The following is a 55861-nucleotide window of genomic DNA, read 5'->3' as shown; positions in this document are numbered from 1 at the left end:
CGCCCGGCTGGCGGTTGACTTCACGGTGCCCTTCGAAATGCCCGCGGCTTCCGAAATCTCCGCTTCGCTCAGCCCGCCGTAGTAGCGCAGCACGAGCACCTCGCGCTGGCGCGGCGGAAGCTTCGACAGGGCGTTGACCACGGCCTGGTGCTCGCTGGAGAGCATCGCGAGGCTTTCCGCGGACCGGGCGTTCACCGCGTGCGGGGGCACGTACTCGCGGGCGGTCTTGCGCCGGCGCAGCACACTGCGCGATCCGTTGACCACCGCGGTGCGCAGGTAGCCGACGGCCGCGGCGGCGTCGCGCAGCCTGCCCCAGTTGCGGTGCAGGCCGGTGAACGCCTCCTGCACGACGTCTTCGGCCGTGGCCGGCTCGTCGACCAGCAGGATGGCCAGCCGGACCAGCCGCATCCGGTGCTGCCGGTAGAGGTCTTCCAGGTTCAACGGGGCGGTCGGCGGCTGCGCCGGGACCGGCCCGTCCATGGTCCGCAGGTGGCCGAGGGTCGCCTCGACGCTGCGTTCCGCGTTCCCCTCCAGCATGTATCCCCGCCTGTCCTCGACGTGTCCGCTCCGCAGGCCCCAACGCGTGCGCGATAGGCACAGCGTGCACACAGGTTCCGCCCGCGCCTAGCCTATCGGGTTGGCCTCCCGCTGCCACCGCTCGCATGGTGCGTCCGCCCGGCTGTCACCGGTAGCGTCTGCGGCGTCACTGTCGTGCTCACCCCAGGAGTAAGCGCATGGCCTGGTACCTCGTCGAAATCCGCTATGTCCAGGAGAAGCTGGCCGACGTCCGGCCGCGGCACCGGGACTACCTGAAAGAGCACGTCGAGGCAGGCCGCGTCGCGGTGGCCGGTCCGCTCGCCGACAACTCCGGCGGGCTGGTGCTCTGGCAGGCCGAGGACGAGGCGGCGCTGGCAGAGCTGATCGACAACGACCCGTACGCGCTCGAAGGCGTCGTGGCCGAGCGCAGCGTCCGCGAGTTCAAGCCGCTGCTCGGCGACTGGGTTCCGCCGCAGAACTAAAGCTCCAGGACGGCGGGCCCGCGGTCGACGCAGATCCGCACGCGCCCGCCGTCTTCGGCCGCCACCTCGCAGGTGCCGCAGAAGCCCTGGCGACACGAGTACGGCACGTCTGGCAGCACCTCGCGCACCACGTCGAGCGTGGAGCGGTCGGCAGGCACGTCGAGGGTGCGGCCGCTGCGGCGCAGCACCACGCGGAACGGTTCGCCGTCCACGATCGGCGGCGGCGAGAACCGTTCGAAGTAGACCGCGGTCGCGCCCGTGCGGGCCAGGTCGACGCGGACGCCGGTGATCATCGGCACCGGGCCGCAGCAGTACACCGACGCGCCCTCGGGCATTTCCTCCAGCAGTTCCGCGCCGGACGCCGGGATGCCGAACTCCGTGTCCGGCCGGACCCGCACTCGCTCGGCGGGAAGCTCGTCGAGGAACGGCATCGATTCACGAGAACGGCCGGTGTAAACCAGCCGCCAATCCGCGCCGATCTCCTGCGCACGGCGCACCATCGGCAGGATCGGCGTGATCCCGATTCCGCCCGCCACGAAGTGATACGCGGGTGCGGCGACGAACGGAAAAGCATTGCGCGGCCCGCGCGCGGTGACGCGGGTTCCGGCGGTGAGCGCGTGCACCTCGGCGGACGCGGAACCGATGTGCCGCACGGCAATCCGGTAGTGCGACAGGTCCGAAGGCGAACCGCACAGGGAATACTGCCGCACTGTTCCGGAAGGCAGGATGAAATCGATATGCGCGCCGGGACGCCACGCGGGCAACGGTGTCGAGTCCGGTCGTACGAGCCGAAGACTCACCACGCCGTCGGCTTCGGCGCGCACGGCGTCGACGACCAACGGCAGCCGACGGTCGACCTCCCGCACCGGCGGGCGCCGTCGCCCGGAAACCTCGGCCAGCTTTCGATAAGCCGCGCCGACCGCGACCAAAGTGGACATCAGCCGGTCGCGCCTGCCGCTGCCGTCGAGTCGGGGCGGGAACTGCGGTGCGGTCATCGCGGAGCGTCGGCGGCCTTGGCCGCGGGCGAACTCGCCAGGTACGCCACCGCCTGGTCGGTGTTGCCGGTTTCGGTGGGGTGATAGGACTTCCGGAAGTACGGCCGGATCTCGTGCAGCAGTTCGCGCGGTCCGGGCAAGAAGCCTTGCCGGGCGGCGCGCCGGTAGGCCCGCCAGCTGGTGCGGCCGGGACGCGTCGGGTCGTTCTTCATCAGGAACCGGGTGCCGCGCAGGAAAATCCACGCCAGCACCGGCGTCACCACGAGCATCGAACGCACTCGGCGACCGTAGCGGCCGTCGAGGTGGCAGAACAGGTCGTAAGCCACCGACCGGTGCTCGACCTCCTCCGCGCCGTGCCAGCGAAGGAGATCCAGCATCGTCGCGTCCGCGCCTGCCGCGTCGAGTTCCTTCGCGTCGAGGATCCACTGGCCGAGAAACGCCGTGTAGTGCTCGATCGCCGCGACCAGCGCGAGCCGTTCGATCAGCCACTCCCGGCTCGACCCCGGCCGGTCGCCGAGCAGCCGCCGGAACATCCACTCCATCTGCGCGATGTAGGGCCGCACGGAAACCCCGGCGGACTCCAGGTGTTCGGCCGCGCCGTCGTGCGCGACGGCGTGCATCGCCTCCTGGCCGATGAACCCGAGCACGTCCTCCTTGAGCCGCTCGTCGCGGATCAGCGGGACGGCCTGCTTGAACACCTCGACGAACCAGCGTTCGCCCTCGGGCAGCGCCAGGTGCAGCACGTTGATGCTGTGCGTGGCCTGCGGCTGCCCGGGAATCCAGTGCATCGGCAGCTTCGACCAGTCGAACTCCACGTCGCGCGCGTGGAGCACGATCTGTTCGTGGTCGGCACTCATGACCGGCCGCTCAGCTCGTAATCGCTCGGCTCGACGCGCCGCGTCTCCAGCCAGTACCGCCAGGTGAAGCCGGGCCAGATGGTCCGGTTGACGCCCTTCGCGTCGAGGTACCAGCTCTTGCAGCCGCCCTGGGTCCACACGCCCTTGACGAGCTTGTCCTGGATCTGTTCCTGGAATTCGTCCTGCACCGACGGCCGCACGTCGAGCGCCGCCGCGCCGCGGGAATCGGCCAGCCGGATCGCGTCGACCACGTAGCGGGACTGCGATTCGATCATGAACACCACGGAGTTGTGGCCGAGCGCGGTGTTCGGGCCGAGCAGGAAGAACAGGTTGGGGAACCCGGACACGGTGATCCCCTTGTGCGTCTGGATCCCTTCGGTGGCCCAGGTTTTCGCCAGATCGCGGCCGCCGACGCCGGTGATGTCGAGGTACTCCAGCGCGTCGGTCACCTTGAAACCGGTGCCGTAGATGATCGCGTCGACCTCGTGCTCGACCCCGGCGGTGTCGACGATGCTGTGCGCACGGACCTCGGCGACACCGTCGGTGACGACATCGACATTCGGTCGGTCCAGCGCGGGGAAGTAGTCATTCGACAGCAGGACGCGTTTGCAGCCCATCGTGTAGTCGGGCGTGACTTTCCGGCGCAGCGCGGGGTTTTTGATGCCCTTCGCGATGTGCCTGCGCGCGAGGATTTCGGCGGCCTGCATGAGTTTCGGGTGCCCGTTGAACCCGATCGCGCGGGATTCGAGCATCCAGTACAACGCGTTGCGGTACAGCCGCTGCGTGCCCGGAACGCGCTTGAACAACTGCCGTGCCCAGCCCGGCATTGCGTGGTCCGGCTTCGGCATGATCCACGGCGGCGTGCGCTGGAACAGCGTCAATTCGCCGACCTCGGGCGCGATCTTCGGCACGAACTGCACCGCGCTCGCGCCGGTGCCGATCACCGCGACCCGCTTGCCCGCCAGGTCGAACTCGTGGTTCCACTGCGCCGAATGCCAGGTCTGGCCCTTGAACTTGGCGATGCCCGGCAGTTTCGGGATCTGCGGGATGTGCAGTCCGCCGACGCCGGCGACGAGGAACTGCGCGGAAAACTCGGCGCCGCCCTTGGTTTCCACTGTCCAGCGGCGTTCGCCCTCGTCCCAGTGCGCGCCGGTGATCTCGGTGCCGAACCGGATCTTGTCGCGCAACCGGTACTTGTCGGCGACGCCCTTGAGGTAGTCGAAGATCTCCGGCTGCGGCGAGAACGACCGGCTCCAGTCCGGGTTCTGCGCGTAGGAGAACGAGTACATGTGCGACTGCACGTCGCACGCGCAGCCCGGGTACGAGTTGTCCCGCCAGGTGCCGCCGACCTCGTCGGCTTTCTCCAGGATCACGTAGTCCCGGATGCCCGCTTTTTCGAGCTGGATCGCCTGGCCGAGCCCGGAAAACCCGGTGCCCACGATCACGACCTTGAACCGCTCGGTCATCTTGTCGGCCTCCGCTGCGCTGGGGGTCTGGCAGCGTTGATGTTACCTCAGGTAACAGTTACTTCAAAGTACTTCCTACTCGTCAGTACCACTCGGCAGCCGATAGACCACCAACGTCTGCTCCGGACGCTCGGCCACGTGGAACGCGGCGTGCGTCGCCGTCACCACGCCGAGCCTTGGATGCCGAAAGCGCTTCTGACCTGCGTGGCTGAACTGGATTTCGTAATGCGGCCACCACTCGCGCACCTCGGGGCTCGCCTCGGTCAACTCGGCCACCAGCCGGGTCACGCGCGGGTGGTCGGGATGCCGTCCGGCGATCGCGCGCAGCCGGGCCAGGATGTTGCGCGCCTCCTGCTCCCAGCCGACCAGGACCTCCCGCGCGGCGGGCTCGGTGAACATCCAGCGGACGACGTTCGCGCCCGGCTCGATGTTCCGGAACAGCTCCGCGGCGGCGTCGTTGTACGCGAGCAGGTCGTAGCAGATGCCGGTGACGTACGCGGGGTTGTCGCCCAGCATCGCCGGGACGCCCGCGACCTCGGGCGCGGCTTCCTCGGGCGCGTCCTCGGCAGTGGCTCCGCCATCGGCGAGCCGGCGAAGGTGTTCCTGCTCGGCGCTGGTCAGCCGCAGTGCCCGGGCTAGGGCGTCGAGCACCTGGTCGGAAGGACGGACGTCGCGGCCCTGTTCGAGATAGGTGAGCCAGGTGGCGCTGATTCCGGCCAGCAGAGCCAGTTCTTCGCGGCGCAATCCGGGCGTGCGGCGGCGGCCGGTGACCGGCAGGCCCGCGTCGGCCGGGGCGATCCGCTCGCGGCGGCTGCGCAGGAAGGTGCCCAGTTCGACGCTCACCCTAGAACCTCCAGTACCAGAATAACGCGATTCTGGATACCAGCTTAACGGCGCGCGAGGCTGGGTCCTATGCGAGCTTGGAATGTCGACGCACAAGGCCTGCGTCTCTCTGAACTGCCGGAACCCGCTCTCCAGGGCGGTGGCGTCGTCGTGGAGGTGCTCGCCGCGCACGTCCCGGCCTACACGAAGGCGGTGGTGACGGGCGGGCGCGGCGGCCTGCCGGTCCCGCTGGTCCTCGGCCCCTCGTGCATCGGACGCGTGACCGACGTCGCGCCGGACGTCTTCCACGTCGAGCCGGGCGACATCGTGCTGGACACAGCGCTGCTCAACGCGGGCGACGGCGACGAGATCCTGGTCGGCTGGGTCGGCCTCGGCGCTGCCGGCCGCAACGAGCGCGCGGACCGCATGCACGAGGTGTGGCATGACGGCACCTTCGCGGAGAAAGCTTTGTGCGCCAAGGAAACGATGATCAAGCTGCCCGGTGCCGAGAATTACCCGGACCCGGCGCGGCTGGCGTTTCTGCCGTGGCTTTGCGTTGCCGCCGCTGGCCTGCACACCGCGGGTCCGCTGGCCGGACGCGACGTCGCGGTGATCGGTGCGACCGGTCAGATGGGCGGCGCGGCAGTGCTGCTGGCGCTGGCGGAAGGCGCGGCGACGGTGACGGCGGTGGGGCGCAACAAAGTGGCGCTCGACCGCTTGGCTGAACTCGACCCGCGCGTGCGCACCCACCAGCTGACCGGCGATCGGGCGACGGACGCAGCGGCGATCGGCCCGGTGGACGTAGCCCTCGACGCTCTCGGTGCCACCCCGACGGCGGACGCGACGATGGCCGCCTACGACTGCCTTCGGGTACGCGGCACCCTGGTGCTCGTCGGCGGCGTACGCCAGGAGTTGACCATTCCGTACGGCGAATTCATGCACCGCAGGCTCACCCTGCGCGGCTCTTGGATGAGCGACGACGAGACGGTGCGGACGGTGTGGAGCCTCGTCCGCTCAGGCGCGCTGGACCTCTCCGCCGTGGAACTCCTGAAGGTGGGCCTCGACGATCCGGAATCCGCTCTCGATCTGGCGGAAGGCACTTCCGGGCTGAGCTTCGTCGCGCTCGTGCCCTAGTAGACGCCGCCGAGTTTCGAGTGGTCCCAGCTCGCGATCTTCGTCGGACGCAGGATCAGCCCGACCCGCTTGGGCGCCTGCCGTTCGATGAAGGTCCGCAGCTCGTCGGGCACCGGCGCGCCCGGTTCGGCCCCGGAGTAGCGCATCATCAGCGCGATCCCCATCGCCGTGACCTGCTCGGTGTCCTCGACGAACTCGACGTCCGCCTCGAACGAAAGCCCGCGCAGCTGGTCGTACGAATCGCCGCTTTCGATCAGCACGGTCGCCTCGGGCAGCCGGCGCAGGTTCTTCGCCTTCTGCGAGGTGCCGTAAGTCCACGTCGCGACCCCGCCCTCCTGCGGGTAGTACCAGAGGGCGGTGAGGTGCGGCCTGCCGTTCGGGCCGACCGAGGCCACGTTGATGACCTTCTGCTCGGCCAGGTAGGCCTGCACCTCGTCCGGCTTCATCCGGATCTGGTCGCGACGGGACATGACGCTCCTCAGCTGCGCTTGGTGGCCGCGCGTCCGCCGTGGCCGGTGACCGACGCTTCGAACGCGCCGCGCTCCTCGACGTCCTTCAGCGCGGCCCGGTCCGCCGCAGGCACCCGCGTCCGCGCGCCGAGTTCGACGATCGGCGGCAGGAACGAGCGCAGCAGCTTCAGGCCGCCGACCCAGCGTGGCACGTGGATCGTCCGCGCGCGGCGCAGAATCCCGGCCTCCAGGTCGTCGAGCGCGACGTCCAGCGGGTACGTCTTGCCGAGCAGGCCCGGCATCCCGGCGCGCAGCTTGCCGAACACCGGGTGCGCGTCGGCGCTTTCGACCAGGTTGGTGCGGATCCAGGTGGGGTGCGCGACGCCGACCTTCACGCCGAGGTGCGCGACCTCCGCGCGGAGGCTGTTGCAGAACGCCTCGACGCCCGCCTTCGCGGCGGCGTAGTTCGCCATGCCCGGCGCGTGCGTGATCGCGGCGAGCGAGGAGATACCGAGCAGGTAGCCGCGGCGTTCGATCACGTGCGGCATCGTGACGCGGAACGTGCGCCACACGCCGAGCAGGTCGACCTCGATCACCCGCTCGAACGCGGTGCGGTCCACCGAGCGCACGAATCCGGCGGTCGCGATGCCCGCGTTGGCGATGACGATGTCGATGCCGCCGAAGTGCTCGACCACGCCCTCGGTGACGCGCTCGAGGTCGTCCCAGCTGGTCACGTCGGCTTCCCAGGACTTCGCGTTCGGTCCGATCCGCTTGGCGACCGCTTCCTGTTCGTCGGCCTCGAGCCCGACGAGCGCGACCTTGGCTCCGCGCGCGGCGAGCCGCTCGGCCAGGCCGGCTCCGATCCCGCGAGCGGCTCCGGTGATGAGCACGACCTTGCCGTCGACCTGCTTCTGAGCCACGGTGCCCTCCTGAGCCGGTTTTGCCTGTCCGGAGGGCACCGTACAACAACCTACCCGCAGTAAGCTACTGTTCGGTAAGTATCAGTTCGACGCTTCGCCCAAAGCGGTGAGTTCGGCGTCGGTCAGGGTCAGCTCGACCGAAGCGAGCAGGTCAACGAGCTGCTCCGGGGTCCGCGCGCTGGCGATCGGCGCGGCGACGGTCGGCTGCTGGCGGAGCCACGCGAGCGAGACGCTGGCGACCGAGGTCTGGTGCGCGGCGGCCACCTCGTCCAGCGCGGCGAGCACCCGTTCGCCCCGGGCGTCGAGGTAGGCCAGCGCCCGCGGGGCACGCGGCGAGTCGCCCGGTTCGTCCTTCGAACGGTACTTTCCGGTGAGGAATCCCTTGGCTAGTCCGAAATACGGCAGCGTCGCCAGGTTCTCCTTGGCGACGAGCGGGGCCAGTTCTCGTTCGTAGTCGCGCTCGACCAGGTTGTAATGCGGTTGCAGGGCAACGTATCGGGCGAGCCCGTTCCGGTCCGAAATGGACAATGCGGAGGCGAGCCGGTCCGGCTCGTAGTTGGAGGCCGCGATGTAGCGGACCTTGCCGTCGCGGACGAGCTGGTCGAACGCGCCGAGGGTTTCTTCCTGCGGGGTGTCGAGGTCGTCGATGTGCGCGTAGTACAGGTCGATGTGGTCGGTTCGGAGGCGCTGCAACGATTCGTCGACCGCCGCGGCGATGTTCTTCGCGGAGAGGCCGGGCCGCTGGTCTCCCCCGCCGACCTTGGTGGCGATGACGATGTCGTCGCGGCGGCCGCGCTTGGCGAGCCAGTTGCCGATGATCGTTTCGGAACCGCCCCCGCCGCCGTAGATGTTGGCGGTGTCGAGGAAGTTGCCGCCGGCCGCGGTGTACGCGTCGAGAACAGCGAATGACGTGGGTTCGTCCGCGGTGTTGCCGAAGACGTTGCAGCCGAGGTTGAGGCCGTGGATGTCCAATTCCGTGGTGCCGAGCTTCGTCATGCTTTCGAACCTAATCCGGCCGGGACGGGAGGAAAACCGGGTTCTCGCGCGTTGGGCGGGACATGGCTATCGAACTGGGCAAGCTAGGTGTGTGGCGGATGTCGACCGCGGTGGACAGCGCGTTCGCCGCCGAGGTGGAGAAACTGGGCTACGGCACGATCTGGCTCGGCGGGTCTCCCGGCGGCGACCTGGCGATCGTCGACGAACTGCTGGCCGCGACCGAGGGGATCAAGATCGCCACCGGGATCGTCAACATCTGGGCCGACGCGCCCGAGGACATCGCGCGGGCGTTCCATCGCATCGAGGGCAAGCACCCGGGACGGTTCCTGCTCGGCGTCGGCGCGGGCCACCGCGAGCACACGCAGGAGTACAAGAAGCCGTACGCGGCGCTGGTCGACTACCTCGACGCGCTCGACGCGGCCGGGGTGCCCACGCAGTCGCGCGCGCTGGCCGCACTCGGCCCGAAGGTGCTCGAACTCGCCCGCGACCGCACCGCGGCCGCGCATCCGTACCTGACCACCCCGGAGCACACCCGGGCGGCGCGGGAGCTCCTCGGTGCTGGAGCCGTGCTCGCCCCCGAGCAGAAGGTCGTCTTCGACACCGATCCGGAGCGGGCGCGCGAGACCGGCCGCAAGACGGTGCAGTTCTATCTCGGCCTGTCCAACTACACCGCGAACCTGCTCAAGCACGGCTTCTCCGAGGAGGACATCGCGGGGAAGGGCAGCGACCGGCTGATCGACGCGCTGGCCGTCCACGGCGACGGAAAAGCGCTGGCCAAGGGCCTGCAGGCGCACCTCGACGCGGGGGCTGAGCACGTCAGCGTGCAGTCGCTGGACGACGATCCGTTCCCTGCCTACCGGGCAATCGCGGCGGAGCTGCTCTGAATCGCTCCAGTCGGTTTCGTCTCGTGTGAGGTAGGACCGGTCGCCCCGGCCGGTCCACCTCGTACGATGCCGCTGTAGAAGCCAGTCGTCTCGAGGAGGAACCGATGCCCATCGCCACCCCCGAGGTGTACGCGGAGATGCTCGACCGGGCGAAGAAGGACGAATTCGCCTTCCCGGCCATCAACGTGACCTCGTCGGAAACCGTGAACGCCGCGATCCGCGGGTTCGCCGAGGCGGAGAGCGACGGGATCATCCAGTTCTCCACCGGCGGCGCGGAGTTCGCGTCCGGGCAGAAGGTGAAGGACATGGTTGTCGGCGCGACCGCGCTGGCCGAGTTCGCTCAGGTGGTGGCGGCGAAGTACGACGTCAACGTCGCGCTGCACACCGACCACTGCCCCAAGGACAAGCTGGACGGCTTCGTCCGCCCGCTGATCGAGATCTCCGCCGAACGCGTCCGGGCGGGCGGCCTGCCGCTGTTCCAGTCCCACATGTGGGACGGTTCGGCCATCGACCTGGACGAGAACCTGCAGATCGCGCAGGAACTGCTTGCCAAGGCCGCGGCGGCGAACATCATCCTCGAGGTCGAGATCGGCGTCGTCGGCGGCGAGGAAGACGGCGTCGAGGCGGAGATCAACGAGAAGCTGTACACCGCCGAGGGCGACTTCCTGAAGACGATCGACGCGCTGGGCGCCGGCGAAAAGGGCCGCTACCTGCTGGCCGCGACGTTCGGCAACGTGCACGGCGTGTACAAGCCGGGCAACGTGAAGCTCCGCCCGGACGTCCTCAAGGGCGGCCAGGAAGCAGCGGCGAAGAAGCTCGGCCTCGACGCCGGCTCGAAGCCCTTCGAACTGGTCTTCCACGGCGGCTCGGGCTCGCTCCCGGAGGAAATCCGCGAGGCGGTGTCCTACGGCGTGGTGAAGATGAACGTGGACACCGACACGCAGTACGCGTTCACCCGCCCGATCGCGGACCACTTCTTCAAGAACTACGACGGCGTGCTGAAGATCGACGGCGAGGTCGGCAACAAGAAGGTGTACGACCCGCGCAGCTACCTGAAGGCCGCCGAAGCGGGCATGGCGACCCGGGTGGTCGAGGCTACGCAGGCGCTTGGTTCGGCTGGCAAGAAGCTGGGCTGACGTTGCTTGGGGAGGCCGTCTCGATCTTCTTGGTCGGGGCGGCCTCCCGGCTTTTTTGCCCGGTAGCGGGGGGCTGCCGGGTGCGAGCCGCGGCTCAACTCCCGCGCACGAGATCCAGCGCAGCCGCGTTCACCTCAACCGGATTCGAAGCGCTCAGGAAATGCTGCCCGCCTTCGACCACCTCTAGCCGCGCGTCCGGGGAAGCCGTGAACATCCGGATTTCTTCCTCGGCGTTCGCCACCGAATAGACCTGGTCCGCCGTGCCGTGCAGCCAGCGGACCGGGCAGCGGACCTCGTCGAGCCTGCCGTGCAGCCCGTCCCGGTCCCGCAGGTTGACCGTGCTGATCCGCAGCCGGTGCCGCCCCGCGTCGCCGGAGTAGTTCGCGCGGTAGGCGGCCAGCCAGAACTTCCGGTCCTCTTCGGACAGTCCGCCCATCGCCGTGCCGAACACGCCGTCGACGAATTCGTCCGGTACGACCCAGTCCTCGCCTGCCGGAGCCGCGAGGAGGTCGACGACCGGGGTGTTGAACGCGATCCCGTCCCAGCAGCCCAATTCCCGGCTGCGCGGGCTTTCGAAGTCCATCGACGTGCCCAGCAGCAGAACTCCCCGCACGACCTCCGGGGCGAGCAGCGCCATCCGTACCGCGATCCAGCCGCCCTGCGAGGTTCCGAGCACGTGGGCCTCGCGGATGCCGAGGGCGTCCAGCACCTGGAGGTTCGCGATCGCGCTGTCCCAGTAGGTGAAGTGCCGGTACCCGGCTCGCGTCCGGCCGTGTCCGTACGGTTCCAGCGCGAGCAGATTCGCTGCCGACGTCAAGGACGGGTCATCGAATTGCGGCCGGTACAGCTCGGCCGACGTGGTGTACGAATTGATCAGGACCAGCGTGGGCAGCGCGGGGTCGTACGGTTTCGCGAAGGTGCAGCCGACGGTCGATCCGCCGAGATGCGGGATCTCGACGGTCTGCTCGGTCTTGCTCATGGACCACTCCTCAGTCGGGGACGCTGCTCCCAGAGTGGCCACGATTAGTCATGCAGTCGAATGATATCTACGCATTGAATTATGCGTCTGAGACATTCTCGCGATGGGTCCGGACGCGCGCCCGGGTGCGTGCTTCGAAGAAGTCGCCCAGGTCGATCGCGGTCTCCTCGACCAGGTGGGCGCGCGGGTTGTCCGGGTCCCATCCGGCGTAGAGCGGCACCCGCAGCGGTTCCGCCTCGCCGCGGATCGGAATCGCGACCACGTCCGGTCCCGGATCGTCGGTCAGCACCGCGATCCCCCGGCCCGCGACGGCGAGCGCGGCCGCGATGGCGGGCTGCCGGACGACGAGCGGATCGGCGAGCCGGCAGCCGACCCGGGCCACTTCCTGGTCGAGCAGACGGCGCGCGGCGCTGTTCGGCGTGAGCAGGACGAGCGGGTGCCGGACCAGGTCCGCGACCTCGATCTCCGGCAGCCGCGCGAGTTCGTGCCCCGGCGGGACGTGCGCCCAGATGAGCGCCGAGGAGATCGCGCGCCGACGCCATCCCGGACGGGGCACGCCGGTCGACACGCCAAGGTCGGCACCCCTCGCCGCGGCGGTGTCGAACACGCGGAACGGCTCGGCCTCGTCGCAGTCGAGAAGCGGCGCGGACGTGCCGCGGGCGATGAGATACGGCGCGACGACCGACGAAATCGTGGCGGGCGGCGCGATCACGTGCAGGATTTCGCGGGTCTGGGCGGCTTCCTGCTGAGTGCGTCCGACGACGTTCTCGGCGAGCGTCAGCAGGTCGGTCGCCCGGTCGTAGAACCGGGCACCGGCCGGGGTGGTCCGCAGCGAGCCCTTGCCGCGCACCAGCAACCGCACGCCGAGGCTGTGTTCGAGCCGCTGGATCTGCCGCGTCATCGCGGGCTGAGTGATGTTGCACCGGCGGGCTCCCGCGGAGATCGAGCCCTCCTGGACCACCGCGACGAACGAGGCGAACAGCGTCAGATCCACCATGTCTCAGCAACATACTCCGATGCGGAAGTGGCATTGGACAGCATGGCCGCGGATAGCTCACGCTGACCGGACGGCTCGCTCGGAGCCGTCGTCCGAAAGGGACTCCCCGCATGACTGTCACTGGCGACACCGCACGCCGGGCCGCGCTCGGCGCTTTCGTCGGAACCGCGATCGAGTGGTACGACTTCTACCTCTTCGGCACCGCCGCCGCCCTCGTCCTGCCCACTGTCTTCTTCCCGCAGGCAGGCCCCGCCGTCGGGCTGCTGGCCTCCTTCGCGACCTTCTGGGCGGGATTCCTGTCGCGGCCGCTCGGCGGGATCGTGTTCGGGCACATCGGCGACCGCCTCGGGCGCAAGAACACGCTTGTGGTGACCCTGATGATCATGGGGATTTCCACCGTCCTCACCGGACTGCTCCCCGGCGCGGACCGATGGGGCGTCGCCGCGCCGATCCTGCTGGTGGTGCTGCGTGCCGCACAGGGTTTCGCGGTCGGCGGCGAATGGGGCGGCGCCGTCCTCATGGCGTCGGAGAGCGCCGGACGGGCCCGGGGCGTGCGGTCGGCGATGTGGGTGCAGCAGGGATCGCCAGTCGGCAACATCCTCGCGACGACCGCGTTCATCGTGGTCGGCCTCATCGACAAGGACGCGTTTCTCTCGTGGGGCTGGCGGATTCCGTTCCTGGCCTCCGCGGTGCTGGTGGTGGTCGGGCTGCTGATCCGGTTGAAGGTCGAGGAATCCCCGGAGTTCGAGGCGGCGGCCAGCGATCAGCAGATCGTGAAGGTGCCAATCGCGGAACTGCTGCGGCACCACTGGGCGAAGCTGGTCATGGGCGTTCTCGCCTGCGCGCTTGGCATCGGCGGCGCGTACTTCACCTCGACATTCATGCTGTCCTACACGACCGGTCAGCTCGGCGTGGACCGGCAAGTGATGCTGCTGATCCTTCTCGGCCCGGTCGTCGCCCAGTTCGGATGGCAGCCGTTCGCGGCCCGCATCGCCGAACGGATCGGCACCGCGCGGTTCATGGTGCTCAACCTCGGCGCCGCGATCGTTCTCGCCTTCCCCGCGTTTTTCGTTGTCTCCAAGGGGAATCCAGTCGGGATCCTGCTGGTCCTCGTCGCGGTGATGATCCCGACCGCCGGCTACTACGCGGTGCTCGCCGGGTTCCTCGCCGAAGCGTTCCCGGTGCGGATCAGGTACACCGGGATCTCCGTGGCCTACCAGCTGTCGGCGACGCTGATCGGCGGGACGACCCCGTTGATCGGGCAACTCGCCCTCACCCTCGGCGGCGGGAGCTGGGTCGCGCTCGCGGTCTTCTATGTCGTTCTGATCGGGTTGACCGTCGTCGGCGTGGTCGGGGTGGCGCGCCGCCGAACCCCTGCCGAGCAGACCGCGGAACCGGCCGCCCTGGTTGACGGCTGACCGTCGCGTCGGTTGGCTGGACTGTGACGAGAGAGGAGCTCCATGACCTACACCGGAGTGGTGACCACTGGCGGCCCCGCCGACGTGCGGGAGACCAGCGGTCTGACCATCTCGAAAGTCTCAGTCGGCACGATCGACAACAACGCGTACCTGCTGCGCTGCCGAGCCACCGGCGAACAACTGCTGATCGACGCGGCCGCCGACCCGCAGACACTGCTCGCCCTGGCCGGCGACGGCGGTCTCGCGTCCATCGTGACGACGCACCAGCACTGGGACCACTGGATCGCACTGCCGGAGGTCGCCGAGGCAACCGGTGCCCGTACCTATGCCGGGCGCGACGACATCGATGGGATCAAGGCCCGCATCGACGTCCCGGTGGACGACGGCGACACCATCCGCGTTGGCGAGGTCGAGTTGACGGCGCGGCATCTGGTCGGTCACTCGCCGGGGAGTATCGCGCTTGTTTACCGTGATCCGGAGGGGACTCCGCACCTCTTTACCGGCGATTCGCTGTTCCCAGGCGGGATTGGGAACACGGAGAAGGATCCGGCTCGCTTCGCGTCGCTGCTGAAGGATTTGGAGGAGAAGATCTTCGGGGAGTTGCCGGACGAGACGTGGTTCTATCCGGGACACGGCGGGGATTCCACGTTGGGGGCTGAGCGCCCGAAGCTTCCGGAGTGGCGCGAACGCGGCTGGTGAGCGGGTCGCACGGCGCACCTACCAATCCGTCACCGAAAGCACCGCCGGAAACTCCTCCGTGAAGTCATCCATCCGGCGCCTGGGCAACTCGATCACGATCCCGTCCGACGTGCGGGTCCACGGCAGTGGCCGGGAATGCCCGCCCAGCAAGCGGATTCGCGACCGGGGGCCGATCGGCACATCCCCCGGCACGAGGAGCCGGCCGTCTGGCCAATGGAGTGGGATCAGGTTGAACGCGCCGTGCGTCCGGGTGTAGCAGAGGTCGCCGTCCATGGCTCGGGTCCACGGCGTGGAACCGTAGATCGCGCGGCCGTTGATTCGCAGCCAGTGGCCCATGTCCAGCAGGCGCGAGCTCATCCAATCCGCGATCGTGCCGTCCTCGCGGGGGCCGATGTTGAGCAGCAGGTTTCCGTTCTTGCTGACCACTTCGGCGAGCAGCCGGAGCAACTGTACCGAGGATTTGATCTTCGCCGGGTCCTCGTTTTCGTTGTAACCCCACGACTTTCCGATGTTCAAGCAGGCTTCCCACGGATCCGGGCGCAGGACGTACTTCTTGTTGTCGCCCTCGACGGTCGCGAAATCCGCGTGCGAAGCTTCGAAACGGTCGTTCGCCAGTACGCTCTTCGGCCAACGGCGATCGGCGGCGTTGCGGTAGTAGTAGGACAGGATTTCGTCGCTGCGCCAGTCCCACGTCTTCGGCCGGAAGATCGGGCCGCCGCCGAATTCGTGGTAGCCCTGGCCGTCTGCCCACAGGATATCCGGATCGTAGTGGTCGATCAGGGTTTTCAGGTGTACGTGCTCGTATTGGGTCACGTAGTCGGTGACTGGGCGGTATCCGGTGTAGGGGATTTCCGCGCCGGTGTAAGGGTTTCTGGGGGCGGTGCCGAGCGCGGGGTTGTAGAACTCGCCCAGCGAGTAGTAGAGGCCTCGTTTGAGTCGGGTGTGCGCGGCGGCCGAGAAGAGTTCGCCGACCAGGTCGCGGCGTGGGCCCATGCGGACGGAATTGCGGTCGGACGCGGTGTTGCGGAACAGTTGGAAACCGTCGTGGTGCTTGGAAGTCAGCACGAAATACCGGGCTCCGGCTTGTTCGAACAGGCGTACCCAGGAGTGCGGGTTGTAGCGGCGGGCGGTGAAGCGTGGGATGAACTGGTCGTACGCAAAATCCGCGCCGTAGGTTTTCAGGTGGTGGTCACGAGTTCCGGTGCCACGCGCGGGATCCGTGACGTTCATGGCGTACAGGTACCACTCGGCGGCGTGTCTGGCGTCGCCCCAGGCCGCGGCTGAATAAGCGCCCCAATGGATGAAGATGCCGAACTTGGCCGACGGGTACCAAGGCGTCGCGGCGGGGGTGGCTCGCGCCGGTGTCGCGGTGAGTCCGAGCAAGCCCGCGGCGGCGAGCACGCTGCGGCGGCTGATTCCTGCCTGGTCCATGAACGCATCCACTCCCGTCGGCGGCGGCGGTCATCAGATGTCTTGGCCTTTCAGGGGTACCAGCTCGGCGAACGACCGGCAAGCATTCTGTCTGGTCAAGACAGCTGTTCACAAGCATGAACACGACGGTTGGCCGATTGACGTGGTCGAATGCCGTTCTTATGGTCAGGTGAATACATCAGATCTATTGAGGGGTGGCCGCAATGGGTGCAGCGTGGGAAACCAGTCGGCGGACGGCGTTGCGCGGCGGGGTCGCCCTTGCGGCTCTCGCTGCCACCGCGGGGACCGCGTTCGCTGACCCGAAGCCGGGGCGACGGCTGCCGTTCCTGCTCGACATGGTTCAGAACAATCCCGGCGAACCGCTGTTTTCCAGTCGCTTCAACGATCCCGCGACATTGAAGAGCTACGGCTACGACGGTCAGGTGATCAACGAATTTACCCCGCCGCAAACCGCGATCACCTTCGAGACGTTCGACGAGCGCATTTTCCCCGCTGGCTCATCGGGTCGCGCCTGGGTCGAGGCCACCGCGAAGAAGATCGACGCACACATCGCGCGAGCGCACGCGGCGGGCATCGCGGCGTATTTCTTCACCGACATCATCGTACTGCCGAAACGCCTGGTCGAACTGTATGGCGACCAAATCCTCGACAGCCAAGGCCGAATCAGTTTCGACCGCCCGCTCACTCAGCAGATCCACCGGCTGATGCTGCGCGAGATCTGCGCGCGTTTCCCCGGTCTGGACGGAATTGTCGTGCGCACCGGCGAGACGTACGTGCAGAACGTGCCGTTCCACACCGGAAACAACCCAATCACCAACGGTGCCACGAGCCACCTGACCCTGCTCGGCATCCTCCGCGACGAGTTGTGCGTACGGGCTGGCAAGCGGGTCTTCTACCGCACTTGGTCGACCGGCAGCGACAAGCTGACCAGTGACCCCGACTTCTACCGGCAGGTCACCGACCAGGTCGAAACGCACGAAAACCTGGTCTTCTCGATCAAGCACACCGCGAAGGACTTCTGGCGGACCATTCCGTTCAACCGCACCATCGGCGTCGGCAAGCACCGGCAGATCATCGAAGTGGAATGCCAACGCGAGTACGAGGGCAAAGGCGCGTTCCCGAATTACGTGATCGACGGCGTGGTCAACGGTTTCGAAGAATTCCGCACCCAGCCGCGCACCGGTCCGATCGGACTCGCCGAGGTGGCCGACAACCCGATCATCGCCGGAATCTGGACCTGGTCCCGAGGCGGCGGCTGGCGCGGACCGTATCTGCAGAACGAACTGTGGTGCGACCTCAACACCTGGGTGATCGCCCGCTGGACCCGCGACACCGGTCTCGGCGAGGAAGGCGCGTTCACCGAATACGCGACGACGCGCCTCGGCCTGCACGGCGACCAAGTCCGCCGCTTCCGTCGGCTCGCGTTGCTGTCGGCGGCCGCCGTACTGCGCGGGCACTACAGCGTGGTACACCCGATGGGCAGGCTGATGTGGACCCGCGACCAGTTCCTCGGCGGCTCCGACAAGGATCTGACCAGCGATTACGCCGCGATCGTCGCCGCTGGCCGGGTCGAACCGGTGCTCGCCGAAAAAGCCCAGGCGGCCCGGATGTGCGACGAAATCGTCGCGCTGTCCGGCACGCTTCCACTGCGCAATCACGCCGACCGGACGTACCTGCGAGTGTCCGCGCGCTACGGCCAATCCTGGCACCGCGTCGTGCACCACGGCTGGGAAGTAATGCTGCGCGGTTACGCCGGCGCACACGACAAAGCCGCGATGCGCTACCACCTCGCCCGCTACGACGCGGAATGGCAACGCTGGCAACAACTTGCGAAGACCGAACCCTCCTGCGCGACGCTGTACCAGCCGTACAGCTTCGGCCCGAAAGGTCCAGACGGCCTGTACAACGCCGACCCAAACCACGGCATCAAACCGGCCACCGACTATTACCGGCGCCTTCTGTCCAGTTAGGACTGGACGACGCCCCACCGCAGAAAGTCCCGCGCCCGGGTAGCCGCGACCAGCCGTTGTCTGCTGAGCAACTCACGCTGTTCCTCTTGCTCAGCAGGGTCTTCCGGTGCAGGACGCGGCAGTTGGACGACCAGCACCGCGCGGAAGTCGAGCCCCTTCGCTCGGTGCACAGTCCCGACGTGCAGCCGATCCTCCGCCGCTCCGACGTAGCGTTCGAGCGCACGTGTCGGCACGCCAGCGGACTCCAGGAACCGTCGGAACTGATCGGCATCCGCATTGCTGAAGGTGATCAGCGTCGTCTCGCCGAGCGGAATTTCCAGCGCACGGACCGTCCCAGCCAACGCATCCGGAAGTTCGGCGAGCGTGCCGGTCCACGACTGCACGACGCCGCCCTCGTTGACCGAATCCGCGTCCCGCAGCGCAACTCCCGCCGCACCGTCCAGGTCGTCGACCGCGTTGATCCGCCGGGCGAAGTCGAGAATGCTCGCGCGGTTGCGGTAGTTGACCTTGAGCACCTCGCCGCGGCCCTGGATCGGGATCCCCGCGTCGGACAACCGCCAGCCACCGGGATAGACCTGCTGCTGTCCGTCGCCGACGAGCAGCAGCTGGTTCGGTCCGTCGCCCGCGATCGTGCGCAACAGCCGGAGGCCGGTCAGCGTCATGTCCTGCGCTTCGTCGACCACCACGGCCGCATAAGGTTCTTCGAGCGGCTGCCGTTCGAGTTCGGTGCTCGCCCGGGACAGCAGGTCGTGGAAGTCGTGCAACCCGTTCGCGGCCAGATTCTCCTCGTACGTCGTGTACAGCTGCCAGACCTTCTCGCGCTGCCCGCGATCGAGCCGAAGCCCACGCCGGGCCCGGTGAATGGACTGGTACTTCTCCAGCGTTCGGATGCCCTGGCCCTTGATGATGCGCTGGACCTCGGTCTCCCAGTAGTCGTAGTTCGGACCCAGCCGCTCCAGGGGTTCGCGGTGCTCCTTCCAAGCGCGCCCGAAAGCGGCCTTGGTCAGCCGCGAATGGGTGTTTAGCTCGATCCCGCGGCGCTTGAGGAACTCCCGTGCCCACGCGTGCAGGCTGATGAACTGCGCCCGGTCCGCCAGCTCCGGAGCGAGCCGCCGGAACGTCGTCTCGTTGACCGGCGGCAGCGTGCGCACGAATGTCGTGAACAGCAGCGGACCGGTGCTTCGGCGGCCGACATGCCGCATCCGGTGCAGCGCGACCACCGTCTTCCCGGTCCCGGCCGGACCGCTGATCCGTGCCGGGCCGGAGTAGTTCCGCGCCGCCAGCGCTGCCTGGTCGGGATGCAGGAACGTCATCCACGTTTCGAACGGCCGCTCCACCGCCGCGATCAGCTGGTCGTCCGCGACGCTCTCCGCCGAGAGCAGCTCGAACGACCCGGCTTCCTTCTCCGGCGCCGAGACCGTGAGCCACTCGTAGCCACGCAGCCGCGCGGCGAGCCCGTCGGCGATTTTGGCGGCTTGCCGAACGGTCAGATGCACCGTGTCACGCCGGAAAAGCTGGTCCAGTTTGGCCGCGGGCAACACCCAGAACGGCCCGGCGTTGCGCGGTCCCCGAGGAGACTGTGCGCCGACGATCGCGACCAGGGTCACCGCGCTCCGGGCGATGCGCTGTCCGCCTGGACCGGGCAGCCCGGCGAACCGCTCTTCCGCGTCCCGCGCCACCTCTCGCATCGTCGCTTCGTCCGGCGGCGGATCGGTGACAACAACTGCAAACACCCCGGCGCGGCCGATCAGGAAGGCGTCGGCGGTCCCCGGATCTCCGGTGCGCACCGCGAGGTGCCAGCCTTCGGCGGTCCGCTCCAGCAACCCGGTCAACGCGTTGCGCCGCAAGGGATCCCGGAACCGCTCCGCGATCAGGTGCGTGGCTTGCCGCTGGACCTGCCTGCGGGCATGCGCGCTGAGTGCCACGGAGCCCCGCGTTACGCCGCGACCGCGCGCCGCGAAGCCCACCACTCCTTCGCCGGACCGGCCCCAGCCCACAACGCGAACACCGCCACCACCGCGACCAGCGCCGTCCAATACGCCACCGGCGGCGCGGATTCCGTCTGCTGCTCCCCGAGCAGCCAAGGCCGCATCTGCGACTGCACCCAGAACGCGCCATACCCGAGCGCAGTCACCAAAACCGCGCCCGCCACCGCTGGTCGCGGCAGGAGGAAGGCCAGGTCCACCGCGAGCCCGACGGCCAGCAGATAGAACGGCACCGTCGACACCGGGAAGCCCAGCGCCAGCAGCAGCGGCCACATCACGCACCGGTACGCGACGTACGCGCCGGCCACGGTCAGCCCGGCCCAGCGCTTTCCGACAGTCTTGCGAGCGAGCACCAGGATCAGCGCCGAAACCCCGATGCCCCACAGCGGGTACACCCACTCCGGGATCGGCATCGTGAAGTGCACCACCGCGGCCCGGTCGACCGGGTGGCCGATCTGGTTGGCGGCGAAGGAAAGCAGCGTCGGCTCCGCCTCGGGCGTGCCGCGTTCCCAGGCACGCAGGCCGAGGATGCCGTACTCCTGCTGCCCGTTCGGGAAGAAGGTGTTCTCCAGGAAGAACGCCCACAGCGCGAGCAGCACCCCGGTGCGGAAGCGGCCCGGCGGGGCCAGCCGCAGCCAGCCGAGCAGCACGCCTGCCTGCATGATGCCGGTGCCGAGGTACAGCATCATGTGCGACGGGCTCCACGCGGTCAGGTCGAGGCCGTTCACGCGGTGGTTGATCACGTCGAGCGGCGCGGCGACCAGGAACACGATCAGCCCGGCCTGCATGAGCCGCAGCGAGCGCCGGTCGCAGCCGAGGCCGGTGTAGCTGTGGATCGCCACCAGCACGACGATGATCACCGTGCCGACGGTGTTGATCAGGTGCGGCGGGGCGAGGTCGTCGCGCAGCCACTTGAAGTGCCACGACATGTCCCACGACGACCCGACGAGCTTGAACGCGAACGCGGTCAGCCACATGCCGTAACAGAACCGCAGCACCCACGCCGGCGTCGGTGCTCCGGGTGCGCCGCGGTGCCAGTGCGTCGCGAAGAAAAGCCTGGTCTTGCCCACTGGTCCGCGCGGGACCGCGGGGCCGGCGACGTCTTCAACCGCCTTCGTCATAGGCGCCATCATTCCCTGCCGCAAGGGGACGCGGCGGGAGAAGGGGCAAAAACCGGGGTTCACCCCTACGGGTGGCGGATTTGCCCTCGCGCCGCCCGGCACGGCAGGGTGTCGGCCCATGATGCCGAAACGAGCTGTCGCCGCCGTGCTGATCGCAGCACTCGTTCTGGCCGGCGGAGGCGTGCTGACCAGCCTGTTCCTCTGAGCCGGGAGCATCGTGGGCACAATGGCGGCATGACGCACAACCTGCTGGGCCCCGAGCCCACGCTGCTGCCCGAGCACACCGAAGCGCAGGCCGCGCTCGACTCCGGGACGGACCCGTCCTCCGTGGCCGCCGAGCACCCCGACTACAGCGAGGCCTGGGCCACGCTCGCCGAACGCGCGCTCGCCGACGGCGAGACCGTCGCCGCCTACGCCTACGCCCGCACCGGCTATCACCGCGGCCTCGACCAGCTCCGCCGCGCCGGCTGGAAGGGCTTCGGCCCGGTGCCGTGGGCGCACCGGCCGAACCAGGGTTTCCTGCGCGCGCTCGCGGTGCTCGGCACCGCGGCGGGCCGGATCGGCGAGTCCGAGGAGTACGAGCGCTGCAAGACCTTCCTCGCCGACTCCGACCCGGCCGCGGCCGAGGCGACCGGCCTGAAGTGACCGGCCTGAAGTGACCCCGCGCCGGTCGCGCCCCGGCGAAAACCCGGGCGCGACCGGGCCGGCTGCCCACCTTCGGGTGACAGCTAGAGGTGTTCGCATTTGGTGACACCTACAAAGGCGGCCATGCGAGGCACGGCCATGCTCACCCCCCCGGATCCGCACCCTCGGCACCGCGCTGCGCGAGGCCCGGATCGACGCCCGTTTCGGACTGCGCGAACTCGCCCGGCGAGTCGGCACCAACCCCGCGTTGGTGTCGAACTGGGAGCTGGGACAACGGGTTCCCGCGCTCGAGGACGTCGCGGGCATCCTCGGCGCGCTCGGCGTCGTGGGTGCGGAGAAACAACGGATCCTGCAACTGGCGCGCGGCACCGCCGAACCGGGCTGGGTCGCCCGCGGCAAGCAGTCCGACCCGGACCACCTCGGCGGGCTGCTCGCCTGCGAACGCGCCGCGACGTCGGTCGTCGAATGGCAGCCGATGCTCGTGCCGGGACTGCTGCAGATCCCGGATTACGCGCGGGCGCTGTTCCTCGCCGACGGACTGCCGGTGCAGGACGCGGAACGCCAGGCGGAGATCCGGATGATGCGCCGTCCGCTCGTGGTCGGTCCCGGCGCGATCCGGTGTGAGGTGTTGCTGGGCGAGGCAGCATTGCGCAATCCGGTCGGCGGACCCGCGACGATGGCCCGGCAGCTGCGTTTCCTCGCCGATCTCATGGCGACGTCGGCGAAGCTGTCGGTCCGCGTCGTGCCCGCGGGCATCGGCGGGCATCCGGGTCTGGCCGGCCGGTTTTGCGTGTACCACGTGGAGGTCGGCGACCCGATCGTCTACTTCGAGCACCAGCACGCGGGTGCCTTCCTCCTCGACGAGGGGACCGAGACGTACTGCGAGGTCGCGGACCGGGTCCGCGAAATCTCCCTGGACTCCCGCGCGTCGGCGGCGTTCGTGCAGCGCACCGCGCAGGAGTTCAGGGAGATCGCGCAGCGGCAAAAGGCGGAGGGGCCTAGGAATATGCTCGGTTAGCCGGAACGTCGACGGCGATCCGCAGTTCGGCTTGCAGCAGGTTCTTCGACACCGAAAACCCGTGCCGCAGGTAGGCCGCGATCGCGCGATCCGAGGAATGCACGGTCACCCGCTCCAGTCCGAATTCCGCGGCCAGTCGCAGTGTCGCCTCGATCAGGAGCCCGCCGACGCCGCTGTCGCGTGCTTCCGGCACGACGTAGACGCATTGCACGTCGCCGCAGATCCGCGAAAAGTCTTGGGGTGTCGGCACTCTGGGGGTCAGCGCGAGGAACGCCATGCCGAGCACGTGCTCGTCCCGCACCGCGACCAGACAGCGATGCGTTTCGGCGTGCGCACGGGCCCAGGCGGCGAACTCGTGGACGAAATCGTCCTGATCCCGGGGCAGCGGACCGCTCTGGTCGGCGACCCACCGCCAGCGCAACGCGGCGACGGCGGCGAGTTCGTCGTCGCGGGCCGGGCGGATCTCGGTGAGCGGCACAGTTTCCCTATCGGAAATTCCGGAGCTGACGAAGGATGGACCCGGCCGGCCGGGGGAGGGTGCCGGCCGGGTCCGAGGTCGTCAGGCGACTGCCGCGAGTTCCCGGGTCGGGGTTACCGAGCCGACGACCCGGTTGCGGCCGCTGTTCTTCGCGGCATACACCGCCGCATCCGCCGCGGCCATCACTTCCTCGATGCTCGTCCCGTCCAGCGGGAACGCGGCTACCCCGATCGACGCGGTCCGGTTCTCGATCGAGACCGACTCGCCTTCGTTCGTCTGCGTCGGGATCACCAGTTCGCTGATCCGCTGCCGGATCCGTTCCGCCGTCACGATCGCGTCTTCCTTCGACGTCGACGGCAGCAGCGCCACGAACTCCTCGCCGCCGAACCGGCCGACGAGGTCGTGTGCCCGCGTCTCCTGTTTCACCACGGCGGCAACGGCTTTGAGCACGTCATCGCCCGCGAGGTGGCCGAACGTGTCGTTGATCCGCTTGAAGTGGTCGAGGTCGATCATCAGCGCGCCGAAGCTGCCGTTCTCGCGCTCGGCACGGGAAATCTCGCGCTGCGCGCCGTCCTGCCAGGTGGTGGCGTTGAGCAGCTGGGTCTTCTGGTCCGTGGTCGCGAGCTCCTCGAGCCGCTTGATCAGCATCGAGCGCTGCAGCACGTACAGCGGCAGGATCACCAGCACCGACAGCAGCGGTTCGTGGCTCAGCACCATCACGAGCAGCCCGCCGACGCACAGGGTCGCCAGTTCCAGCAGGTTGTCGTCCATCGTGCCGAGGCACGATTCGGCCGTCGCCTTCGCGGGGTCGGTCAGGAACAGGCCAAGGCCGGTCAGCGCGGTGTTGACCAGGAAGTATCCGAGCGCGCCCGCCACCACGGTGGTGACGCTGTGGCCGTCCGCGAGGTGTCCGGCCAGTGCGGCGCCGAAGCCGGACAGGATCATCGTGGTCGCGTTGGCCGCGACGCGGTGCGCCTCACCGGGGCGCGTGCCGTTCCAGCTGCGGAACGCCAGGTAGACGTAGATGATCACGCCCAGCGCGGCCACCAGCTGCGGCGGCACCAGCAGAGCCGCCGGGAGCAGCCACACCGAGGTCACCGTGATGTGCGGGCCCTGGCTCAGCATCCGGCGCTGCCGCTCGATCTGGCGCGTGACCTCGGTCTGCGCGATCGCGAGTCCGGCGAGCATGCCGAGGATGCCGATCTGGCTCAGGCTGACCGGGAACACCAGCGCGCTGACCACGGTGAGCACCACCGTGACGGCCATGCTCGTCAGCGTGACCGCGACCCACTGCCGCGGCCGGGACCAGAGCGACCACCGGGAAACCGCATCGCGCAGCCCCAGACCAGAAAATTCCCCCAATGTGACCATTCTTCCCCCCGGGTCTTGCGCGGATCTCCAGTGACACTCGCCTTACTCACAGTTTCAGACCGTTTGCCGCCTGTCCACAAGGGCCTTAGGTGTGTACATTTTTCCCGAACACGCCGGATGAAGGGTGACCAGCGATGCGCAGCAAGGAACAGTGACCGCGTAGCAGCACCGCAAGGTCGCGCAGGTCAGAGCCTCACGCGCGGGGCATGTCGGGGTATTCAGGCATGTTCGGCGCGTGTGGCTTCCTTCGCTGACCCGTCTTCGGCCTGCCTGGAAAAGGTGCGCTGCCACGCGATGGCGAGCGGAATCGTGATCAGCAGGCCGGCCAATCCGAAGATCCCGACCGTCGTCTGGGCGCTCACGTGGTCCGCGATGACCCCGCCGATCAGCGGAGTGACGCCCATCGTCGTGGTCAATCCGGTGTTCGACAGCCCCATCGTCTGCGCCCGGCTCTCGTCCGGGACCGCGACCGTCAGCGACGCCGTCGCCTGCAGCAGCGCGATCGTGCCGAAGCCGCCGGAGATCACGAACAGGACCACCGACACGATCGGACCCGGCTGCAGGAAGCAGAGCAGCAGCGGGATCGCGGCGAGCGCGGTCATCGGGCCGATCAGCTTCGGCCGGATCGCCGCGGGCACCCAGCGCGTGTAGATGAACGTGAAGATCACGCTGCCCACCGGGTCGGCGGCAAGCAGGAAACCGATCATCTCGGACCCGCCGCCCGACGAAGCGACGTACGGCGCGGCGATGCCCTCGTACACCGGCATCAGCCCGGCGAGCCAGGTGAAGACCATCAAGGAACGCAACGCCGTGGTCGCGAAGGCGACGCGGCCGCCCGCGCTCAGCGAGGAGAAGAACGGCTTGCGCTTTTCGCCGCTGGCCGCGGCCGGGCGGGCCTTCAGTCCGAAGCGGAGGAAGAGCGCGGAGAGCACGAAGGTGCCCGCGTCGAGCACCAGGGCGAGGCGGGCGTCCATCGCGAGCAGCAGCGCGCCGCCGCCGGCGAAACCGAGCAGTTGCGCGGATTGGACGGTCATGCTCCGGATGCCCATGCCGACCACGAACCGGTCGCCTTCGAGCACCTGCGGGAGCAACGCCAGCTGAGACGCCTTGAACGGCGGATTCAGCAGCGAAACACAGCCGACGAGCACGCATAGTGCCCAGAACGGCAGTCCGGGAATGGCTACGCACAGAATCAGCACCGCGCGCGTGAGGTCGACGGTGACCATGACCGCCCGGCGCGGGAAGCGGTCGGCGAATCCGGTGAGGAAGATGCCGCCGAGCAGCGACGGGAAGAACGTGAGCGCGTAGGTGAGGCCGGTCAGCGTCGCCGAACCGGTGTTGGCGTAGACGAGGACGGACAACGCGACCCTGGCCAGCTGGTCACCGGCGATCGACAGCAGTTCGCCGAACCACATCGCGCGGAACTCGGCGACTCCGAACACCTCGCGGAACGTGACCCGGTGTGGTGCTGTCGTCATGCGTGTTCTCCCCGCTGCTGTGTGCGGACTGTGCCGCACTAGTGACCAACGGGTGACCCTAGATCCTCCTGGTCACGGGCCGGTCACACGAAGTGAGTTGTCAAGCTCAGTGTCTCGTGACTGTTGGTGATTCTCTAGGTTCTTTCGCCGGTATCCGACAGGTCACGGTCAGTTCGCCACGTGTCCAGACGATAGCGCTCCGCACTCTCCGCCGGGGACGCTTCGATCTTTGTGGTTTGTGACACATCCTTTCGGGTGGTCCGTCCGCAGTGTGGAACGGCCGCCGCGGAGGCCCCCAGCCGCGTAGCTTCGCCCGAGTGACGGCTCTCCCGACGTTCACGCTCGCCATCGTGGGCGCCGGACCTCGCGGGGTCGGCGTCCTCGAACGGCTGTCCGCGAGCGCCTCCGGCCTGCTCGGCGATCGGCGGATCGAAGTCCACCTCATCGACCCGTTCCCGCCCGGCCCCGGCCGGGTGTGGCGGTACGAGCAGTCGCCGCTGCTGCGGATGAACTCGATGCCCGAGGACGTCACCGTGTTCACCGACGACACCGTCCGGATCGACGGGCCGGTGCGGCCGGGCCCGTCGCTGATCGAGTGGGTGCGGCAGGTGCGCGCGGGGACCCTCGACTATCCGGTGCCGGACGACGTCCGCGCCGAGTTCGAATCCCTCGCCTCCACGGATTTTCCGACCCGGCGGCTGCAGAGCCGGTACCTGGAGTGGTTCTACCGCAAGGTGGTGGCCGAATTGCCGCCCGGCATCACGGTGGTCGAGCATCTCGCCACGGCGGAGAGCATTGACGACGACGAGACCGTGCGGCTTTCCGACGGCACGACCGTGTCCGCCGACGCTGTGGTGCTGACTGTCGGCCACCTCGACGCGGTGCCCGACTCTCGCGAACGCAAGCTGGAGGCATTCGCCGAGCAGCACGAACTGTCCTACTACCCCGCTGGCTACACCGCGGACGTCGACTACTCCGCGGTGCCTGCCGGAGAACCGGTGCTAGTACGCGGTTTTGGCCTCGCGTTCGTGGATCTGATGCTGTTGCTCACGGAGGGGCGCGGTGGCCGGTTCGAGGAGCTGCCGTGCGGCGGCCTGCGCTACCACCCGAGCGGTGCCGAACCGGTGTTGCACGTCGGCTCCCGGCGCGGGGTGCCGTATCACGCGAAGACCGGCTACCGGTTGCGCGGGAAACCGTTGCAGCTGCCCAGGTTCTTCGACAAGCGAGCCATCGACGGCCTGACCGGTCCGCTCGACTTCCGCGCGGACGTGTGGCCGCTCATCGCGAAAGAACTCGCCTGGGCGTATTACACCGAGCTGTTCACCGGACATCCGGATCGCGTGCGCACGGATTTCGCGGTGTTCGCGGACAAATTCGCCGACCTGCCGTGGTTGTCGTCCAAAATGGACGCGCTGATCGCGGACGCGGTGCCCGCGCTGGAAGATCGGCTCGACCTGGAGCGGCTGGACCGCCCGTTCGCGGGCCGCCGGTTCGATTCCGGTGAAGAATTCGGGAAAGCGGTGCGGAAATACATCGAGTCCGACCTCGCGCGCCGGGCCGACGTGCACCACAGTGCGGACCTCGGCGCGTTCCTGGCCCTGCTGTCAGTCGTCAGTCAATTGCCCACGCTGCTCGCGACTGGACGGCTGACCGCCGCGTCTCAAGTGTCCGATATGGACGGCTGGTTCCACGGCTTCTTCTCTTACTACGCAAGCGGTCCGCCGCCGCGTCGGCTCGAAGAGCTGCTCGCCCTCGAAGACGCTGGAGTCGTGTCGTTCCTCGGTGCGGACATCTCGATCGCCGCCGACGAGACGACCGGGACGTTCGTCGCGTCGAGCGTCAGTCATCCGGACACTGTCACCGCACGCACGTTGATCGAGGCGCGTCTGCCGGACGCGAGCGTGCCGCGAGTGTCCGACCCGCTGTTGCGCAACCTTCGGGACTCTGGCGCGCTGGTCGAGGAAACCGTGCCGGATGTCGACGGTGCGACCTTGCCGTCCGGACGGATCGCCACGACGCTCAGCGACTTCCGACTGATCACTGTGGACGGAGGGGTGCATCCGCGACGGTTCGCGGTGGGTCCGCACACGAGCGTCCGTTCAGCGGGAGCCTTCACTCGGCCGCGCACGAACGCGATCTCGTTCCGGCAGAACGACGCGTTGGCACGGGAAATCCTGCGGCTGGCTAACCCTTGACCGCCGGTGCGATCTGCTGCGCCCATTCCCACGGTGCGGCCGTGTCGCCGGGCAGCGAATTGAAGTACTCCCAGCCGTCGATGCCGCCGAAGTCCGAGTACTTCTGGACGAGGCTGCCGACGGTGTTCTTCAGCGTCGGCATGTCGACGTAACCGTTGCAGTTGGCGGGATTCGTGACCGTTCCGGCGACCACCTTGCTCGCCGGGACGACGCCGTGACTGATGATCTGGTCGTAGCCCGAGGTGTCCGCCAGCGAACCCCAGCCGCAGTAGAACTGGGTGTTGAACCAGGAGATCTGGTCGCCGCGCTCGCGGTAGAGCCGATCGTAGTCGAGACCGGAAAGACCGCCTCCGCCGCTGAGTTCGGTCGCGACCGGCGCGAGGGTGATCAGGAAGTCCGGGCCGAAGTCGCCCCGCAGCGCGTCGATCACCCGGTTCAGCGCGTCGTTCGACATCTGTTCTTCGACGTCGAGATCGATGCCGGACAGCGAATGGTCGCGGATCAGGTTGCGCAGCAACGGATAGTAGGTGTCGAAGTCCTGTTCGAGACGCTGGAAGCTGCCCTTCGCCGCGCCGCCGACGAAGGCGAGTGCGTGCACGCCTTTGCTTTGCATCGTGGCGAGATCAGCCCACATCTGCGTGAACTTGGCGTCCGACGGCGGATCGTCGTTGAGCGTCATGGTTCCGCCGTCGTTGAGGTGCACGGCTCCGACGATCACGTCAGTGACGCCAGCGTCGTGGTCGGTGAGTCCCAGCGGGGAGATGTACGACCCGTTTTGGTGCGTTGTTTGGTAGTACACAACGACTCTGCGTCCGGTCGCCGCCGTCGCCGGGGCTGCTCCGCAGAGCACCAGGAACACCGCCAGCACCGCCGCCGTGATCTTCCGCATAGGTTCGGACCATAGGACGGCAGCGGTGCCCGCGGTAGGGCCGATCGAGTCAGCAGCGGCCCAGCATGTCCGTCAGCGCAGACTTCTCCGCCGAATTCACGGTGAGCTTGAACTTGTACTTGACCGTCACCCACATCTTGGCGTAGGTGCACCAGTAGCCGGTGGACGGCGGCTTCCACTGGTCCGGCGACTTGTCGCCCTTTTCCTGGTTCACGTTGTCGGTCACCGCGATCAGCTGCGGGTCGGACAGGTCGTTGGCGTAGGCCTGGCGCTGATCCTGGGTCCAGGACGAGGCTCCGGTGCGCCACGCGTCGGCGAGCGGCACCACGTGGTCGATGTCCACATCGGACGGAGAGCTCCAGGTCGCCCCGTCGTACGGCGAGGTCCATTTCCCGGACGTCGGATAGCAGTCGGAGCCGACCTGGACGTTCGTGCCGTCGCGCTTGAGCACCATCTCGCGCGTGTTGCAGCTGTTGCCCTGGTCGATCCAGTGCGGGAACTTGTCGCGGCTGTAGCCGTCCTGCGAGCCGTCCGGTTTCACCGTGAGGTCGGCGAGCTGGCTCTTCGCGGTGTCCGCCGACGGGATGCCCGGCGGGGTGGCGTCGGCGACGCCGACCGTGACCGAGCCGAGCAGTGCGACGCCGGCCAGGACGGTCAAGGAGTTGCGAACTGTACGTGTGGTCGGCATATTGCTGCCTTCCTGGTCAGATGCGGGACTGATTCACCTTTGACCACGAAAGTGGCGTGCGCAACACCGTCAGGTGACGGCTAACCGACCTTCTGTAAACGGAAAGTCACCGAGCGTCCCAGTTCGCTTGAACCCTGTCCGGCGCGGGCGGGTCAGCCGCGGACTGCCCGAAGATCGACTGTGTGCCGGTACCAGGTCCGCCGAGTGACCTCGCGCTCCTGCGGTACACCGTCGATGACCAGCGAAGACGTCGGCAGGCAGCCGAGCTGGAAGGCGCGGCCGCGGAACGTCGAGGACCGTTTGACGAGCTTGCCGCGGGTGATTCGGGCGGTCACCCCAGAGTCGTCCGGTGCGACCTCGATGCCGGAAACCGAACCGTCGAAAGCCACCTGTTCGTCGCAATACGCCTGGCCCTTGACATCGCGCAAGGTCGCGTGCCCGAGGAGCACGCCGCCGGTGTCGTCGCGCACGAGGGAGGTTTCGGTGTCCTCACCCTTCCAGGCGAGCGCGAACGCCTCGTCCGGGTCCGCGGGCAGCCGCCAGTGCGCGGCGACGCGAGAGCCGGACTCCGTGGCCACGAAACCGACGGACACGCCCGGGAGGACTTCGCGGCGCATGAGACGCACCACCACGGCGGCGAGGTCGGCGTCGGAGCCCAGCACGACCAGCCGGTCGTGTTCCCCCAGCAAGGGGTCGATTTCCGCCTTGCCGGGACGGCGCCCGGCGTGCACCAGCGGGACGTCGCCGAGCCGCGCGGGGAGATCCGCCGCGGCGCCGCAGGCCACCACTATTCCGCGCACTCCGGCGTCCTCCGTTAAAGTCATGCACCGGCATTTACCAGCGCCACCCGTGTCCCCGTCCGGGGTCACTATTCCTATTGCCGAACACCTGGAGTGTCACATGCCGGCCATCGTGCTGATCGGTGCCCAGTGGGGGGACGAGGGCAAGGGCAAGGCCACCGACCTGCTCGGCGACCGCGTCCAGTGGGTCGTCCGCTACCAGGGCGGCAACAACGCGGGCCACACGGTCGTGCTGCCGAACGGCGAGAACTTCGCGCTGCACCTCATCCCGTCGGGGATCCTGACGCCGGGCGTGACGAACGTCATCGGCAACGGCGTGGTCATCGACCCCGGCGTCCTGCTGGACGAGCTGGCGGGTCTCGAGGAGCGCGACGTCGACACCAGCAAGCTGCTGATCTCGGCCGACGCGCACTTGATCATGCCGTACCACGTGGCGATCGACAAAGTCACCGAGCGCTACCTCGGCAGCCGCAAGATCGGCACCACCGGCCGCGGCATCGGGCCGTGCTACCAGGACAAGATCGCCCGCGTCGGCGTCCGCGTGCAGGACCTGCTCGACGAGAAGATCTTCCGCCAGAAGGTCGAGGCGGCACTCGAGTTCAAGAATCAGGTGCTGGTCAAGGTCTACAACCGCAAGGCGCTCGACGCCGACCAGGTCGCCGACGAGGTCCTCGCGGCGGGCGAGAAGTTCGCGCACCGCATCGCCGACACGCGGCTGCAGCTGAACCAGGCCCTGGAGCGCGGCGAGACGGTGCTGCTGGAGGGCTCGCAGGGCACGCTGCTCGACGTGGACCACGGCACGTACCCGTTCGTCACGTCGTCGAACCCGACGTCCGGCGGCGCGAGCGCGGGCTCGGGCATCGGCCCGGGCCGCATCACGACCGTGCTGGGCATCCTGAAGGCGTACACGACGCGCGTCGGCTCCGGCCCGTTCCCGACCGAACTGGACGACGAGTCCGGCGAGTACCTGCGCAAGCAGGGCGGCGAGTTCGGCGTCACCACCGGCCGCTCCCGGCGCACCGGCTGGTTCGACGCGGTGATCGCCCGCTACGCGGTGCGGGTCAACGGCATCACCGACTACTTCCTGACCAAGCTGGACGTGCTGTCCGGCCTGGAGAAGGTCCCGGTGTGCGTCGGCTACGAGGTGGACGGCTTCCGCACCTCGGACATGCCGATGACCCAGACCGACGTGCACCACGCGGTCCCGATCTACGAAGAGCTGCCGGGCTGGTTCGAGGACATCTCGAACTGCCGCACGTACGACGAGCTGCCCGCCAACGCGCGGGCTTACGTCGAGCGGATCGAGGAACTGTCGGGCGCGCGGGTCTCGGCGATCGGCGTCGGCCCCGGGCGGGAGCAGACGATCGTGCGGCACGAGTTCGCCTGATCTTTTCGGTTGGAGCGGCCAGGCTGGTTTCGTACCGGCCTGGCCGTTGTGCTTAGCGAACCGTTGTGGTGACTGGGGTTTGGTTGCGGAACAGGTCGAGCACCGGGCAGTGCTCGTCCACCGCGCGACGGAGTTGTTCGTAGGTCTCGGGTCCGGCCGGACCGTCGAGTTCCACGGACACCCTCACGTCGCTGAAGCCGGGACGAGTCGATTCGTCAAAGCCGAAGAAGCCGTGCAGGTCCAGGTCGCCGTCCACTTTGACGCGCACCGCGTCGAGCGGAATGCCGAGGCGCGCGGCCCAGAACTGGTACGTGATCACCTGGCAGGACCCGAGCGCGGCCAGCGCGTACTCGACCGGGTTCGCCGCCTGGTCGGTGCCGCCGAGCGCGGGCGGTTCGTCGACGGTGAACGCGTGGTCGCGCACCCGGACGTCCACCACGGTCGCGGTGTTCGCGGCCAGCGCGTGGTCGACGCTGAACGACACCGCCGCGTTGTGCCGGTCCGTCTGCACGGCCTGGCGGGTGCCGTCGATGACGTCGGTCAGTGACATCGGTCCTCCTGGAATCGTCGGGCGTCCAGGGTGCGGGTCGGCCCGGTCGACGGACAGGGGCTCTCGTCGGCTGAGAATCCGGCTGGCACAAAGCCGCGCACTTGTTTCGACTGGTGAGAAACCGGTGGTGCGCCTGAATAATTTGAAGGCATGAGCGTCGGACTGACTTTGCCCGCCCTTCCGCGGGAAAACATCACCGTGACCGAAGTGCTGGACCAGGCGCGGGAGGCGGAGGAGGCAGGCGCGGCGTCGATCTGGTTCGCCCAATTGCCCTGGGGTCCCGACGCGCTGGCGGTGGCCGCGCTGGCGGGCCAGGTGACGTCGCGAGTCGAGATCGGCACCTCCGTCGTGCCGATCTATCCGCGGCACCCGCTTGTCTTGGCGGCCGCCGCACGCACCGCGAGCGAGGCGTCCGGCGGGCGGTTCACGCTCGGCATCGGCCTCGGCGCGAAGAACTTCCTCGAACCCGTCTACGGCACGCCGTATCCGCCGCCGGTGCGGCATTTGCGCGAATACCTGACCGTCTTGCGGGCGCTGTTCGCCGGAGAACAGGTCGACTTCACCGGCTCGACGGTGGAGGCGCACCTGCCGGAGCCGGCGTCAGCCACCCCGGTGTCGGTGCTCGTCGCCGCGATGGGCCCGCAGGCGTTGCGCGTCACCGGGGAACTGGCCGACGGCACGCTGCCGTACCTGGCCAGCCCGCGGGCTATCGCGAACCTGATCGTGCCCGGGATCGGCCCGGGCAAGCGGGTGATCGCGGCTGTCCCGGCCGTGGTGACCAGCGACGTCGACGCGGTGCGCGAAATCGCGGCACAGCAACTCGGGTTCTACGGCTCGATCCCGTCGTACCAGCGCATCCTGAAGGAGGGCGGCGTCGAAAACGCGGCTGAGTTGGTGCTGATCGGCGACGAGGAGACGGTCGCCGCCGGGGTGCAGCGCTACTTCGACGCCGGCGCGACCGACGTGCTGCTCACCCAGACCGCCCTGCACACCGACGAAGACCGGCGACGCACCTGGCGGCTGACCGGCGAACTCAACTCATCCGGTTCGTAAGGGTTGTCGTTACGGACATTTCCTCCAGATCGAGTTCGCGCAGGACCTTCTGCAGAACGTCGTCGTCAAGGCGTCCGGCGCGGTTCTCCTCGATCATCGCCGCCCGCTGGGTGATGAGGAGTTCCCGCCGCGCCTTGGCGAACTGCGCCTGCGGACTGTCACGACGCTCCTCGCCGGACAGCGTGATCGCGGCCTGCGCGAACCGGTAACGGGTGTCCACCACGCGTTCCAGCCGTTGCTCGAGCCGCTTCATCTTCTCTGGCTCAATGTCCAAAGTAGACAGTTGGTCGCGAGCAAGCTCGCGCAACCGCTCGTGCGCGGCTTTCTGCGCAACCTTGCGCGCGGCCAGCTCCTCGGCCTGGTCGCGCGCGTCCTCGTCCGGGTCCTGAACTTTGAGCAACCGAATCAACGGCGGCAGCGTGAGCCCCTGGATCAGCACAGTCCCGACCGCGACGGCGAACGCGAACAGCTGAATCTCCGCGCGCCCAGGCGTATCCGCGGGCACCCCAGACGCGGCGGCGATGGTGACGACGCCACGCATGCCGGTCCAGGAGATCACCGCGAGCGACCGCCAAGCGGGCGGATCGTGCCGAGTGCGTCTGAGCAGTTGCAGCGACCGCGGCAGATAGCTGGACAGGAAGACAGCCGGAATCCGCACGAACATCGTGGCGAGCAACACGACGATCGCCGACAACGCGAGCGTCCCGTTGTCCCGCGCAGCATGCTGCGCCCCGTCAAGCACGAACGGCAGTTGCAGTGCCATCAAGGCGAACACCAGCGCCTCGAGCATGACGTCGATCGACGCCCAGACAGACCGGTCCTGCACCCGCGTCGCCGGCGACGCCCGCAACGACCGATGCCCGAGGAACAGCCCGGCCGTGACGACCGCCAGCACCCCGGACCCGCTGAACTCGGCCCCGAACGGATGCAGGTGTTCCGCGGTGACGTACGCCGCGAACGGCACGACGATCCCGAACGCCGATTCGAGCAGCGGATCGTCCAGCCTCGTGTGGATCACCTCGACGACCCCGCCCGCGACCAGCCCGACCAGAATGCCGACCACCGTCGCGACGGCGAAAACCGCGAACCCGTGCCCGAGCGACCCGGCCGTCCCGACCACCGCCGCGAGCGCGACCTTGTACAGCGTGAGCGCCGCCGCGTCGTTGACGAGACTCTCGCCGGTGAGCACCGTCATCACCCCGCGCGGCAACCCCAGCCGCCGCCCGATCGCGACAGCGGTCACGGCATCCGGCGGAGACACGACCGCCCCGAGCACCAGCGCCGACGCCCACGGCAAATCAGGCAGCAGCAGGTGCACGACGAACGCGATCACGAACGCGGTGGCCACCACGAGCAGCACGCCGAGCGTGATGATCGGCCGCAAGTTCGCACGAAAGTGGGAGATCGAACTCTCCAGCGACGTCGAGTACAGCAACGGCGGCAACACGACGGTCAGGATCAGCTCGGGCTCCAGCTCGACCCGCGGAACGCCGGGAATCAACGCGATCCCCAGCCCGACCACCACGATGAGCAGCGGCGCGGACAGGTTGAACCGCCGAGCGACGGCGGTCAGCCCCAGCGACCCGGCGAGCACGCCGACCAGCGTCAAGGTCTCCATGCTTCGCATCTTGACTCATGGATCAGGCGAGGCGCGGATGGTGTGGGTTCGTGTCGGACTCCCTTCGGGGTGCGGCGGATGGGTGGGTGGTGGGCGGCTTGTTTGGCGGGCCGCGTGGAGCGTTGGTGAGTGGGATGGGCATGGCGCTTTCCGGTGCGTCGGTCTCGGGTTCGGCGGTGGTCGGTGGGCGTGGATCGGTGGCGGGTACCAGGCTTGCTTTTTGGAGGGCGGTGCCCACGGGGCAGTCAGCGGGCGGCCGCGGCGGTTGGCGGACGGCGATGGTTGGACAGCGGGGTGCCTCCGGAAGAGTCGTGGGCTCGGAATGGCCGCCTGGCGTTGCCGCGGAGGCAAGTGGCCGGGGTCGGCGGTCGGTAGGCGGGGCGGAGGTCGGGCAGCGGCGGGCGAGGTCGCCTGACGGTGCCGCGTGAATGGCGGACGTGCGTCACCGAGGAAGCCGGGCTGACGGACGCTGTGACGCGGTGGCGGCCGGTTCACCTCGCCGCGGGACGGGCTCGTGGTCGGTGCGCGATGGTTCGGCGAACGGGTGGTCCTGCTCGCGGACTCCGGTCAGGTGCTCGGCGGTGAAGCGATGCGGGACCAACTCCGCCGGGTGGAGTGGTGCCGGACGACGGTGGGGCATTGGCGAACGCACCGCCGCCGAACGCACCGCTGCTGAATGGAGAGATGCAGGACCAAGCGCTGTTGGGTGGCGCGGCACCGGACGACTGCGCAGCCGACCTCGGAGTGTTGTCGAGCGGAGCGGTGCCGGACGAACGTGGAGCACCGCCGAACAGAGCATCGCCGAACGGAACCCTGCCGATGGGAGCGCCTCCGAAGGGAGTCGTGCCGAAGGGAGCCTTGCCGAACAGAGCATCGTCGAAGGGAGCGCTGCCGAAGGGTGCCCCGCCGAACGGAGCGCTGCCGAAGGGCGCGCCGCCGAACGGAGCCATGCCGAACGGAGCCATGCCGAACAGAGCACCGCCGAACAGAGCACCGCCGAACAGAGCACCGCCGAACAGAGCACCGCCGAACAGAGCCCTGCCGGAGGAGGCGCCGCCGAAGGGAGTCCTGCCGAACGGAGCGTCGTCGAAGCGAGCCGCGTCGGACGGGACGGCATCGGGTGGAGAGCGGTCGTCCGTCGCGAGAGCCCTCTGGATTAGCCGAGTTCCTTCAGTTCCTTTTCCACCGCGGCCAATTCCTCCGCCGAACCTTGTACCTTCGGGCCGGTGAACCACTTCCGTGCCGACAACACCCACCACAGGGCTGCTCCGCCCAGGACTACCAGGAAGGCGATCGGCGTGTAGTTGAACGTGTCGACCGTGATCGGGCTTGCTTGGGGCAGCATGAAGAGCACGAAAATCACCACGACCCACACCGTCGCGACGATGCCGATGGGTTTGCCCCAGCGGCCCAGGTTCCATGGGCCCTTCTCGAAGCTGTCGCCGCGGCGGACGCGGAGGAAGACCGGGATCACGTAGGCGACGTACAGGCCCACCGTCGCGATCGAGGTGACTGCTGCGTAAGCCGTCGCGCTCCACAGGTACGGCAGTGCTAGCACCAACGCTCCGCCCGCTGCTAGCCATACTGCGTTGGTTGGGGTCTGGGTTCGTTTGTTGATGTTGTGCCAGATCTTCGAACCCGGGATCGCGCCGTCGCGGGCGAAGGCGTAGATCATGCGGGAGTTCGCGGTCACGGAGGCCATGCCGCAGAACAGTTGGGCGCCGATGCAGATCAGGAGCAGGAATTTGCCGGTCACCGCGCCGGTCGCGTCGATGAAGATCTGGGCTGGCGGGACGCCGGTCGCCGAGTTGACGGCTCCGTCGTAGTCCTGGATCGCGAACGTCAGGCCGATCAGCAGGATCCATCCCGCGACCAGTGACACGAGGATCGAGTTGATGATTCCGCGCGGGCCCGCTTTCGCGGCGTTCTTGGTTTCCTCCGTCATGTGTGCCGAGGCGTCGTAGCCGGTCAAGGTGTATTGCGCCAGCAGCAAACCGAGCAAGAACACGTACGGCGCGGAACCCCAGCCGGTTTGGTTCACGAAGCTGCCGAAGACGAACGACGCTTCCTGATGCTTCGCCGGCACGAACACGAGTACGCCCACGATCACCAGCACGCCAACGAGATGCCACCACACGCTGACGCTGTTCAGCACCGCCACCACTCGCACGCCGAAGGTGTTCAGCACCCCGTGCACGACAAGAATGATGGCCAGCAACAGAATCGTGTGACCCGGCGTCGCGCTGAAGCCCCACTGCAGATCGAGGAACGCGTTGAGGAAGAGCGCGGCTCCGAAGTCGATGCCCGCGGTGACCGCGATCTGCCCGATCAGGTTGAACCAGCCGGTGAACCACGACCACGCCGGGCCGTTGCGGGTCGCCAGTTTCGCGGCCCAGTAATACAGTCCGCCCGCGGTCGGGTAGCTCGAGCACACCTCCGCCATGCCCAGCCCGACCAGCACCACGAACAGCCCGACCAGCGGCCAGCCCCAGATCATCGCCGCCGGGCCGCCGGTTTTCATGCCGAAGCCGTACAGCGTGAGGCAGCCGGACAGGATCGAGATGATCGTGAACGACACGGCGAAGTTCGAGAACGCCGACATCGTGCGTTTGAGTTCCTGCGCGTAGCCGAGCGCGTGCAGGCGAGCGCTGTCTTCGTCGGGTTGTCCGGTCTGCTGGTCGGAGACATCCATCGGGCACCCACCTGAAAGGTATGCGGACAGACCATTGAGAGTGCGCAGAAGTTAGCCCTCTCCGTTCGCGGGTGTCAAGGTTTCGCTGGTCGCTGGGCGGAAGCTCCCCCGAACGGCGCAGGGCGGCTAGGGTCTGAGTGATCAACATGAGACCAGTATCTCGAACGGATGTTCGAAAGCGCATCACTCGAACCGGTCTTCTATGGGTGACTGAGTGCGCAGGCCATGATCAGCGAGTGAACGCCGAAGAACTGGTCGCGATCGAGCTGGCCGACGAAGAACGCGAAGTGCTGCGTTGCGGACTGGCTGAGTGGGGCGGGCCAGCGCATTGCACTGAGGAGCTCGCGGTGGCGATGGGCTTCCAGAGCGTGGCTGATGTGCACGAGGACGGGCGCCGTCTGCGGACCGCACTCATCGCCGGCGATCCGCTCAGCACTCGGGACTGGCGGCGGGCGCTGGTGGCGACCGAAATCGTCTTCGCCAGCGACGTGTTCGGCTCAGGCTGTGATTGGTCAATCACGACCGGCTACTCGGACGAGGACACGATCAAGATCCTGCGGCGGTTGCAGCGAACCATCGCTCGCGAACTTCGCGGCGCACTCCATCGGCACGACGATTGAACAGCCGCGAAAAAGCCCGCCGGAGACGCGAATGTCCCCGGCGGGCTGGGAGAAACGAAGAAAACTCAGCGACCGGCGAAGTCCCGCACCGATTCCAGCGCAGTATCCGGCTGGTCGGCGAAGAATCCGTCGACCCCGGCCTTCAGGAACGCCGCTTCCTCCGCGAACACGTTGCCGAACGCGCTCGGGCTCGCTGAAGAGCGCAGGTTCGCCGGAAGGAACGGGTTTTCGTTGCGGAAGGTGTAGGGCTGCACCTCAAGACCGGCGCGGTGCGCGTCGGCGATCAGGGTGGTCGGCTTGCCGAGGTTGTCCTGCGCGTCGCGCGGGATGATCTGGCCCTTCTCCGGGCCGAGGTACTTCGCGTACTTCGCGATCTCGCGCAGGCCGGCGGGCGTGATCAGGTCGGCGTACGTGCGCTTGTCGCCCTTCGCGACGAAGTCGGCGGGAGCGCCCTTCGCCTCGGTCAGCTGCAGCAGCGGCACCCGCACCTGCTTGTGCAGCTCCTGGAGGTTCGACACCTCGAACGACTGGATGATCACCGGCGCGTTCGGCCGGTTCAGGCCGTTGCGGTTGAGGATCGACACCAGCTTCGGTTCGGTCGGGTTGCCGATCGAGCTGAAGTACGTCGAGTGCTTGACCTCCGGGTAGGTGCCCAGCGTCCGGTGCAGCTCGCGGCCGAGCCGCCGGGTCAGGTCGAGCACCTCCTGGTAGGTGGCGATCCGGTAGCGGCCGTCGTAAAGCTGGTTGTTCGGCCGGTTCTGCGGGATCCGCTCCTTCGCGTAGAGCGTCTTCAGCTCGGCGAGGGTGAAGTCCTCGGTGAACCAGCCGGTCATCTTTGTTCCGTCGATGACCTTCGTGGTCTTGCGCGAGGCGAACTCCGGGTGGGCCGCGACGTCGGTGGTGCCGCCGATCTCCGGCTCGTGCCGGGCGACGAGCTGGCCGTCCTTGGTCGGCACCAGGTCGACGTCGACGTAGTCCACGCCCATCCGGTAGGCGAGTTCGTACGACGCGAGCGTGTGCTCCGGGCGGTAGCCGGGCGCGCCCCGGTGTCCGACGATCACCGGGCCATCGTGCCGGGGACCGTGCGCGGCCGCACCCGCGGCCGTCTCCTCGCTCGCGGAGGCCGGGCCGATCGCGAGACCCGCGACGCCAAGCAGGGCCAGACCGGACAGGGCGAGCACGCCGAGGCGTTTGCGCTTCATGGGGGGACCTTTCTCTACCGGGCGATCCGCAGCTCGCCACGACTACCGCGTCACCCTCACCGCCGCAAGCGTCGGGCGCGCGGCACCAGCCGGACGGGCGGTTGACAACCGGGTAAACGGTGGATGGCGGGCGAATCCGGACACCCGGGCGACCGGCACCGGACCAGTCGTCCATCTGGTCCGGGCCGGGGTCGCGGACGGCGCGCTGCCGCGGCGCGACACGCACCGTTACGCTGTCCGGCGTGCGCGTACTGGTAATCGGCTCCGGCGCCCGGGAGCATGCACTCGTCCTCGCGGTGGCAGGCGACCCCGCGGTCACGGCGCTCGCTTGCGCCCCCGGCAATGCCGGCACGACTGCGGTCGCGGAGCAGCTCGGGGTCGAGCTCGCCGAGCCGGAGGCCGTCGCTGCCCTGGCCAAGGAATGGAAGGCCGATCTCGTCGTGATCGGGCCGGAGGTGCCGCTCGTCGCGGGCGTCGCCGACGCGGTGCGCGACGCTGGTATCGCCTGCTTCGGACCGTCTGCCGCGGCTGCGCGCATCGAGGGGTCGAAGGCGTTCGCGAAGGACGTCATGGCGGCCGCGAAGGTGCCGACAGCCCGCAGTGAGGTCGTCGACACTCCCGCGCGCCTCGACGCCGCGCTTCAGCGCTTCGGGCCCACCTGGGTCGTGAAGGACGACGGTCTCGCCGCTGGCAAGGGCGTGGTCGTGACCCAGGACGTCGAGGTCGCGCGCAAGCACGCGCTGATGCTGCTCGACGGCGGGCACCCGGTCCTCCTGGAGTCCTTTTTGGACGGCCCGGAGGCCTCGCTGTTCTGTTTCGTCGACGGTCGCACCGTGGTGCCGATGCTGCCCGCGCAGGACTTCAAGCGCGTCGGCGACGGGGACACCGGCCCGAACACCGGCGGCATGGGTGCGTACGCGCCGCTGCCGTGGGCGCCTGCCGACCTGGTGGACGACGTCGTCGCGCGGGTTGTGCAGCCGGTGGTGGACGAGCTCGCCGACCGGGGCAGCCCCTTCTCCGGCCTGCTCTACGCCGGTCTCGCGCTCACCTCGGAAGGCCCGCAGGTGATCGAGTTCAACTGCCGCTTCGGCGACCCCGAGACGCAGGTTGTGCTGGCACTGCTGCGTACGTCGCTGGCGACCGTGCTGAACGCGACGGCCACCGGGAAGCTGGCGGAGCTGCCGCCGCTGGAGTGGTCGGGAGGGGCCGCGGTCACCGTCGTGATCGCGGCCGACGGGTACCCGGGCAAGCCGCGCACTGGTGACGTCATCACCGGCGGAGAGATCGAAGGCGTGCTTCACGCGGGTACGCGGCGTCGCGACGACGGTGCGGTGATCTCGGCAGGCGGACGCGTGCTGTCCGTCGTCGGCACTGGTAAGACGCTCAAGGCGGCGCGTAAGCACGCGTACGAGACTGTCGAGCGCGTACACCTCGCCGGCTCGCACCATCGCACCGATATCGCACTGCGCGCGGCCAACGGGGAAGTAAGCGCTCCCGTCTAAGCAGCTTCTCCACGAAGTTCGCCTCGGGTTCACGCGCCGGTTGGTAGCCTCGAAACGGGTCCGTACGGTCACTGTCCGTATCACGGGAGGGGTTAGCGCATGCCGGGAAGCACACCGCTCACCGACCTGGCTTCGTCGGTTCCGGCAGCGCCGGGCGTGGCGGACATCGTGGTCGAGCCGGCGAAGCTGCTCGAGGTCGCGCGAGTGGTCGACGAGCAGGTCAGCGCGCTCGAAGACAAGCTCCTCACGCGGCTGGGCGAGTTGCGCGTCGACACTCCTTCGTCGGACACGGTGAGCGTCAACGCGATGGCTGCGTGGAACACCGTGGTGGCCGAAGGTGATCAGTCGTACGCCGCGCAGGTGCGCGCGTACGTCGCCAACCTGCACAAGCTTGTCGGACAGCTGCGCGAAGCAGCGAAGACGTACGAGGCCAGCGACGCGGACAAGGCTGCGGCGTTCGGGGACCGCGGTGCGCACGGCATCCACTAAGCCGCTCCTCGCCGTCGTCGCGGTGCTCGGGGTCGCGGGCTGCTCGTCAGGCGAGCAAGGCACCGCGTACCCCGTACAGCCCGCGATGAGTTCCCTGGCGCAGCAGACGAAAGCGGCCGCATTGCCGCCGCGGCCGTCGGACTTGCCGATCGCCGGCACCGATCCGTGCGACCTGCTGGGGCAGGCGCAGCTCGACCTGTTGAAGGTCACGAGCGTGCCGCGCAAGGCCGCCGACCCGAAGGACGGGCCTACCTGCGTGTTCGATTCGGACAAGACCGAGCCGTTCCACGCGCTGCACCTGCGGATCGTCAACGCGGACGTGCAGGAGTGGCTCACCGGATCGCGGCGCAAGAACAGCATGACCACGGCGGCGACCAGCGTCGAGGGCTATCCGGCGATCACGAACTACCGCGCGGCGGGCACCCCCGCTGACTGCGAGGTGCTCGTCGGCGTCGCCGCGGGACAGACCATGGCGGCACAGGAGTTCGCGGTCACCGCGGGCGCGTTCAGCCAGCCGCAGTTGTGCGACATCGCCACCCAGGCCGCCGGCCTGGCCGTGCAGGGCCTGAAGAACCGGACCTAGGGAGGGCGCGTGGAGATCTCCGAACTCGCGGGCAGGATCCGCGACCACCGTTTCGACGGGTGGACCGACACCGCCATCGCCGACGAGATCGAGAAGTTCGGCACCGGCGACGGCATCGCCAGCATCGCCACCGCGGTCGAGGCGCTGCGGGAAATCGCGACCGCGCTCGCTAGCACCGACCACACGCTGCGCGACCAGCTGGCGAAGCTCGGCGTCGAATGGCAGAGCCAGGCGGGCGGACAGGCTGGGCAGGTGCTGTCGGATCAGGCTGGCTTTTCGCAGGACGCGATGCAGAAGGTCACGCACACCGCGGAAATGCTTTTCGCGCAAGGGGAAGCGTTCAATCGCACCAAGTACAAGCTGCCCGACCCGGCCGCGGTGCGCAAAGGCGCGGAGAGCCTCACGCTCGTCGATTCGGTGGCGAGCTTCCTCGGGTTCGAGACCGATCACGCGGCTCAGGTGCAGGCGGCGGACAACGCGCGCGGCCAGGCGGTCGAGGCGTTGAACGCCTACGCCCAGCAGAGCGGCGAAAACCTGCTGTCCACCGAACCGTTGAGCCAGCCGCAGTCGCTCGCGATGGTCCAGCCTGGCAGCGGTCCGAGCCCGGTCGACCGCGCGGCCGCGGCGGTCGAGGTGACGCCGGACGGTCAGGTGCAGCCCGCCGCGGCGTCGGTGAAATCGCAGTACGTTCCCCCGCCGCCGCCTCCGGCCCCGCCGGTCGTGGATCCGCCGACGCCCGCGTACGGCACGGCTTCGCAGGCACCGGCTCCTCGGCGGGTCGCGCCGGTGGTCGCGGCCAGCTACGTGCCGCCGTCCTCGCCGCCTCCTGCGGGCTGGGAGACGGGACCGGCGCCGCACGGCAATCCGCCGCGCTCGGTCGGTTCGGCCAACGGGCCGGGAATCCCCAGCGCGCCAAGCACTTCGGGTGGTTCAGGCGGGACACGGGTTCCGGGCGGGCCCGGGCAGTCCGGCACATTCCTGCCGACTGGTCCGCGTGGGACGGGCAGCGGATCCGAGAGCGGACCGGTTAGCCGCGGAACCGTGGGCAGTTCCGAAAGTCTTGGCGGCACAAGCGGATCCGGTCGTTCGGCGGTCGGTGGCCAGGGCGGAAACCTCGGCGGTGCCGCGGGCGGCAGCTATCCCGCTGGCGGGCAGGAAAACCAAGCGCTGCAACGAGGTCGTCTGGTCGGCAGTGTCCCGCAGGCACCGGTGCCGCCCGTCGCCGAAACCCCCGGCAACGCCCCGGCCCCGCGTGCGGGTGGCGCGTCTGCTGGCGAAATCGGGGCAGGCGCCGCTGCTTTGGGCGCGGGAGTGGCCGGTGGCGCGCTTTCCGGCGACCGCGAACGGCAAGGCCGCGGGCAAGACGGTCAGCCGAAGGGCCCGGTCCGGCCGTTGCCGGTGGACGAGCTTCCCGAGGAAGAAGCCGTCGCACTGCGGAAAGCCGAGCAGATCGCGCCGAAATCGGGCGGCGGCGACGCCAAGTACCTCTCCGAAGCCGCGCCGCAGGAAAGCGACGACGAGCACGTGCGCCGCTTCGGCGTCGACGACAAGGACCTGTTCGCCGACGGCCGGATGGTGACGCGCGACGTCCTCGGCGACGGCACGGGAGATGTGCGCCGGCCGTGAACCTGGTATTGACCGCCCTCGAATTCGATGTGCTGTGGGAATCGCTGGACCTGGGCGGGCGTCCGGCCGCGCTCGCGGTTCCGTCGCCCGGGCGCACGCACACCGAACGGGCCGAACTGATCGAGTCCGTCTGGGATTCGCTGGCGCAGCGACGGCTGGCACGCGGCCGCCGTCCTTCCGGGACGGTGCTCGACCAACTGCATTTGCTGGCGCGTCCGCGGGAAGCTCTGGACGTCTGGGTGTGGGCGGACCGCGAGATCCGCGGCCGCGCGGTGAGCCGGGGCAGCCAAGCCGTGCTCGCGGTGGTCGACCGGGACGAGGTGTGGCTGATCCCCGCCGACGCCAGCGCGCTGGCCGACGCCGCGGTGACGGTGGCCGGATCGCTCGACCCGGGCGTCGGCCAGTCGGTCTCGGTACCGCACAGCACGCTCGTCGCCGCCGACGCGGCTGCCGCGGGTGATCCGAAAGCGCTGGTCACGGCCTTGGAAGACCGGGGCGTGGCGTTGTGGGAAGCGCAGGAACTGGCGGGCATGCTGATGGGACAGGCGGCCCGCGGCCAGTTCTGCGCGGAACGGGTCCTGCGGGACGGCACGGTGCGCCGCTCGCCGCACGTGGCGGCGTTCTACGACACCGATTCCGGGCGGTATCTGTTCCAGCTCACCGACGATTCGGACGGACACACCTGGGCGACGGTGAGCCCGGCGGACAACGCGGTGCTGGCGGAGCGGGTGCGGGAGTTGCAAGCCGCGATTTGAGTCAGCCGCGGGGCTTGATTGCGTTGACGAATACGTCGAGAACTCGACGGGTTGAATCGCAGGTCTTCCCGCCGTTCGCTGCGATATCCGGGGTCGAGGTCACGGAGAGCACGCCCTGCCAGTTCGGTTCATACTGGGGAAACAGCCACCGCAAGGAGCACATGTCCGCATGTGTTTCCGTAATAATATATGCGTCCCCGATTTTAGTCTTCTGTCCTTCGGGGAATTTCGGATCTGACAGTTGTGAGGTAGTTGCCGAGTAATCTTTTTTGCCATTCCAGCTACACTCGTGCAGCCCTGCTGATTCGCTGGTAAGCGCGCCTTCCGCAGCATCATGCAGCGGTTTCTTCAACTCTGGACTGCACAGGTCGGCCTGGCGGAGGGTCTTCTCGATGTTCGGGTATGGCACCGGATTGCCGCGCAGGCTTGCCAGCGTTTTCGTCATGCTTTCGAGTGCGATGCTGCACGTGTTCTGCCTAGTTCCAGGAACGGATACCGCGATGCCGAATCCGGGTGTGGCGGGATTGGCGACAGTCAGATCGCATCCGTCAGGCCTCTGCTCCTGGATCGCGTCCATCGAACCTACCTTCGTCGGCTGTCCTTTGGCGCCTTTTAGCGTGGTGCTCAGCAGAAGGACGACCCTTTGGCTCGAATCTTTCTTGAAGCGGTAGGTGCAGCCGTCGAAGATAATGTCAGCTTGGCCTGGCTCCAACGGCCCGCTCTTCGGCAGCGAGTCGGGGCTGAGCAGCTTGCACGGATCGACCCGGCGCAGTGCGGCGGGGCTGAGTGGATCAGGCGGCGGTGCGCTAACCGCGGCTGCGACGGGATTGTCGTTGCGATTTACAAGAACCACTGTTGTCGCTGCCGCGATCACTATCGCCGTCGCTGCCGCGACAGTCGGGATCAGCCACTTAGGACGCTTCCGCGGCTCCTTTGGTACCGGCAACGCGAGCGCAGTCCTCACCTCGGCCTGCTGCTGCTCGATCATCGTGTGCACCGCGGGCGGCCAAGGCGTCGCGGTGAGCTGGACCGAGCCGAGGAAGTCCAGGATCTGTGCCGTGTTCGGCCGCGCCTTCGGGTCCTTGGCTAGGCACGGTTCGACGAGCCGCCGCAGGTCCGGGTGCAGGTTGGTGAGGTCGGGAGCGCTATGGACCACGTTGTAGAGAGTCTGCGGAGTGGACGCTCCGGCGAACGGTGCCCGCCCAGTTGCGGCCATCGTCACCAGGGCGCCGAATGAGAACACGTCGCTGGCAGGCGTCAGAGGAAGACCGTTCGCCTGCTCCGGCGACATGAACCCGGGCGAGCCGATGATTGACCCCGTGTGGGTGATGTCGGTGTCGCCTTCGGCGGCCCTGGCGATGCCGAAGTCGATGACCCGCGGACCATCCGCGGCGAGGAGGACGTTGCTGGGCTTGAGGTCCCGGTGGATCAGGCCGACCCGGTGGATCTCGGCGAGCGCCGACGCGAGACCGGTCGCGAGGTAGTGCACCGCGCTCAGCGGGAGCGGGCCAGCGGCGTCCACCGCTTCCTTGAGGGAGGGGCCCGCGACGAAGACCGAGGCGAGCCATGGCAGCGGAGCAACGGGATCGGCGTCCATCACGGCAGCGGTATACGCGCCGGACACCATCCGTGAGGTTTCCACCTCGCGCTTGAACCGGGAGCGGAATCCCGGATCGTGTGCGAATGCCGGATGCACCTGCTTGACCGCGACGAGCCGCCCTTCCCTGGACACCCCGAGCAGCACCCGGCCCATTCCCCCTTCGCCCAGCGAAGCGATCAGACGGTAGCGCCCGAATTGTCGGGGTTCGCCGGGTGGCAACGGCTGCACTGAATACCCTCCATTCCCCGGTTGGGGCCCCTCGTGGTCGAGACGCGGGTGGAAGTCCGGGAGAACTGCACACGGCACGCGTCCGAAGTCTTAGAGTAAACAGGGGAACCGACCTGGTGAGCGGAGCGTCCGAACTGGTCGGGAAGCGAGTGTCGCGAAGGGGATGACGAACGGTGCCTGTCTACGACCCGGATTCCATGGCCATTGCCGCCAGGAACGTGGAGAAGCTGAAGGACGAGTTCGAAAAGTCCAAGAAGCACCTCACCGGCGTTGACGACGAGCCGGAAAGCCCGTTCGGCACGATGGGCGGCTCCAAGGACGTGCACGGCGCGGTCGGCACGTTCAAACAGGGCGTGCACAGCGAGTTCGACGCGGCCGGGAAGCTGATGGAGGCGACCAGCTTCATCATCAAGAAGGCCGCGGGGCTGATCCAGGAGACCGATCAGGTCCACAAGACCGACCTGACCATCCACGAAGACCGCTGAGCAGGCACGAGGGGGCAAGAGCATGGCGCTGATCGACTACCCGCCGAACTGGAACGGCGTGGTCGAAAAAGCACAGAAGGTCGACAAGATCAACCCGGACGCGATCAGCAAAGCCGGGCAGCAGTTCAGCGACGCCGCGAAGCGTGCGGGCGATCACGGCCAAGAATTGACGAATACGACGAAGTCGTTGGCAGGCGGCGTGTGGGAGGGTCCGGCCGCGGACGCCTTCCTCGACTACGTCACGCAGATCACCAAAGCGGGCGACAAGGTGCAGGGGCATCTTGACGAGGTCGGCAAGGACCTCACCCAGCTGTCGAGCGACCTCGGCGGGATCAAGACCAAGGTCACCGAGGCCTTCAACACCGCCAAGTCGAACATCGACAAACGCATCAAGGAAGAGTCGGACAAGGCGCAGAAGACGCAGGCTGCCGAGGCGGCGTACGCCAACGACAAGTCGGACAAGAAGGGCCCGCCGCCCAGCCCGACGTCGGCGAAGATCATCTCTGACGCGAACGACGCGAACCAGAAAGAAGCGACCGCGGCCGAGCAGACCATCGACCCGCTGCTGAAGCAGGCCGACGACATGGTCAAGAAGTCCCAAGACCTGATGAAGACGCAGATCGAGGGCGGCTACTCGAAGGTCCCGCTCCCCAACTCGGACGGCACCGTCCCGCAGAGCACCGGCGGTCTGCACACCGGACACGGCGGTGGCGGCGGCGGGGGCGGTCACCACGGCGGCGGTGGCGGTGGTGCCAGCGGTGGCGGCGGCGGTCTCGGCCCGAGCGGCGGTCCGCCCTCCTCGCCTCCGCCCGGCAACGTTCAGCAGTGGATCCAGGAAGCGATCAAGGCACTGCAGGCCGCGGGCGTGAACGTGACCGACGCGGACATCAAGAACATCTGGGCGATCATTCAGCACGAGTCCGGCGGCAATCCGAACGCGATCAACAACTGGGACTCGAACGCCGCGGCCGGGCATCCGTCCAAGGGGCTGATGCAGTGCATCGACTCGACGTTCAACGCGCACAAGCTGCCCGGGCACGACAACATCTACAACCCGGTCGACAACATCATCGCCGGCGTGCGGTACTCGCTCGACCGGTACGGCTCGATGTCCAACGTCCCGGGCATCGCGGCGATGGCGCACGGCGGCGCGTACCGCGGTTACTGACGGCACACCCCGCACGCGGTTCCGCCGGTTAGCCTGGCCGCATGGTCGACATCGGTGCTTTCGGCGGGCCCGCGTTGCGGGCAGGCGTGCCTCCTTTTCACGTGATGGACGTGCTGTCCGCGGCGCAGGCCCGGCAGCGCAGCCACGGCGACCTGATTTCGCTGGCCGCCGGGCAGCCGTCCGTGCCCGCTCCGGCGGCGGTGCTGCGGGCGGCACAGGAAGCGCTGGGCAAGCACACCCTCGGCTACACCGAACAGCTCGGCATTCCTGAGCTGCGCGAAGCCGTCGCCGGGCATTACCGGCGCACCTACGACATCGACGTGTCCGCCTCCGACGTCGTCATGACCACCGGTTCGTCCGGCGGGTTCCTGCTGTCGTTCCTCAGCGCGTTCGATCCCGGCGCGCGGGTCGCGATGGTCCGTCCTGGCTACCCGGCGTACCGGAATCTGCTGAACGTCCTCGGCTGCGAGGTCGTCGAGTTCGCGACCACGGCCGAGACGAATTTCCAGCCGACCGTCGAGCAGCTCGACCGGCTCGGGCCGATCGACGGGCTCATCGTCGCGAGTCCCAGCAACCCCACCGGGACCGTGCTGCCGCCGGGCGAGCTGGCCGCGATCTCGGGCTGGTGCGCTTCGCACGGCGTGCAGTTGATCAGCGACGAGATCTACCACGGCATCTCGTACGGCAAGCAGCTCGATTGCGCCTGGCAGTACGGCCGGGAAGCGCTGGTGCTCGGGTCGTTCTCGAAGTATTTCGCGATGACCGGCTGGCGGCTCGGCTGGATGCTGGTGCCGCAGCGCCTGCACCGCGCGGTCGACGTCCTCACCGGCAACTTCACGATCTGCCCGCCCGCGGTTTCGCAGTACGCGGCCGTCGCGGCGTTCACGCCGGAGTCGTACGCCGAGGCGGACGCACACGTCGAGCACTACCGGCGCAACCGCGACCTGCTGTTCGCCGGGCTGCGCGAGATCGGTCTCGACAAGCTCGCCCCGGCTGACGGCGCGTTCTACGCCTACGCCGACGTCTCCGACCACACCACCGACAGCCTGAGCTGGTGCCAGCGCCTGCTCGCCGACACCGGCCTCGCGATCACCCCAGGAATCGACTTCGACCCGGTCGACGGCGGCCGCTACGTGCGGTTTTCCTTCGCGGGCGCGACCGAGGACGTGACCGAGGGGCTGCGCCGGCTCGGCGGCTGGCTGGAGTAAGGCCGGTCAGGGGACCCCGGAGATCTCTGGCCGTCGGCCGCTGAGCTGCTGGTGCGTCGAGGCAGCGTGGTTCCGCCGCGCGGGCTTGAGCGGTCCGGTCAGCCGTGCTGCTCGGGCCAGTCCCATTCGAGCCGGTACCTTCCGGCGCGCAGCCCGAGCATGACGGCGTGCGCGTTGGCCGATTCGCCGATGCGCACAGGTCGTTCGGTGGGGGTCGGATCGCTGAACGGGCGGCGGACCTCCCGGCAGCGGACCGGGACGGCGCCGGGACCGAACTGGGCCTCGATCAGGAATTCCTGGATGGGCAGCCGGAAACTGGCGGTCCAGCCGTTGTCGGACGGCTGTCCCGGCTCAGGGTGCAGCTCGATCTCGTATTCGAGGACCACGGTTTCGCCGCGGCGGAGCGCACTGTCGAAGAGCAGTTCGTTGATCATCAGGTGCTTCTCTTCGCTCACCGACTGGCGGCCCAGCCTGCAGTTGTGCGTCGAGGTGAGCGTGGGCCGCCGACGGGTCCCCGGGGAGAGTTCCAGCAGGTTGAGGTCGTGGCTGATGCCGTCCCGTTCGGCCCGCAGGACGTGCCGGTAGCTGATCCGGTGCACAGCCCGGTCGGAGTCGAGATGACAGCGCAGGTGCAAGCTGATCCGGCGCAGTCCGTTCTGCGGTGCGATGTCTGCGTCGGTCATCAGCGCCGACAGTTCACTGGAGTCCAGCCACTGCTCGTCGGGTGCCGCGGACTCCTCGGCGGCGACTTGCCTGCCCCTCGGCCGGGGCGGTCCCAACCTGCCGGACAGCCTGCCCATCGGCAGTTCGAGGACGTTCTCGAGCTGGCGCACCGCTTCCATCGACCGGCGTTGTTCGGGCTGGCGGCTGCCGGACTGCCAGTTGCTCAGCGTCGCCAGGCTGACCCGGCTTCCGCGCTCGGTCAGCCTGGCCCGGATGCGTTCCAGGGTGAGGCCGCTGGCATCGATCGCGCCGCGCAGTGTTTCGGCGAAGGAGGGTTCGGCCGGATCGAGGGAGTCAAAGTTATTCCGCTGATCGGGACCGTGCGGCGCAATCGAATAATCGTGGAGCGTCAATGCGCGTCACCTCCGCTGCGGCTCCCCGTGCCGGTGGCACCTTCCCTGGTTCGGAACCCTATCGAGTGAAGCGGTTCAGACAAAGGTAACGACCAGTGATCGAGCGGAACGTCGTATTTGTTCCGCCAGACCACTGGTCGCTATTATGCCCGTTTAAGGTGAACTATCTGAAATTGTCGATTCTTACTTGGTGAAGGCGGCGGTGCCCTTCGGGGTGCCCAGCCCGGTCGGGCCGTCCCACCCGGTGCCCGCGTTGCACCACTGCTTGGTGCCGCAGCTGCCGTTGCTGCCCGAGGTGACGTCGGTCAGCTGGTCGGTGTGCGACCACGGGTACTGGGCCGGCCAGTCCTGCGCACCGGGGGTGCCGGCATCGGCGTAGACGCTCGCGATGATCGGTGACGAAGCGCTGGTGCCGCCGACGACCTGCCAACCGCTCTGCTGGAAGGTGTCGTACACCGCGACACCGGTGGCCGGGTCGGCGACCGCAGAGACGTCTGCGATGGCTTTCTTGTCACAGCCGGTCGCGTCGGTCTGGAAGGCGGGCTTCGCTGCGTAGCTGGAGCAACCCGAGCCCGCGCCTTTCCACGCCGTCTCGGTGTACGAGCCGCCGCTGCTCTTCAGGGTCGTGCCCCCGACGCCGACGGCGTACGGGGAGGATGCCGGCCAGCTCGCGCCGTAGCCGCTGTCGCCGCTGGACGCGGTGATCGCCACACCGGGGTGCTTGAAGTGCGCGTCGCCCGCGCTCCCCTCGGACTCGTCGCCGCCCCAGCTGTTGGAGACGAACTTCGCGCCGAGCTTTACCGCGGTGTCCACCGCCTTGCCCAAGTCGTCGGTGGTGGCCTGATTGGCCTCGACCACCAGGATCTTGGCGTTCGGCGCGGTCGCCGCGATCATGTCGACATCCAGCGCGGTCTCGACGGCCCAGTCCGGGTCGGCGGTCGGCAGCGGGCTCTCCTGGCCGTCTTCATTCACGATCTGTACGTCGCCAGCGGGTAATCCGAACTGCTTGCGGTAGGCGGCCAAATCCGCTTTGAGAGAGGGATAATCGCCGGACTCGGTGACGGCGATCGTCTGGCCCGCACCGCCGTCGGCCTTCAGCTGATAGGCAGCCTGCAGCTCCGCGGGGCCGTAGCCGGAGGGGGCGGCGCCGGGGGCGCGCCGGGCTTGCTTGATGTCGGTGCGCACCTGTGCGAAGCAGGACATGTGGCCTGCCGCGCGCACCTGCGCACAGGCGTTTTTCACTGTCGGACCGCCGGTGGCCGAGGGGGCGGCGGAGAATTGCTGCGCGGTGGCAGTTCCACCGGTTGTGAGGGCGAGCGCGACGGCGAAGGCACCGCCTGCGATCAATTTCTTGCGCATTGATTTTGCTCCCGACTCAGTGGTGAATAATTCACCATTAATAATTGGTCGGGGGTGCCGAAGGAACAACGGGCCGATAGTAGGTGCCTTTCAACGGACAGTCGTAAAGCCGTAAAAACCGCATTCCGTGATGTCTCGGCCAGTGCCCGGCCGGGCCGGTGACCAAGGGCGTCGGGTTGCTCTGCCGCCCGCGCGGGCCGGACCCGCTGGACGAGCCGACCAGGAAAATCCGGTCAGGGGGAACCCGGAGATGTCCCTGAACGTTGGGCCAGCGTAGAGAGTTTCCGTCGCACGGATGGCACGCTGGAGGGCACCGGGCCGACGTGGCGCGGAAACGGCATCGGAGGAGCCATGTTCTGGAAGATCGTCGGAGCGCTCGTCGTGGCCTGGATTGCCTTCATGGTGATCGGGTCCGTGATCGGCTTCCTGTTCAAGGCCGTGCTGTGGATCGGCATCATCGGCGGGGTGCTGTTCCTGGGCACCGCGGCCTACGGGGCGATCACCGGGAAGAAGCAGTCGAAGCGCATCAGCCGCTGACCGGCGCCGAACCATACTGAGCAGACGAGACGGCTCCCGCGCCGAGACGGTGCGGGAGCCGTTCGCCGTTCAGGCCAGTGCGGCGCGGGCGGCCTCGGCGCCGTCCCACAGGTGTGCGCGGATTCCGACCGCGCGGGCGCCGTCGATGTTGACCTGGCGGTCGTCGAAGAACAGGCACTCGTCCGGTTGGGCACCCAGTTTGTCCAGCAGCAGCTGGAAAATCTCGGCGTCCGGCTTGGCGACCTTCACGTCGCCGGAGAACAGCGTGTGCTTGAACAGCTTCGACCACTCCTGCTCGCGCACCCAGACGCCGAACGCCGACGGCGCGTTCGAGAGCAGCGCGAGCGAGGCGCCGGCGTCGGACAGCGACTGCAGCAGGTCGAGCGACCCCGGCGCGAGCTGTCCCCAGCCCGCGACGTCGAGCGCGGTCAGCTCGGCCGACAGCGCGTCGTCCACCTTCGCGCCCACCTGGTCGCCGATCGACGTCCAGTACTCCAGGTCAGGGCAGCCGCGGTCGTACGGATCGCGCACGCTCCAATACACCGGCTCGAACGTCTCGAGCGAGACGCCCATCGCGGCCGCCAGCTTCGGTATCGCGGCGGTGCGGTGGCTGAGCACCTCGCCGTAGTCGAACACGATCCAGTTGGTCACCCGAGTCCCCCAGGGTTTCAGGCGCCGGCTTTGATCCGGCGCAGTGCTTCGGCGATGTCGGCGGACGACAGGTCGCGGTGCGTCACGAACCGGACCTTGCCCGCCATGGGCAGAGCCTGGATGCCGAGCGAACCGAGCCAGTTCAGCGCGGTCGGCACGTCCGGCACCCCGGCGAGAACGATATTGGTGTCCGGCGCCGGCACGTCCCAGCCGTGTTCGGAGAGGCCGTCGGCCAGCCGTTTCGCGAACTCGTGCGTCTCGGCCAGCTCGTCGACGCGGTCCAGCGCGACCAGGCACGCCGCGGCGAGCACCCCGCCCTGACGCACGCCGCCGCCGAGCATCTGCCGCATCCGGCGGGCCTGCTCGACGAACTCGACGCTGCCCGCGACGACCGAGCCGACCGGCGCGCCGAGGCCCTTGCTGAAGCACGCCGACACCGAGTCCACGCCGACCGTCAGCGCGGCGGGCGGCACCTGCAACGCGACCGCCGCGTGCCAGATCCGCGCGCCGTCGAGGTGCACGGTGAGCCCGGCCTGCTTCGCGACCGACAGCAGTTGCGCGTGCTCGTCGGGCGGAGTGACCGCGCCGCCGGCCGCGTTGTGCGTGTTCTCCAGGCACAACAGCGTGGTGCGGAGCGTGAAATACGGGCCGGGATTGCCGATGGCCGCTTCCAGCGTTTCCGGCAGGCACCGGCCAGGGCCCGCGTCGTGTTCGAGGATGTCCGGCATGCCGCCGGCCAGCCACGCGGCCGAGCCGAGTTCGTTGGTGAGCACGTGCGCGCCGCGGGTGGCGAGGAACCGGTCGCCGCGCCGCAGGTGGACGCTCAGCGCGATGAGGTTCGCCATCGTCCCGCTCGGCGTCCACAGCGCCGCGGGCATCCCGAGCGTCTGCGCGGCCCGGCGTTCGAGTTCGGCGATGGTCGGGTCGGTGCCGATGACGTTGTCGTCGACCTCGGCCTCGGCCATGGCCGCGCGCATGATCGCGTCCGGGCGGGTGACGGTGTCGGAACGGAAGTCGATCAGCTGCCCAGTCATGGTCACAGTCCGATCACATCACACAGGTGGGCGCGGCATCAATGCGGCGGGGGGTGGAACGTTTCCGGCCGGACGTGCAACCGTGGACGCCCCCGGATCCGTCCCTTCACCGGACATGGCCAGAGCGGAGCTGCAAAGCGCGTGGACCAGCGCGACGAACAGGAGTTCGCGGAGTACTTCGCCGCGAGGAGGGACGCCGTGCGCCGGACTGCCTATTTGATGTGCGGCGATTGGCACAAGGCCGACGACCTCGCGCAGACGGCGTTCGTCGCGTTGCACCGGAGGTGGAAGAAGATCAGAGACCGCGCGGCGACCGACGCGTACGTGCGCAAGACGCTCGTGCGCGCGGTCATCGACGAATCCCGCCGTCCGTGGCGGCGGGAGCGGCAGACCGAGGTGCTGCCCGAACCTGTCGACGACAGTCCCGGGCTGGCCGAACGCGTCGCGACTCGCGAGGACCTGCTCGCGGCGCTCAAGGAAGTGCCGCCGAAGCAACGGGCGGTGCTGGTGCTGCGGTTCTTCGACGGACTGGACGTCGGGGCCGCGGCCACGGCGCTGGGCTGCAGCGAAGGCAACGTGAAGAGCCAGACGGCGCGCGGGCTGGCGAATCTGCGCCAGGTGCTGGAACGGGAGGTGGAGACCAATGGATGAGCGGGAAGCCGAGACGTTGTTCTCCGCAGGTCCCGGCGAGGTGCCGCCTCCGACGTTCTCGGTGGACGACGTGGTGCGCCGTTCGAAGCGCGAGACGCTGCGCCGGCGCAACCGGATCACCGTCGGCGCGGCGGCCGTGGTCGTGGCCGCCGGGTTCGGCACCTGGGGAATTGTGGGCATTTCGAGCGAGAAGTCCGATTCCAGCGCGAATTCCGTCGCCGCGCCGGTGCAACCCGGTGGGTCGGCGGCGCGTCCTTTCAGCAATGGGGATGACTTCCCGGGTCAGCCGTCTCGGCAGGGAGCCGGCGAAACCGGGAGGACCGGCCCTCGGGTCGAAGGCACCTCCGGGTGCGGACGGGTGGACTGGGAGCTCGCCACTGCCCTCGCTGGCGAGCTCCCAGGCCACTTGAATGCCGCGCAGGCTTCCCCAGGCAGCGTTTGTACGACGTCGTCGCGCGGCGCCGGGTTCCCGCTTCCGGACGGGACGATCGGCGCGGCGGTGTTCGCTCGCGGCGCCGCGGTGAACGTGCCCACGCAACCGGCCGGAGCCGTCACCGTGCGTCAGCAAACCGGCAGCGGCGGAACTCTCGTGCTGGTCAGCGTGCCGGGGACCTCCGGGCATTCGGCACCGTACGCAACCGACCTCGCGCGCTTCGCCGCTTCGCTGGCCGCCCGGTTCTGATCGGCGGTCGCCGGAGCGGCTGGCAGAATAACCGGACATGACGGCAGCAGCCACCACTCCCAAGGGCGAGCGACGACGGGCCGCGCTCGTCGAAGCCGCCGCTGAGCTGCTGGTCGAGGGCGGTTTCGACGCGGTCCGGCACCGTGCGGTCGCCGAGCGGGCGGGCCTGCCGCTGGCGTCCACGACGTACTACTTCGACTCGCTGGAAGAGCTCGTCACCGCTGCGGTGGAGCACCACGGCCAGACCGAGCTGGCGAACGGGCGA

General features: G+C 68.4%; 53 protein-coding genes (2 of these 53 running past the window's edge). 25 read left to right on the top strand and 28 right to left on the bottom strand.

Annotation, left to right across the window (positions count from 1 at the left end; all coding sequences use genetic code 11):
- Window positions 1–537: the 5' portion of a SigE family RNA polymerase sigma factor gene (locus tag WA670_RS02845; RefSeq protein WP_051172562.1), read on the bottom strand. It extends 39 nt beyond the left edge of the window; only the first 537 of its 576 coding nucleotides appear in the window; its start codon is at window positions 535–537; its stop codon lies beyond the left edge, outside the window.
- A 197-nt stretch (window positions 538–734) separates the two neighbouring features.
- On the opposite strand from WA670_RS02845, the gene WA670_RS02840 reads away from it, so the two are divergent.
- Complete coding sequence (locus tag WA670_RS02840; protein ID WP_037808820.1) at window positions 735–1019, top strand: YciI family protein; 285 nt, start codon at window positions 735–737, stop codon at window positions 1017–1019.
- Here WA670_RS02840 and WA670_RS02835 read toward each other — a convergent pair.
- The 4 genes from WA670_RS02835 to WA670_RS02820 all read right to left on the bottom strand — a co-directional run bounded on the left by WA670_RS02835 (window position 1016) and on the right by WA670_RS02820 (window position 5180).
- Complete coding sequence (locus WA670_RS02835; protein ID WP_134727677.1) at window positions 1016–2014, bottom strand: PDR/VanB family oxidoreductase; 999 nt, start codon at window positions 2012–2014, stop codon at window positions 1016–1018. The two genes, WA670_RS02840 and WA670_RS02835, sit on opposite strands and share 4 nt — an antisense overlap.
- Window positions 2011–2871, bottom strand: coding sequence for a metal-dependent hydrolase (locus WA670_RS02830; RefSeq protein ID WP_134727676.1), 861 nt, complete (start codon window positions 2869–2871; stop codon window positions 2011–2013). Before WA670_RS02830 ends, WA670_RS02835 begins: the two co-directional genes overlap by 4 nt.
- On the bottom strand, window positions 2868–4337 hold the full coding sequence (locus WA670_RS02825) for a flavin-containing monooxygenase (protein WP_134727675.1): 1470 nt from the start codon (window positions 4335–4337) through the stop codon (window positions 2868–2870). Before WA670_RS02825 ends, WA670_RS02830 begins: the two co-directional genes overlap by 4 nt.
- A 75-nt stretch (window positions 4338–4412) precedes the next feature.
- On the bottom strand, window positions 4413–5180 hold the full coding sequence (locus tag WA670_RS02820) for a helix-turn-helix transcriptional regulator (RefSeq protein WP_336156856.1): 768 nt from the start codon (window positions 5178–5180) through the stop codon (window positions 4413–4415).
- Window positions 5181–5249: 69 nt separating this feature from the next.
- Here WA670_RS02820 and WA670_RS02815 point away from each other — a divergent pair, with 69 nt between their 5' ends.
- Window positions 5250–6293, top strand: a complete 1044-nt coding sequence (locus tag WA670_RS02815; protein ID WP_134727673.1) for a zinc-binding dehydrogenase — start codon at window positions 5250–5252, stop codon at window positions 6291–6293.
- Here the strand turns inward: WA670_RS02815 and WA670_RS02810 are convergent.
- The 3 genes from WA670_RS02810 to WA670_RS02800 form a co-directional block, all read right to left on the bottom strand.
- The gene (locus tag WA670_RS02810) at window positions 6290–6763 is read right to left on the bottom strand and encodes a pyridoxamine 5'-phosphate oxidase family protein (protein WP_134727672.1); all 474 of its coding nucleotides are present in this window, start codon (window positions 6761–6763) and stop codon (window positions 6290–6292) included. The genes WA670_RS02815 and WA670_RS02810 overlap by 4 nt on opposite strands.
- Before the next feature lie 8 nt (window positions 6764–6771).
- A complete protein-coding gene (locus tag WA670_RS02805) occupies window positions 6772–7662 on the bottom strand; it encodes an SDR family oxidoreductase (protein WP_134727671.1) in 891 nt (296 codons plus the stop codon).
- 81 nt (window positions 7663–7743) lie between these two features.
- Window positions 7744–8658 carry an aldo/keto reductase gene (locus WA670_RS02800; protein ID WP_134727670.1) on the bottom strand — a complete coding sequence of 305 codons (915 nt, stop codon included), beginning with the start codon at window positions 8656–8658 and terminating at the stop codon, window positions 7744–7746.
- A 62-nt stretch (window positions 8659–8720) separates the two neighbouring features.
- On the opposite strand from WA670_RS02800, the gene WA670_RS02795 reads away from it, so the two are divergent.
- Together WA670_RS02795 and fbaA are read left to right on the top strand one after the other, a co-directional pair.
- Window positions 8721–9542 carry an LLM class F420-dependent oxidoreductase gene (locus tag WA670_RS02795; protein WP_043834768.1) on the top strand — a complete coding sequence of 274 codons (822 nt, stop codon included), beginning with the start codon at window positions 8721–8723 and terminating at the stop codon, window positions 9540–9542.
- A gap of 104 nt (window positions 9543–9646) precedes the next feature.
- Window positions 9647–10678, top strand: coding sequence for a class II fructose-bisphosphate aldolase (gene fbaA, locus WA670_RS02790; RefSeq protein WP_037808805.1), 1032 nt, complete (start codon window positions 9647–9649; stop codon window positions 10676–10678).
- A 94-nt stretch (window positions 10679–10772) separates the two neighbouring features.
- On the opposite strand, the gene WA670_RS02785 is transcribed toward fbaA, so the two are convergent.
- Window positions 10773–11657 carry an alpha/beta fold hydrolase gene (locus WA670_RS02785; protein WP_336156855.1) on the bottom strand — a complete coding sequence of 295 codons (885 nt, stop codon included), beginning with the start codon at window positions 11655–11657 and terminating at the stop codon, window positions 10773–10775.
- A 79-nt stretch (window positions 11658–11736) separates the two neighbouring features.
- On the bottom strand, window positions 11737–12654 hold the full coding sequence (locus WA670_RS02780; protein ID WP_336156854.1) for a LysR family transcriptional regulator: 918 nt from the start codon (window positions 12652–12654) through the stop codon (window positions 11737–11739).
- Between the two features lie 110 nt (window positions 12655–12764).
- On the opposite strand from WA670_RS02780, the gene WA670_RS02775 reads away from it, so the two are divergent.
- Both WA670_RS02775 and WA670_RS02770 read left to right on the top strand, forming a co-directional pair.
- Window positions 12765–14072 (top strand): MFS transporter, encoded by a 1308-nt coding sequence (locus WA670_RS02775; protein WP_336156853.1) that lies wholly within the window; start codon window positions 12765–12767, stop codon window positions 14070–14072.
- Window positions 14073–14114: 42 nt separating this feature from the next.
- On the top strand, window positions 14115–14771 hold the full coding sequence (locus tag WA670_RS02770) for an MBL fold metallo-hydrolase (RefSeq protein ID WP_336156852.1): 657 nt from the start codon (window positions 14115–14117) through the stop codon (window positions 14769–14771).
- Between the two features lie 18 nt (window positions 14772–14789).
- On the opposite strand, the gene WA670_RS02765 is transcribed toward WA670_RS02770, so the two are convergent.
- On the bottom strand, window positions 14790–16202 hold the full coding sequence (locus tag WA670_RS02765) for an alpha-L-fucosidase (RefSeq protein WP_336156851.1): 1413 nt from the start codon (window positions 16200–16202) through the stop codon (window positions 14790–14792).
- Between the two features lie 203 nt (window positions 16203–16405).
- Between WA670_RS02765 and WA670_RS02760 the strand changes: the two genes are divergently transcribed.
- A complete protein-coding gene (locus tag WA670_RS02760; protein ID WP_336156850.1) occupies window positions 16406–18172 on the top strand; it encodes a hypothetical protein in 1767 nt (588 codons plus the stop codon).
- Here WA670_RS02760 and WA670_RS02755 read toward each other — a convergent pair.
- Both WA670_RS02755 and WA670_RS02750 read right to left on the bottom strand, forming a co-directional pair.
- The gene (locus tag WA670_RS02755) at window positions 18169–20097 is read right to left on the bottom strand and encodes a UvrD-helicase domain-containing protein (protein WP_336156849.1); all 1929 of its coding nucleotides are present in this window, start codon (window positions 20095–20097) and stop codon (window positions 18169–18171) included. The genes WA670_RS02760 and WA670_RS02755 overlap by 4 nt on opposite strands.
- A gap of 11 nt (window positions 20098–20108) precedes the next feature.
- Complete coding sequence (locus WA670_RS02750; protein ID WP_336156848.1) at window positions 20109–21278, bottom strand: hypothetical protein; 1170 nt, start codon at window positions 21276–21278, stop codon at window positions 20109–20111.
- A 234-nt stretch (window positions 21279–21512) separates the two neighbouring features.
- Here WA670_RS02750 and WA670_RS02745 point away from each other — a divergent pair, with 234 nt between their 5' ends.
- A complete protein-coding gene (locus tag WA670_RS02745) occupies window positions 21513–21923 on the top strand; it encodes a DUF3151 domain-containing protein (RefSeq protein ID WP_037808797.1) in 411 nt (136 codons plus the stop codon).
- A gap of 154 nt (window positions 21924–22077) precedes the next feature.
- Window positions 22078–22941, top strand: a complete 864-nt coding sequence (locus WA670_RS02740) for a helix-turn-helix domain-containing protein (protein ID WP_336157179.1) — start codon at window positions 22078–22080, stop codon at window positions 22939–22941.
- Here the strand turns inward: WA670_RS02740 and WA670_RS02735 are convergent.
- The 3 genes from WA670_RS02735 to WA670_RS02725 form a co-directional block, all read right to left on the bottom strand.
- A complete protein-coding gene (locus WA670_RS02735; protein ID WP_336156847.1) occupies window positions 22922–23419 on the bottom strand; it encodes a GNAT family N-acetyltransferase in 498 nt (165 codons plus the stop codon). The two genes, WA670_RS02740 and WA670_RS02735, sit on opposite strands and share 20 nt — an antisense overlap.
- A gap of 81 nt (window positions 23420–23500) precedes the next feature.
- A complete protein-coding gene (locus WA670_RS02730; protein WP_051728675.1) occupies window positions 23501–24685 on the bottom strand; it encodes a GGDEF domain-containing protein in 1185 nt (394 codons plus the stop codon).
- Window positions 24686–25008: 323 nt separating this feature from the next.
- A complete protein-coding gene (locus tag WA670_RS02725; protein ID WP_037808792.1) occupies window positions 25009–26268 on the bottom strand; it encodes an MFS transporter in 1260 nt (419 codons plus the stop codon).
- A 317-nt stretch (window positions 26269–26585) separates the two neighbouring features.
- Here WA670_RS02725 and WA670_RS02720 point away from each other — a divergent pair, with 317 nt between their 5' ends.
- Window positions 26586–28463 carry an FAD/NAD(P)-binding protein gene (locus WA670_RS02720; RefSeq protein WP_336156846.1) on the top strand — a complete coding sequence of 626 codons (1878 nt, stop codon included), beginning with the start codon at window positions 26586–26588 and terminating at the stop codon, window positions 28461–28463.
- Here the strand turns inward: WA670_RS02720 and WA670_RS02715 are convergent.
- The 3 genes from WA670_RS02715 to WA670_RS02705 all read right to left on the bottom strand — a co-directional run bounded on the left by WA670_RS02715 (window position 28453) and on the right by WA670_RS02705 (window position 30864).
- Window positions 28453–29352, bottom strand: coding sequence for a glycosyl hydrolase family 18 protein (locus WA670_RS02715; RefSeq protein WP_336156845.1), 900 nt, complete (start codon window positions 29350–29352; stop codon window positions 28453–28455). The genes WA670_RS02720 and WA670_RS02715 overlap by 11 nt on opposite strands.
- A 49-nt stretch (window positions 29353–29401) precedes the next feature.
- A complete protein-coding gene (locus tag WA670_RS02710; RefSeq protein WP_275293719.1) occupies window positions 29402–30040 on the bottom strand; it encodes an HNH endonuclease family protein in 639 nt (212 codons plus the stop codon).
- Window positions 30041–30192: 152 nt separating this feature from the next.
- Window positions 30193–30864: a hypothetical protein gene (locus WA670_RS02705; RefSeq protein ID WP_336156844.1), complete on the bottom strand. Its 672-nt coding sequence runs from the start codon at window positions 30862–30864 to the stop codon at window positions 30193–30195.
- A gap of 76 nt (window positions 30865–30940) precedes the next feature.
- Between WA670_RS02705 and WA670_RS02700 the strand changes: the two genes are divergently transcribed.
- The gene (locus tag WA670_RS02700; protein WP_037808782.1) at window positions 30941–32227 is read left to right on the top strand and encodes an adenylosuccinate synthase; all 1287 of its coding nucleotides are present in this window, start codon (window positions 30941–30943) and stop codon (window positions 32225–32227) included.
- Between the two features lie 52 nt (window positions 32228–32279).
- On the opposite strand, the gene WA670_RS02695 is transcribed toward WA670_RS02700, so the two are convergent.
- Complete coding sequence (locus tag WA670_RS02695; RefSeq protein ID WP_336156843.1) at window positions 32280–32777, bottom strand: OsmC family protein; 498 nt, start codon at window positions 32775–32777, stop codon at window positions 32280–32282.
- A gap of 150 nt (window positions 32778–32927) precedes the next feature.
- Here WA670_RS02695 and WA670_RS02690 point away from each other — a divergent pair, with 150 nt between their 5' ends.
- Window positions 32928–33830 (top strand): TIGR03564 family F420-dependent LLM class oxidoreductase, encoded by a 903-nt coding sequence (locus WA670_RS02690; protein WP_043834744.1) that lies wholly within the window; start codon window positions 32928–32930, stop codon window positions 33828–33830.
- Here WA670_RS02690 and WA670_RS02685 read toward each other — a convergent pair.
- The gene (locus WA670_RS02685) at window positions 33811–35448 is read right to left on the bottom strand and encodes a Na+/H+ antiporter (protein ID WP_336156842.1); all 1638 of its coding nucleotides are present in this window, start codon (window positions 35446–35448) and stop codon (window positions 33811–33813) included. The two genes, WA670_RS02690 and WA670_RS02685, sit on opposite strands and share 20 nt — an antisense overlap.
- A gap of 1156 nt (window positions 35449–36604) precedes the next feature.
- Window positions 36605–38140, bottom strand: a complete 1536-nt coding sequence (locus WA670_RS02680; RefSeq protein ID WP_037808775.1) for an amino acid permease — start codon at window positions 38138–38140, stop codon at window positions 36605–36607.
- A gap of 236 nt (window positions 38141–38376) precedes the next feature.
- Between WA670_RS02680 and WA670_RS02675 the strand changes: the two genes are divergently transcribed.
- Window positions 38377–38760, top strand: a complete 384-nt coding sequence (locus tag WA670_RS02675; RefSeq protein ID WP_336156841.1) for a hypothetical protein — start codon at window positions 38377–38379, stop codon at window positions 38758–38760.
- A 65-nt stretch (window positions 38761–38825) separates the two neighbouring features.
- Here WA670_RS02675 and WA670_RS02670 read toward each other — a convergent pair whose 3' ends face one another.
- Window positions 38826–39962, bottom strand: a complete 1137-nt coding sequence (locus tag WA670_RS02670) for a glycerophosphodiester phosphodiesterase (protein ID WP_134727661.1) — start codon at window positions 39960–39962, stop codon at window positions 38826–38828.
- Window positions 39963–40204: 242 nt separating this feature from the next.
- Here WA670_RS02670 and purD point away from each other — a divergent pair, with 242 nt between their 5' ends.
- The 5 genes from purD (at window position 40205) to WA670_RS02645 (ending at window position 44917) form a co-directional block, all read left to right on the top strand.
- The gene (gene purD / locus WA670_RS02665; RefSeq protein ID WP_037808770.1) at window positions 40205–41464 is read left to right on the top strand and encodes a phosphoribosylamine--glycine ligase; all 1260 of its coding nucleotides are present in this window, start codon (window positions 40205–40207) and stop codon (window positions 41462–41464) included.
- 99 nt (window positions 41465–41563) lie between these two features.
- A complete protein-coding gene (locus tag WA670_RS02660; RefSeq protein ID WP_037354127.1) occupies window positions 41564–41953 on the top strand; it encodes a PE domain-containing protein in 390 nt (129 codons plus the stop codon).
- Entirely contained in the window at window positions 41934–42536 is a 603-nt protein-coding gene (locus tag WA670_RS02655) for a DUF3558 domain-containing protein (protein ID WP_051172556.1), read from the top strand. Before WA670_RS02660 ends, WA670_RS02655 begins: the two co-directional genes overlap by 20 nt.
- 9 nt (window positions 42537–42545) lie before the next feature.
- Complete coding sequence (locus WA670_RS02650; RefSeq protein WP_336156839.1) at window positions 42546–44162, top strand: hypothetical protein; 1617 nt, start codon at window positions 42546–42548, stop codon at window positions 44160–44162.
- Entirely contained in the window at window positions 44159–44917 is a 759-nt protein-coding gene (locus tag WA670_RS02645) for an ESX secretion-associated protein EspG (RefSeq protein ID WP_037808765.1), read from the top strand. Before WA670_RS02650 ends, WA670_RS02645 begins: the two co-directional genes overlap by 4 nt.
- Window position 44918: 1 nt before the next feature.
- On the opposite strand, the gene WA670_RS02640 is transcribed toward WA670_RS02645, so the two are convergent.
- Window positions 44919–46745, bottom strand: a complete 1827-nt coding sequence (locus WA670_RS02640) for a serine/threonine-protein kinase (protein WP_336156838.1) — start codon at window positions 46743–46745, stop codon at window positions 44919–44921.
- A 173-nt stretch (window positions 46746–46918) separates the two neighbouring features.
- Between WA670_RS02640 and WA670_RS02635 the strand changes: the two genes are divergently transcribed.
- Genes WA670_RS02635 through WA670_RS02625 form a run of 3 tightly spaced genes read left to right on the top strand, consistent with a single transcriptional unit; the run spans window position 46919 to window position 49606 of the window.
- Window positions 46919–47230 (top strand): hypothetical protein, encoded by a 312-nt coding sequence (locus tag WA670_RS02635; RefSeq protein WP_336156837.1) that lies wholly within the window; start codon window positions 46919–46921, stop codon window positions 47228–47230.
- 22 nt (window positions 47231–47252) lie between these two features.
- Window positions 47253–48398: a transglycosylase SLT domain-containing protein gene (locus WA670_RS02630; protein WP_336156836.1), complete on the top strand. Its 1146-nt coding sequence runs from the start codon at window positions 47253–47255 to the stop codon at window positions 48396–48398.
- Between the two features lie 41 nt (window positions 48399–48439).
- Window positions 48440–49606: a pyridoxal phosphate-dependent aminotransferase gene (locus WA670_RS02625; protein ID WP_336156834.1), complete on the top strand. Its 1167-nt coding sequence runs from the start codon at window positions 48440–48442 to the stop codon at window positions 49604–49606.
- 98 nt (window positions 49607–49704) lie between these two features.
- Here WA670_RS02625 and WA670_RS02620 read toward each other — a convergent pair whose 3' ends face one another.
- Together WA670_RS02620 and WA670_RS02615 are read right to left on the bottom strand one after the other, a co-directional pair.
- Window positions 49705–50682: a hypothetical protein gene (locus tag WA670_RS02620; RefSeq protein WP_336156833.1), complete on the bottom strand. Its 978-nt coding sequence runs from the start codon at window positions 50680–50682 to the stop codon at window positions 49705–49707.
- A 183-nt stretch (window positions 50683–50865) separates the two neighbouring features.
- Complete coding sequence (locus WA670_RS02615; protein WP_336156832.1) at window positions 50866–52110, bottom strand: S53 family peptidase; 1245 nt, start codon at window positions 52108–52110, stop codon at window positions 50866–50868.
- Window positions 52111–52392: 282 nt separating this feature from the next.
- Here WA670_RS02615 and WA670_RS02610 point away from each other — a divergent pair, with 282 nt between their 5' ends.
- Window positions 52393–52578, top strand: a complete 186-nt coding sequence (locus WA670_RS02610) for a hypothetical protein (protein WP_043834731.1) — start codon at window positions 52393–52395, stop codon at window positions 52576–52578.
- Window positions 52579–52647: 69 nt separating this feature from the next.
- Here WA670_RS02610 and WA670_RS02605 read toward each other — a convergent pair whose 3' ends face one another.
- Together WA670_RS02605 and WA670_RS02600 are read right to left on the bottom strand one after the other, a co-directional pair.
- A complete protein-coding gene (locus WA670_RS02605) occupies window positions 52648–53229 on the bottom strand; it encodes an HAD family hydrolase (protein ID WP_336156831.1) in 582 nt (193 codons plus the stop codon).
- Between the two features lie 17 nt (window positions 53230–53246).
- Entirely contained in the window at window positions 53247–54263 is a 1017-nt protein-coding gene (locus tag WA670_RS02600; RefSeq protein WP_238603826.1) for a threonine aldolase family protein, read from the bottom strand.
- A 141-nt stretch (window positions 54264–54404) separates the two neighbouring features.
- On the opposite strand from WA670_RS02600, the gene WA670_RS02595 reads away from it, so the two are divergent.
- The 3 genes in view from WA670_RS02595 to WA670_RS02585 are tightly spaced (at most 37 nt apart) and all read left to right on the top strand, a layout consistent with a single transcriptional unit that may run on beyond the window.
- On the top strand, window positions 54405–54914 hold the full coding sequence (locus tag WA670_RS02595) for a SigE family RNA polymerase sigma factor (protein ID WP_037808752.1): 510 nt from the start codon (window positions 54405–54407) through the stop codon (window positions 54912–54914).
- Entirely contained in the window at window positions 54907–55596 is a 690-nt protein-coding gene (locus tag WA670_RS02590; RefSeq protein WP_336156830.1) for a hypothetical protein, read from the top strand. Before WA670_RS02595 ends, WA670_RS02590 begins: the two co-directional genes overlap by 8 nt.
- Window positions 55597–55633: 37 nt before the next feature.
- Window positions 55634–55861 carry the beginning of a TetR/AcrR family transcriptional regulator gene (locus tag WA670_RS02585; RefSeq protein ID WP_134670276.1) on the top strand. Its footprint extends 378 nt past the window's final position, so only the first 228 of its 606 coding nucleotides appear in the window; its start codon is at window positions 55634–55636; its stop codon lies beyond the right edge, outside the window.

Source organism: Amycolatopsis sp. VC5-11 (assembly GCF_037034185.1).
In the GTDB taxonomy this organism is placed as follows: Bacteria; Actinomycetota; Actinomycetes; order Mycobacteriales; family Pseudonocardiaceae; genus Amycolatopsis; species Amycolatopsis nivea.
This window is presented reverse-complemented; position numbering and strand designations above follow the sequence as displayed.

What these genes read in the sequence shown, in the direction of transcription:
- WA670_RS02840 (WP_037808820.1), top strand. Translation starts at nt 735, where the DNA reads ATGGCCTGGTACCTCGTCGAAATCCGCTATGTCCAGGAGAAGCTGGCC.
- WA670_RS02835 (WP_134727677.1), bottom strand. Translation starts at nt 2,014, where the DNA reads ATGACCGCACCGCAGTTCCCGCCCCGACTCGACGGCAGCGGCAGGCGC.
- WA670_RS02830 (WP_134727676.1), bottom strand. Translation starts at nt 2,871, where the DNA reads ATGAGTGCCGACCACGAACAGATCGTGCTCCACGCGCGCGACGTGGAG.
- WA670_RS02825 (WP_134727675.1), bottom strand. Translation starts at nt 4,337, where the DNA reads ATGACCGAGCGGTTCAAGGTCGTGATCGTGGGCACCGGGTTTTCCGGG.
- WA670_RS02815 (WP_134727673.1), top strand. Translation starts at nt 5,250, where the DNA reads ATGCGAGCTTGGAATGTCGACGCACAAGGCCTGCGTCTCTCTGAACTG.
- WA670_RS02810 (WP_134727672.1), bottom strand. Translation starts at nt 6,763, where the DNA reads ATGTCCCGTCGCGACCAGATCCGGATGAAGCCGGACGAGGTGCAGGCC.
- WA670_RS02800 (WP_134727670.1), bottom strand. Translation starts at nt 8,658, where the DNA reads ATGACGAAGCTCGGCACCACGGAATTGGACATCCACGGCCTCAACCTC.
- WA670_RS02795 (WP_043834768.1), top strand. Translation starts at nt 8,721, where the DNA reads ATGGCTATCGAACTGGGCAAGCTAGGTGTGTGGCGGATGTCGACCGCG.
- fbaA (WP_037808805.1), top strand. Translation starts at nt 9,647, where the DNA reads ATGCCCATCGCCACCCCCGAGGTGTACGCGGAGATGCTCGACCGGGCG.
- WA670_RS02785 (WP_336156855.1), bottom strand. Translation starts at nt 11,657, where the DNA reads ATGAGCAAGACCGAGCAGACCGTCGAGATCCCGCATCTCGGCGGATCG.
- WA670_RS02780 (WP_336156854.1), bottom strand. Translation starts at nt 12,654, where the DNA reads ATGGTGGATCTGACGCTGTTCGCCTCGTTCGTCGCGGTGGTCCAGGAG.
- WA670_RS02775 (WP_336156853.1), top strand. Translation starts at nt 12,765, where the DNA reads ATGACTGTCACTGGCGACACCGCACGCCGGGCCGCGCTCGGCGCTTTC.
- WA670_RS02770 (WP_336156852.1), top strand. Translation starts at nt 14,115, where the DNA reads ATGACCTACACCGGAGTGGTGACCACTGGCGGCCCCGCCGACGTGCGG.
- WA670_RS02765 (WP_336156851.1), bottom strand. Translation starts at nt 16,202, where the DNA reads ATGGACCAGGCAGGAATCAGCCGCCGCAGCGTGCTCGCCGCCGCGGGC.
- WA670_RS02760 (WP_336156850.1), top strand. Translation starts at nt 16,406, where the DNA reads ATGGGTGCAGCGTGGGAAACCAGTCGGCGGACGGCGTTGCGCGGCGGG.
- WA670_RS02750 (WP_336156848.1), bottom strand. Translation starts at nt 21,278, where the DNA reads ATGACGAAGGCGGTTGAAGACGTCGCCGGCCCCGCGGTCCCGCGCGGA.
- WA670_RS02745 (WP_037808797.1), top strand. Translation starts at nt 21,513, where the DNA reads ATGACGCACAACCTGCTGGGCCCCGAGCCCACGCTGCTGCCCGAGCAC.
- WA670_RS02730 (WP_051728675.1), bottom strand. Translation starts at nt 24,685, where the DNA reads ATGGCCGTCACGGTGGTGCTCACCGTGGTCAGCGCGCTGGTGTTCCCG.
- WA670_RS02725 (WP_037808792.1), bottom strand. Translation starts at nt 26,268, where the DNA reads ATGACGACAGCACCACACCGGGTCACGTTCCGCGAGGTGTTCGGAGTC.
- WA670_RS02715 (WP_336156845.1), bottom strand. Translation starts at nt 29,352, where the DNA reads ATGCGGAAGATCACGGCGGCGGTGCTGGCGGTGTTCCTGGTGCTCTGC.
- WA670_RS02710 (WP_275293719.1), bottom strand. Translation starts at nt 30,040, where the DNA reads ATGCCGACCACACGTACAGTTCGCAACTCCTTGACCGTCCTGGCCGGC.
- WA670_RS02705 (WP_336156844.1), bottom strand. Translation starts at nt 30,864, where the DNA reads ATGACTTTAACGGAGGACGCCGGAGTGCGCGGAATAGTGGTGGCCTGC.
- WA670_RS02700 (WP_037808782.1), top strand. Translation starts at nt 30,941, where the DNA reads ATGCCGGCCATCGTGCTGATCGGTGCCCAGTGGGGGGACGAGGGCAAG.
- WA670_RS02695 (WP_336156843.1), bottom strand. Translation starts at nt 32,777, where the DNA reads ATGTCACTGACCGACGTCATCGACGGCACCCGCCAGGCCGTGCAGACG.
- WA670_RS02690 (WP_043834744.1), top strand. Translation starts at nt 32,928, where the DNA reads ATGAGCGTCGGACTGACTTTGCCCGCCCTTCCGCGGGAAAACATCACC.
- WA670_RS02685 (WP_336156842.1), bottom strand. Translation starts at nt 35,448, where the DNA reads ATGGAGACCTTGACGCTGGTCGGCGTGCTCGCCGGGTCGCTGGGGCTG.
- WA670_RS02680 (WP_037808775.1), bottom strand. Translation starts at nt 38,140, where the DNA reads ATGGATGTCTCCGACCAGCAGACCGGACAACCCGACGAAGACAGCGCT.
- WA670_RS02670 (WP_134727661.1), bottom strand. Translation starts at nt 39,962, where the DNA reads ATGAAGCGCAAACGCCTCGGCGTGCTCGCCCTGTCCGGTCTGGCCCTG.
- WA670_RS02660 (WP_037354127.1), top strand. Translation starts at nt 41,564, where the DNA reads ATGCCGGGAAGCACACCGCTCACCGACCTGGCTTCGTCGGTTCCGGCA.
- WA670_RS02630 (WP_336156836.1), top strand. Translation starts at nt 47,253, where the DNA reads ATGGCGCTGATCGACTACCCGCCGAACTGGAACGGCGTGGTCGAAAAA.
- WA670_RS02625 (WP_336156834.1), top strand. Translation starts at nt 48,440, where the DNA reads ATGGTCGACATCGGTGCTTTCGGCGGGCCCGCGTTGCGGGCAGGCGTG.
- WA670_RS02610 (WP_043834731.1), top strand. Translation starts at nt 52,393, where the DNA reads ATGTTCTGGAAGATCGTCGGAGCGCTCGTCGTGGCCTGGATTGCCTTC.
- WA670_RS02600 (WP_238603826.1), bottom strand. Translation starts at nt 54,263, where the DNA reads ATGACTGGGCAGCTGATCGACTTCCGTTCCGACACCGTCACCCGCCCG.
- WA670_RS02590 (WP_336156830.1), top strand. Translation starts at nt 54,907, where the DNA reads ATGGATGAGCGGGAAGCCGAGACGTTGTTCTCCGCAGGTCCCGGCGAG.